Below are 57671 nucleotides of genomic sequence, written 5' to 3' on the forward strand. Positions count from 1 at the left end.
AATGACGCGACAGCGGTGGGGCGGACTCCTTGGGAGAGTCCGCCCCACCGCTGTCGCGTCATTCGGTCGGCTAGTGTTTGCCGACATCCTTGATCTTCTCCTTGGCCTCCCGGGCGTCGCCCTTCTTGCGCTCTGCGCGGCCTTCGACGGTCAGACGTTCGTTGCCGACAGCACGTCCCGCGGTCTCCTTGGCGGCGCCCGTGACCTGCTCGGTCTTGGCCTTGGCCTTCTCGTTGGCAGTCAAGTCCGCTCACACTCCCTTGGCTTGGACATCATGTGCTGTCAGCTCGTGTGGCCACGGATCAACAGCGTAAACATGAGTGGCAGCGAATTTCCCGGATGGATGACCACGGCATCCGATGCACGACCAGTGCGAGCAAGGGTATTCAGCGAGTGGCCACGGCGCGATCAAATACCCTCGACACTGAAAACCAAACGCATATTTCGCGTGTTTGTGAGAGTGAGACGAGGACACATGGCGGTCAGGAGGTTGATAACAATGGTTCCCTTGATTCTTGTTCTTCTTTTGGCTCTGATTCTCTTCGGCGCGGGCTTCGCCTTGAAGGCCCTGTGGTGGATCGCGGTCATCGTCTTGGTGCTGTGGCTGCTCGGCTTCGTGATCCGCCCGGCGGCGAGCGGCGGCCGCAAGGGCCGCTGGTACCGATGGTGATCACCGCCGGCTGAAGACGGCCCGCGGCGGATGCACTGCCGCCAGGGCGATGGACTGAGGGGTGGAACCCGACCTGGGACGGTCGGGTTCCACCCCTCTTCTGCCTCCCGTAACTGACGAGTCAGGGGACAGCCCTCAGGTCGGCTCAAGCAGCAAATCGACGTTCCTCGGCGATGGCGTTGGATCGATCGCGTGCAGAAGTGCCGTGCACGGAAGGCAGAATGCAGCCCGCAGGGACCAGTATTGGCAGAGTGTCCGAGGCGCCGTCCTTGTGCTGGATAACGTTGACGCTCTGCCTTTGGGTGGGTAGGGGGAGTGCCATGCGACGGGTCGGGCAGGTGCGACAACGCGGCGGCACACCTTCCGATTGACGAGTTCGCAGAACGACACAGAGAGGGGCTGAGGTCTTCATGACCACTCACACAGCGCCCGAGCCCCAGGAGATGGGCTGTCACGACGCGCGCGCCGAGGTCAGGGCAGTTGTGGAAACCGCCTGCCCGCTGCGCTCAGACCAGGCCAGACGTTTTCGTGAGGATGCCCTGCTGGTGGCCGGCGAGCTGACGTCCAACGCGATCCGGCACGGCGGCGGGCTCACCCGGTTCAACGCCCGCATAGAAGACGGATCCCTGCTGGTGCAGGTGAGCGACCACAGCACGACGGCGCCTCACCTCGTACGCCACAACCCCGGACTGCCCGGCGGCTTCGGCTGGATGATCACCCAGCGTCTCGCCTCGCACGTCTTCGTCGACATCCAGCCCGACGGCAAGACCATCACAGCCGTACTCGCCCTGCCCTAGAGCACAGGTCGCTCATCATCGGACGCCCGGAAGGATCTTCCGACCTCCGCATGCATGTTCGCCTCCATGCCGGGTAATCGCGCCAGAACGGGGAGCGGCAGACAAGCTCGGAACAAGCAACAGAGGCGGGCGCATGATCACCGTAACGACGCAGGAAAAGATCCAGGCCGCTCAGGCTCAGGAGGACCTCGTCGAGCAGGCTTACGCCGACCCCTCTTCCGTCACGCCGAAGGATGCGCGAGAGATCGGCAAGCGGTTCTTCGGCCGGCTCGGGCAGTTGGAGGAAGGCACGCACGAGTATCAGTACGTGCGCAACTGCCTGATCGAGATGAACCTCTCCCTGGTGCGTTACGCGGCTTCCCGGTTCCGCCACCGTGGCCAGGAGGAGATGGAAGACATCGTTCAGGTCGGCACGATCGGCCTGATCAAGGCGATCGACCGGTTCGAACTGACCCGTGAGGTCGAGTTCGCGACGTTCGCCGTCCCCTACATCACCGGTGAGATCAAGCGGTTCTTCCGCGACACCAGCTGGGCCGTGCACGTGCCGCGCCGCCTCCAGGAAGCCCGCATCGAACTGGCCAAGGCCACCGAGGAACTGCGCACCCGTCTGGGCCGCAACCCCTCCACGGCCGAGCTGGCGGAGCTGATGCAGCTGGAACCGTCCGAGGTCGCCCAGGCGCAGATGGCCTCCAACGGCTACAACGCCTCCTCTCTGGACGCCTCGGTGATGAACGCGGGTGACGAGTCCGACGCCGCGCTGGCCGATTTCATCGGCTTCGAAGAGGACTCCTACGAGCTCATCGACAACTTCCACTCCCTGGCCCCGCTCATCGCCGGCCTCGACGAGCGTGAACGCACGCTGATCCATCTCCGCTTCGTCGAGGAGCAGACCCAGTCGCAGATCGGCGAAGCACTCGGTGTCTCGCAGATGCACGTCTCCCGCCTGATCGCCCGCGTGGTGGCGAAGCTCCGCACCGGCCTGATGACCACCAACTAGTCCCGCCCAGGGACACCCGGATCCTCGTGAACGCACCCCGCCCTCCGCCACCACAAGTGCCGGAGGGCGGGGTGCGTTCGGGGCACGCTGTGTGTCAGGGTGCTGCGCATGACATCAGGCAGCGGGAAAATACGTCTTGATCAGCAGGAACGTGTGGCGGTGATCACGCCGATCGGCGACGTGGACCTGCACGATCTCGCCGACGTCGAGGAAGTCTTCGCACAGGTGCTGTCCGACATGTCGACGGACGCAACGCTCCTCGATCTGTCGCAAGTGACCTTCGCCGACAGCACCTTCCTCAACCAGCTCATCCAGACGCACTCCGACCACACCTCGCGTGCCAGGCCGCTCGTCCTCACCGGGCCCCTGCAGTCGGCAGTGCGACGCCTGCTGGAAATCACCGGCACCGACACCGTCCTGCCCCTCGCCGACACCGCACACGAGGGACTGCAGCAACTCCGTACAGTCGATACGCCCGCAACGAGGGGGCACACACCCGCCGCCGGCATCTGACCCTCATCTGACCGACAGCACGTGACTGCTGCTCAGGGCAGGACCAGTGAATGACGGAACTGCTAGGCGGTGGCCGTCGCGGCGTCCGGGTGGATGGTGAAGACCTGATCCAGGCCGACGATGCCCAGGATGCGGGTGGTGTTGGCGGGTACCGCGGCGAGGGCTGTGCCGCCGCCTTGTTTCATGGCCAGGCTCCTGGCAGACAGCAGAGCGCTGATCCCGCTGGAGTCACAGAAGTCCAGACCGGCCAAATCCAGGACCAATAGCTGCCCCTGGGCAAGGGTGAGGGCCTCCACGGCCTTGCGTAGTTCGGGTGCCGTCTCATGGTCAAGGTCACCGGTGATCTCCAGTACGGGACCGGTGGCGGCGTCTCGGATGGTGATCGTCAGGGGGCTCATGTCAGGCTTTCACTCGCAGGGGTGGGAAGCAGAGCGGGCACGCCGAGGGCGAGTAGCGCGGTGTCGTCGTCGAGTCCTTCGCCGAACCCTGCGAGCAGGGCGGTCAGGGCGGTGATCAGGGCCTGCGGGCCTGCCGGCGGCTGGGCGGCGGTGAAGGTGCGCAGGGCGTCCTCGCCGTACAGCTCGCGGCCTGGCCCTATGCGGGCCTCGGTCAGGCCGTCGGTGTAGAGGAGCAGAGTGTCGCCGGGCAACAGCCGGGCGCGGGCGGCGGTGAACTGGGCCTGGGGCAGGACTCCGATGAGCATTCCGCCTGGAGTGGGGAGATAGTCGGCGGTGCCGTCCGCACGCTGGATCAGTGCGGAGGGGTGTCCACCCGAGGCCAGGTGCACGCCGACGTGGCCGTCGTCGGGTTCGAGTACGCCGAATATGGCGGTGCAAAAGCGGGTGTCGCCGCTGCTGTACCGCTCGTGCAGCACCGTGTTCAACGTGGTCAACACGGTGACGGGGTCGCCTTCATGCAGGGCGGCGGCGCGCAGGGTGTAGCGGGTCAGGGAGGTGACTGCGGCGGCCTGGGGGCCTTTGCCGCACACATCGCCGAGGAAGAATGCCCACCGGCCGGCGTCCAGGGGGAACAGGTCGTAGAAGTCGCCGCCCAGCAGGTCCGGGGAGGCCGTGTGGTAGTAGGAGCCGGCCTCCAGGCCCGGGACTGCGGGCAGTTGGGAGGGCAGCAGGCTCTGCTGGAGGACGGCGAGAGCCTCTTGGAGCCGCTCGCGGTCGGTCTCCGCGCGCCGGCGGGCCGCTTCGGCCTCCCGGCGGGCTTCTTCGGCAGCCTGGCGGCCGCGCAGCAGCTCGGCTTCGTAGGCGCGGCGATCTCGGGCGTCGAAGACGCTCGTCCGTATCAGCAGGGGCTCGCCGTCATTGCTGGTCTTCACCTTCGAGGTGACCAGCACGGGCATCCGCTGGCCGGCGGCGGCCTTGATGTCCATGGCGATGCCGCTGACCTCGCCCTGCATCTGCAGCAGCGGCGCGAAGTGCGTCTCGTGGTACAGCTTGCCGCCGACGGTCAGCAGGTCGGCGAACCGCATCCCTCCCACCACCCGGGACCGCTCCAGGCCCAGCCAGTCGAGCAGGGTGGTGTTGATCTTCGCGATGGTGCCGTCCATCAGCGTCGACAGGTATCCGCACGGGGCCTGCTCGTACAGCTCCTCGGCACTGTCCTCCAGCAGCGAGGTGAACACCGCGTTCGTGGCGTTCACCTCGTGTTCCTCATCCGGCTCGGGCGGCTGGTGCGTGCGGCACATCACCGGCTTGTTCCGATGAATTCGCTGATCGCGCTCGTGGTGGCCTGCGGGGCGCTCAGCTGCGGGCAGTGCCCCGTCGCCTCCAGCGTGACGAGCCGACTGCCGGGGATGACGTCGCGGACGTAGGCGCCGACCTCGCGGGGCGCGATCACATCCTCCTTGCACTCAAGGATCAGTGTCGGCACCGTGACCGTCTTGAGGTCATGGCGGCTGTCGGACAGGAACGTCGTACGGGCGAAGACCCGGGCCATGTCCGGGTCGGTCGCGCAGAACGAGGTGGTCAGCTCCTGACCGAGTTCCGGGCGGTCCGCGTTGCCCATGATGACCGGGGCCATCGCGGCCGACCAGCCCAGATAGTTCGACTCCAAAGACTCCAGCAGCTCGTCGATGTCCTCGGCGCTGAACCCGCCCCGGTAGCCGTCGTCGTCGATGTAGCGGGGCGAGGGCGCGACCATCACCAGACGGGAGATGCGTTGCGGCGCCTTCGCCGCCGCGAGCACCCCCACCATCGCGCTCACCGAGTGCCCCACGAACGTCACATCCCGCAGGTCCAGCTCATCGCAGACCTCCAGCACATCCAGGGCGTAGCCCTCCAGGGAGCTGTAACGCCGCTCGTCCCAGGCCGAAGGATCTGCTCGGCCCGAGCCGACGTAGTCGAAAAGCACCACTCGGTAGCTCTCGGCCAGTGTGGGAGCCACCAGGCGCCACATGTTCTGGTCGCAGCCGAACCCGTGGGCCAGCAGGAGCACTGGCCCGTCCGCACGGCCGGTGACGCTGACGTTGTTCCTGCGACGGATATCCATACCGGCCAGTTTCCCATCCCCCGCCCCACAGATTCGCCGCGTCATAGCCAAGATCACCGGCCGAGCGCCATCCCCTCACCGAACTCCCGGCCTTCTGGGTTACGGCCGAAGCCGGTGATGCCTGGGCGACTACAGCGAGCTGTTCGCCCCGCCGACAACTGCCGAACAGCAGGGGCCTCAGCGGGGGCGGACGGTGTAGAAGGCGGCGGTGGATCCGGTGGGGCCGGAGCCCGATCATGACGACATCGCATATGCCGGAGTCGGTCACGCCGCTCATGCCTCCGTCTTCGCGTCGATCTCGGCGAATGACCACGCCCAGGACGCCGAGACCCTCTCGTACAGGACTCGCGCTCACGGAGTGGCCGTCGTTGGGGCGGTAGGTCGGTAGCCCCGACCCGGACGACGCACGGGTCGGGGCGACAGATACACGCCAATCTCCCGGCTCCCTCACGCCACAGGTCGCATCGACCCCTAACTTCCGCTGCACAGAGGCAAGTTGCAGCTACATTGCCGTTGCTCCACATCGCTCCCATCCCCCACGCCTGCACCCCCGTCCTCTGGAAAGGGCCGCCAGCCGTGATCGATTACATTGTTCCTTCGCCCCGCCGAAGCCGTCCCAGACGCTTACGTATCGCCGCGGTGACCGCCGCCGTCGCAGCCGCCCTCACCCCGGGCCTCGGCCTGACGGGCGCGGCTGACGCCCACGCGGCCCCCGGCTCCGTTGCTGTTGCCGCCGGTCCTTCGGCCCCCACCAGCACGGATGTCACGTATGAACTGGACTCCTTCACTGCGACGATCACCTGGTCCGGCAATGCCCGGAAAAGCGTTGCCGGTTACCGCGTCTTCCGCCGGCCGGCAGGCGAAGGGGCGCCCCCTGCCGAAGTCATCAGCGGTGACGCACCACTGGCTGCGACCTCCTTCACGGATCACCCGCCCACCGACGGCGCCACCTACGCCTATTGGGTACGTGCCGTCGACCGGGCCGGCCGCGAGTCGTCCGACAGCGCAGCCGTGTACGTGAGCACGGCCGACACGACCGCGCCCGAAGCACCGACGAGTCTCACCGCGCAAGGCACGACCGCGGGGAACACCCTGCGGTGGACAGCTCCCCCGGGTGACTGGGACCACTTCGAGATCTCGTCGGATCCCGATACACGGCCGTATCCGGACGAGGGTGCCACCACCACGTCCTTTACGGCCCACACGGACCTCTCGGCCCCCACGGGCGTCTCCGTCTCGTACCGCGTCCGGGCCGTCGACGCCGCGGGGAACGCCTCCGCGTACAGCGAAACCGTGACCGTGACCCGGCCCGAGCCGGTCGGCCCCACGCCCTCCTTGGTCGAAAGCCAGGTCATCGACGGCTCCGCCCACCTCTGGTGGGACGTCAGCTCGGAAATGACGAACTACTACCACGTCTACCGCCGCAGCCCCGGCGAGCAGGCCTGGACCCTCGTCGGCACCCCCTACGCCTCCTCCGGCACCTGGGTCGACCCCCAGCCCCTCTTCGGATACACGAACTACTACATCGTCAACGTCGACGACGCGGGCAGAGAGTCGGCACCCGCCAGAACCAGCGTTCAACCGTAGACATGGCCGAGGCGGGGCTGACATAACGTCAGCCCCACACCTCGTGTGAGCGGACCACTGGTCGAACGGAACAGCCTTTGTCAGCTCCCGCGACAGAGGCCGAGTGACGCCAGCCCGTTACATTGAGCGGGCGGAGGGCGCCCTGGCCGACCACACACATTTTGTGCGGCCTCATCCTTATCAGGTGGATCAGAGTGGGCTACTCACACTGCAATTCGGCAAGCTCGTGATGCTGGAGCGGTCGCCGGCGGCTGGCGCGATCACTCCGACGGCCGCTGGTAAGCAGTCGCCCATGTCTACATCAGCGGCTGATTCCAACAGCAGCGGACAGCCACGGGGAACGCGTTGATGGCCCTGTTCATCCAACTGGTTTCACCACCCGGTCGGAGCTTTATGCCGAGCAGAAGAACTTCCGTGCAAGGATGGCATGCCTACAGGTCGCGAAGGCGGAGCTGTCCGTTACAGCATCAAGGGTGGCCGGATGCGGGTGATGCCACTTCCGCCCAAATTGTTTTTCCTTGAGCGTTGTATCGGGCCCCCCAGCGTTGGGTGGATTGCGCGATGAGGAACAGGCCGCGGCCGCCCTCTTCTGTTGTGGTGGCTCGTCTCATACGCGGAGAGGTGCTGCTCCCGTCGGATACCTCACATATCAGTACGCGGTCGTGGATAAGTCTCAGGCTGATCGGTCCGGTGGCATGTCGGATCGCGTTGGTGACGAGTTCACTGACGATGAGTTCGGCGACAAAGACGATTTCGTCCAGATGCCAGATGGCGAGTTGGTGAGCGGTTCTCTCTCTCGCAGTGTGGACCGCTGACGGATCACTGGGCACGTCCCATGAGGCGACGCAATCGGAGCTGAGCGCACGAGTCCGGGCAATAAGGAAGGCGACGTCGTCGAATGGACGGTCCGGCAGCAGGGCGCTGATCATGGTGTCGCAGATTTCTTCCAGCGGACGGTCGGGGTGAGCCAGGGCGAAGCAAAGGCGTTCGAAACCGATATCGATGTCACGGGCAGCGGCTTCGATGAGGCCGTCGGTGTACAGGGCGATTACGCTGCCTTCTGCCAGTGGGATCTCTACCGACTCGAATGGGAGACCCCCCAGGCCCAGGGGTGGTCCGGCGGGAATGTCGGGAAACTCAACCGGATCGTCGAGGTGTGCGATGGCCGGGCCCGGGTGACCGGCTCGTGCGACGACAATGGTCCGTTCGATGGGATCGTAGACGGCGTACAAGCAGGTTGCGCCGACAATCAATTCTCCATTGGTGGTGGCGTCTGCCTCTTCGGAGAGCCGCACCACGTAATCGTCGACTCTGGCCAGCAATTCGTCGGGCGGTAGCTCAAGGTCCGCGAGAGTCTGTATTGCGGCCCGCAGCCGCCCCATGCTGGCTGCTGCGTGAATACCATGGCCGACCACATCGCCGACTACCAGGGCAACTCGAGCACCTGACAGTGGTATGACGTCGAACCAGTCGCCGCCGACGCCCGCTTCCGCGTCGGCCGGGAGGTACCGGTGGGCGAATTCGGCGGCACTGAGATCGGGCAGGTCGTGGGGGAGCAGACTCGTCTGGAGAGCGAGTGCGGCCTGCTGTTGGCGGGCATAGCGCCGGGCGTTGTCGACACACACGGCTGCTCTGCTTACTAGTTCCTCGACAAGAAGGAGGTCGTCTTCGTCGAACGGATGGGGATTCTCCCATCGCATAAGGGTAACTACGCCCATACTGACGCCGCGGGCTCGAAGCGGCACCACGAGGTGTGTATGCACACCGAGTCGTATAATCCTGGACCAGCGCAAGGGGTCTTTTGCCAGCCAGGGCGTGAAGGGGCGAATGACTTCACGGACAGGTTTTCCGGTGGCGAGGGCGGACATTTGGGGGGACTTTTGCGGGTAGCGGGCCGGCGCACCGATACCGACGACAGCCTCGGGATGGTCTTCCTTGATCGACAAGTGTGTGGCCCGGCAGAGAATGTCCGAGTTCTGGACGGAGCCAGTGGGTGCGTCCACCGGCATCTGCACGCTGTCGAGCAGATCGACGGCCACGAAGTCGGCAACGCAGGGAACCAGCACTTCTGCCAGTTCGTGCACCGTTCGTTTCAGGTCGAGGGTGCTTCCTATGTGCTCACTTGCTGCATTGAGCAGCGAGAGCCGGTCGCGTGCCGCGTCCACATCTGGAATGTCGAGGGCAGCATGAATGACTCCGAGCAGGCCGCCGTCGCCGCGCAGAGGGAAGGACGAGCGAACTCTCATGTGCTCGCATGTTTCCGCGCCGGGCCGCTGACTGGAATTGTCTTTCTCCAGGCTTGTCACTGAGCGCCTGGTCTCCAAAACCTCTTTAGCCTGCTTTTCGATGATAGGCGAGGGTCTCGCGTCGCCAGCCGGCTTCTCCCCGCTCTTGCTTTCCATGTGATTCAGCACAGCATTCGCCCATTCGAGCCGGAGTTCGGAATCGAGTAGGGCGATCCCGAAGGGAGATTTTTCGAGCAGGCACCGTGCCGCCGTTTCCCTGTATTCGCTGGCACGCAGCGAGGCGGAATCTTGCATAGCGACGAGCCATGCGGAGGTCCCATCACACTCCAGCTCAAGCGTGCGCACCGCGAGCTGAAGAGAGCGTCCGCTGTTGTGGGCAGCGCTGAAGATCCCGTCCTGCCAGCTGTGCGCTGCCTGCCGCAGCCCTGACGGAAGGGCGAGCGGATCTGCTTCATGGACCAGCAGGAACGTCGCCGGACGTCCGAGTACCTCGCTCGACGCATAGCCGAGCAGCTCTTGCGCGGCGCAACTCCAGTAAGAGATTTTTCCCCGGGAGTCGACGATCATCAGGGCTGCGGGTGCGATGTCGAACCCTCGGTGATAACCCGTTTCGCCGCTACAGCGCATGTCTCATCCCATCGCGAGCTTGGCGCACACTTTCAGTGTGGCACCGAGCGTTGCGACGTGCTGCTTTTGAGCAGTGCCACGCACGCGGACGCGGCTGGGAGTGTCTTGCCTTGAAGGCGCGGATCGATCTGTGGCGGGCAGGCGCCGATGCTCTGTTCGCGCGATGGCGCCTACCTCGCCTCCGATTACAGTCTTCGCAGCCCCGCAACTCGATTACCGGCCTGCATGAACGGAATGTTCATATCGTGTCGCCGCCCGGGATCAGGTCAGGCGGGCGCGGAGCGAACTGGAGCAGGTCACAGTGGCCGACTTTACCCAAGCGGAATACTGCCAGGTCATGCAGGCATTGACTCGAATCGAAACGAACCTCACGACCCTGTAGCCCGCTGCTGACGCTGCCGACTTTTTTTGCGCGCTCAGATCGTGCGAATGCCTGATGTCCAGCGCTGGCGCGGGGCGATCTGCTGATCACAAGCGGCGCCTGGCAGGTTCCAGAACCCGGCCTGGCTCTATGACCAGTGGCGATGGGTGGAGCACTACCTCAGGGAATGATCTCGGGATGTCGCTACGTCTGCTCTATCTGACCTTCAGCCGGCTGCTCGGCTGGTTCGCATTTGCTCGCCCGTTCCTCCGCGTCCAGGGACGTCGAGCCGCTGGTCCTACGTCATGAGGTCGCCGTGCTGCGCCGCGCGAACCCCAAGCCGCGCTTCGACTCGGCCGACCGCGCGTACCGCGCAGCGCTGGTCCGACAGCTGCCCCGGCAACTGCGACGACACCGTCTGGTCACCCCCGACACGATGCTGCGTTGGCACCGCCGACTGGTGACGCATTCGAGGCTACTGACAGAATCCCGCTGCCGCTCCCGACCGTACGCACACGACGAGGACCTCAATTCCTGTTCCCCGCAACCCAGTTGCCAACACCACCCAGCTCCCCCGGCGCACGCTCACGACCACTGCGAGACCTCAGCCACCCTCGCCTGTCGCTCGTGGCAGTCACGCTCTCGTAGCGGGCGCTGGCCTTCTCTCGGCTGTCAGAACTCCGCCGCGGCGGGCCTGGCGCTCACCTCGGTGATCATGGACCTGAGCGGCCGGGTCAGGGGCTGGTGCGATGGATACTGACGGCGTAGCCACCGCCGTCATAGGCGTCGGCGTCCCAGGTGGCAAAGCGGTCGACGAGGGCGAGGCCCACCGCAGTGCAACTCGCGTCGTACTCCGGCAGCGTGATGCCGGGCGGCACGGGCAGGTGGGCGGCGTCCAGGCCGAAGCCCGCGACCAGCAGCCCGCCCGGACGCAAAGCCCCGGCCAGGCGCTTGACCACCGCGGCCTCGGTACTGGCGGCCAGCAGTGGGAAGACATTGCCTGCAGCGAGGACCAGGTCGAAGTCCGCCGCGATGCCGAACAGGGCCGGATCGAACTCGGCGAGATCGGCCCGGAACCACGGCAGCTCCGGCGCGTGAGTCCGCGCCACGTCCAGCATCGAGTCGTCGAGGTCAATCCCGACGCAGTCGTACCCCAGCTCCGCCAGCCGGATCGCGACCCGTCCAGTACCGCACCCGGCGTCGAGCACCCGCGCCCCGGCGGGCACCAGGGCCGCACAGAAGCGCGCCTCACCATGCACATCCTTGCCGTTGCGGGCCAGCGCGGCGAAGCGCGCGGCGTACTCGTGCCCGGATGTGCCACCGGTCAGTTCCTGCCAACGACTCATGAGATCGACTATAGGCCGCCCTCCAGCTCCCGGTGACCTCACTCTCCTCGCGCTGCCGCCAGGTCGGGCCGGAGCGTTGCGTGGCGGGGACTATGCCGGCTGCGTGGAGGATCTCCCAGACTGTGGACGGGGCGATCGGGTCGCCGAGGCGGGCGAGTTCGCCCTGTATCCGGCGGTGGCCCCCGCTGCTGTTCTCTCGGGTCAGGCGCAGGACGAGGGTGGATGAAGCGGTCGGTGCGGGGGCGCTCGGACTGCTTGTTGCGGAGAGTTGTGCCTGCGAAGTCTCGTGTTCGGTCGGCATGTTTCGCAATGTGCCGACAGCCGTCTGCACCTCGTCTCGTCTGGCGATTGCTGCGTGACCTGTGCGTGCCGGTCGCGTTCATCGACAGTGCGAAAGATCATCACGTGTGGCCGCTGGATCTGGTGTGCTCCCGGGACCGGCATTCTCGGTAGCGTGACCATCTGCTGCATGGAGTGTCCATGTGTCCGGCTGATCCACGCGACGGCTTCCGACGGAGAGTGATGGGGCTGCAATGAGTGAACTGACGAAGCCCGAGGTCGACGTTCCGGAGGGTGACGCTCCTACCGAGCTGACCATCCGGGACCTGGTCGTCGGGGACGGGGCTGAGGTGAAGCCGGGCATGGTGGTCAGGGTCCACTACGTCGGGGTGACCTTCGAGTCCGGGAAGGAGTTCGACGCCTCCTGGGACCGGGGCCAGCCGTTCAAGTTCGCCCTGGGCAGTGGCAAGGTCATCAAGGGCTGGGACCGGGGGGTGAGGGGGATGAAGGTCGGCGGTCGGCGCGAGATCATCGTTCCCCCGCGTCTCGGCTACGGCAAGCAGTCGCCCTCGCCCTTGATCCCGGCGGGCTCGACCCTGGTCTTCGTGGTGGACCTGCTGGACTCGTATTCCAGCACAACCGGGTGGAGCAGCGCCTGGTGACCGGCTGGGAGTGGGTCCGGTCCCGGCGGACGGGCGCTCGCTGTACTCCGCCATGACCAGCGGCTTCTCGACACGGCCAGCGGCAACGGTGTCTCCCCGGCCACGGTGCGCCGCTGGGTGCTGGAGGTGTGCACGCTGCTCGCCGCCCGGCCGAGCGCCCGGATCGGGCGCTGAAGGGAATCGTCCGAAAGGGTGGGGAGGTGGTGCTGCTGGACGGCACCCTTATCCGCACCCGTCGCCGCACCGGAGCGGCCAACCGGCGCAACTACTCTGGCAAACACAAGGCCCACGGCCTGCTGTTCCTGGCCCTCACCGATGAGAAGGGCCGCCGACTGGTGTGGATCTCCGCCGCACGGCCCGGCCGGTCCTCGGAGATCACCACCGCCCGCCACAACAAGCTCATCGAACACCTGCGGGTGGCGGGCCTGGGCGCGCTCGGCGACCTCGGCCGCATAGGCCTGGACGACGACCCGGACAACCCGGTGCTCATCACCGGCTACAAGGCCGCCCGCACCAAGCCGCTGACCAGCGCGAAGAACGAAGCCAACAAGCTGATCGCGCGGGAAAGGGTCGCCTGCGAGCACGCCTTCTCCCACCTGAAAAGCTGGCGAATCCTCACAAGCTCCCCTCGACACCCGCCACGCCACCACGCTGCTGCGGGCGCTGCTCGTACTCACGAACCACGAAGTCGCCCGCTGACAGACGATTCAGCATCGACACCCGCCCACGACCAGCGCGAGTACCCAATCACCCACCCATTCCAGCCCCCTGACCAGCAACTTCAAGATTGACGATCTTCAATGGCGAGATCCCCATGCCGGTGCAATGAGCGTGGAGTCGGGGTGGTCGCGCGCCGGGCGACTGCGGACCGGTGACGGACCGTCAACGCCCCAGCGCTGCTCCCCCGTTCACATGCACGATCTGCGCCGTCATGTACGCCGCTTCAGGTGACGCCACATAGTGCACCGCGGCGGCGATGTCCGAGGGCCGGCCCGCCTGGCCGGTCAGCGCCTGCTTGGTCCGGGCGGCGACGAACTCGGGCGTGGCCCGGTCGCCGAAGAACTCGGTGTCGGCGACGAAGCCTGGAGCGACCGCGTTCACGGTGATGCCCTGCGGGCCGAGCTTCTGCGCCAGGTCGACGGTGTAGGTGTTGACGGTGGCCTTGGAGCCGCCGTACGAACCGGGGCCGCGCAGCGCGGCGATGGACGACATCTGGATGATCCGGCCGCCGGGCCGGGTGAGGTGCGGCAGCAGCGCTTCGGTGAGCAGCACGGCGGTGAGCACGTTGGCCTCGAAGTTGCGGCGGAAGCTGTCCGCGATGCCTTCGAGGGTGCCGTCGTGGGCTGGTGCGACGTTGCCGCCGGCGTTGGCGACGACCACGTCGACCTGCGCGCCGCCCGCGGTGCAGAACTCCACGGCTCTGCGGGCCTGGCCGGGATCGCTCAGATCGGCGGCGACCCAGGAGGCCGTTCCCGCACCGTGCGCGGCGTCGAGCTCTCCGGCGGCCTTCTCCAGAGGCTCCTCGCGCCGCCCGATGAGGACGACGTGGTCGCCGTCCGCCGCAAAGACCTCGGCCACCGCCCGCCCGATCCCCGTACCGCCACCCGACACCACGACCCTGCGCTGTCCCACGACCCCACCCCATGTCCTCGTTTATGAACGACGGTCACATCTCTGCCCGCCGCACGGTACGACCGCGGGTCGTCGGCGTCAACGGGCAGGTGCCGCGGGCTCCTCACCCGAATGACGGAGCCGCGATCCGCTCCCACATGCCCACCATCCGCCCCTTCGCCCCTTCGCCCCAGGTCACCGATCCGGAACGGATCGTAAGAAGCGCCGCACGGCGCGCACAGCGAAATCCACAAACCGCCCGGCCCGAAGCGACAGACGATCTACAGCACAGACACCCGCCCGCGACCAGCGCGAGCACCCAGCAGAACAGTCACACCAGCCCCGTGACCAGCAACTTCAAGACGAACGACCTTCAATGCCTTCGTGATTGTGAAGCGAACTGACGACGAGTCCGGGAAGGACTGGCATGAGCATGTGTGGTTGAAGAATGACTACACCTACCAGTTGGAGTTCCGGGACGGGAGTGCCGCTGAGCGCTATCAGACTCGGACGATCTCCCAGGCGAGAGGGATCGACGCTCTGAGCGGGGTGGGCTGAGAGGCGCCAGGGCTGGAAGGACGCCTTCATGCGGAACAACATCGGTGACTGGTTCGAAAACGCCGGCTGACCCCGTCGCCTGGTGCAATAAGGTCAGCGGCGTGCTGAGCTCAGTCGCGGCGCATGGGGACGACGTCGGGGCTGGCCGCTGGGACGGTGGGTCGCGCGCCTTCGGGGGTCGCCAACAACGCGACGATGGTGATTCGTTTGTCGCATGGGGCAGTGGCGGATCGCGGTCGGTGCCAGGGGGCCCTGGTAAAAGTGGCTCGGCGGCACCCCCGCGCGCACGTGGGAACCGTCCACGCACGCACGGGTCCAGTCGAGTTCGCAGGCCGCCTTCAGCTCCGAGAGCAGGCTCCCGTGCAACCTCTCGAGGACTCCGGCCTTCTGTCGTAGAGATGCAGGTCAGCGCCACTGGCCGAGTTCTGGAACCCCACAGGGCGCGCGGGCCGGCAGAGGCGTCAGAGCCGAAGCGTCCCGATGCTCTGCAACTCCTCGGCGCGAGCACTGATCAGTCGCCGCACGATCGTGGCGGGCCGTGACGGTTGACTGTCCGTGCGCTGGACCTGGCTGATCTCGATCGGCTCGGCGTCCACCAGGGGGAGCCACACCAAGTCCGCGATGGGTTCTCGGGTGTTGAAGTGCGCGAGGAGCCCGACCCCGGCCCCCTGGGCGACCATCGTCTGGACCGAACGGGCCGACATCGCCTCGACCCTCGCCTCGGCGTCGGGGAGGTGTTCGCGCAGCCGCTGGTGCAGAACGGTTCCGGGTCTCATGGTGACGACCGGCCACTTGCCGAGCTCGCCCCACGTGACTGCGCGGTGTTGGGCGAGCGGGTGGTCGAGGCGGGTCTGGACGCTGAGGGGTGCCGTCATGAGTCGGCGCCGGGAGAGACCGCTCGGCGGGGGCCCGGCCGGGGTGGTGACCACTCCGAGATCCAAGTCACCGCTGAGCACCGCGCGTTCGACGTCGCCGGACGGCCCTTCGTGCACGGAGAACCGCAGGCCCGGATGGTCCGCGACGAGCCGTCCCACGACCGGAGCGACGATCGTCTCGACGGTCACCGATCCGCCACCGATGGACACCCGACCCTGATAGGTCCCGTTGGAAGCCAGGGCCGCCTCGCGCACTGCGTCCTCGGCCGCAACGAGCCGCGTGAACGGGCCGATCAGCGCCTCCCCGGCCGAAGTGGCACGCACACCTCCCCGACTTCGGGTCAGCAGGACCGCATCGAGCTCCTCTTCCAGCATGGTGAGTTGCTGTCCGATGGTGGGCTGGCTGACGCCGCAGGCCGCCGCCGCCGAGCGAAGAGATCCGGTGCGGACCGCGGCGAGATAGTACCGGGCGCGTTCGACTCGCATGGACAGATGTTATAGCCGTTGCCTTTCACCGGGTCCAGTGATCGGCGTCTTCCCACGGCGATCACGGCGCGACATCGTGGCGCGGGTCACGAACGGATGTGACATGCCGGTTTCCTGTGAAAGGAATTTTCGTGCCTGGGCCCCTCAACGGTGTACGCGTTCTGGACATCTCGACCGTCCTTGCCGGTCCCCTCGCCTCCTCCCTGCTCGCCGAGTTCGGCGCCGAGGTCATCAAGGTCGAGCAACCCGGAACCGGCGACCCCGCGCGCAGCTACCCGCCGCTCGAGGACGGGGTGTCCGCCGGCTGGGCGGTCATCGGCCGCAACAAGTCGAGCGTGACCGTCGACCTGCACCACCCGGACGCCGCGGGCCTCGTCGGGCGGCTTGTCGAGACGGCCGATGTCGTGGTGACCAACTTCCGGCCGGCGACCCTGCGCCGGTTCGCCATCGACTTCGACGACCTCGTAGTGCATCGGCCCGATCTCGTGATGGTGCACGTGAGCGCCTTCGGTCGCACCGGCCCCTACGCGGACCGCCCCGGATTCGCCCGTGTCGCCGAGGCCTTCGCCGGACTGACCCACCGCACCGGGTTCCCCGACGGCCCCCCGGTGTTCGCAGGCTATCCGGTCGCCGACGGGGTCACCGGAATCTACGCCGCCTTCGGCGCGATGCTCGCCCTGCGCCAGCGCGACCTGACCGGCGAGCCCCAACTCGCCGACATCGGTCTGTACGAGCCGCTGCTGCGGATGATGGAGGACTTCATCGTCGACTACGGCGCGACCGGCACGGCCCGTGAACGCCAGGGCAACGAGAACCCCCACATCAGCCCCAACAACCTCTACCGCACGCGCGACGGCCGGTGGCTGGCGCTGCCCGCATCGACCGAGCAGATGTGGCGCAGACTCGTCGCCGTGATGGACGCGCCGGACCTGGCGGCCTACGACTCGATGACTGCCCGGATCGAACACCGCGCGGAGATCGAGGGCCGGGTGGCCGACTTCGTCGCCTCCCACGATCTCCGGCCCCTGGCCGAGCTGTTGGACGCGGCGGGGGTGGCCTGCGGGCCGGTCAACACGGCCGCCGACATCTGTGCCGACCCTCATGTGCGGGCCCGCGGCTCGGTGGTCGAGGTGACCGATGCGCACGACGGACGTACCCGCCTGGTGCAGGGGTCCGCCGGACGCTTCTCCGGGTTCGAGCAGACGATCGACCGCAGCGCACCGCGTCTGGGCGAGCACACGCGTGCCGTCCTCAAGGACCTCGGCCTGACCGAGGACACCGTCGACGCCCTCGCCGACCGCGGCGTCATCTGAACCAGGAAGGCATCCGCACATGTCCATGGCCGACGTCTCCATCGTCGTTCTCGTCGCCCTCTTCGTCGCGACACTGGTTCCGCGGTTCAACATCGGACTCGCGGCTCTCCCGGCCGCCTTCCTGGTCGGCCTCGCCGCGGACCGCAGCGCCGACGAGGTGACCTCCTTCTTCCCCGGCGACTTCTTCGTACTGCTCGTCGGAATCACCGCGTTGTTCGCCGTCGCACAGATCAACGGCACGCTCGACTGGCTCCTCGACGGCATCCTCCGTCTCGTGGGCGGACGAGCGCTGTTGGTGGCTCTTGTCCCGTTCCTGATCGGTGCCGTGCTGACGGCGGTCGGCACCCTCCCGGCTGCGGCCACCGCGATCGTCGCGCCGATCGCGCTCGGCATCGCCGCGCGCTACGGAATACCTCCGTTCATCGCGGCCATCCTCGGTGTCACCGGCATCATCAGCGGCCTCCTGTCACCGCTCGCCGTCTACGGCACCAGCGCGAGCCGGCTCGGCGCCAAGCTGGGTCTCGAACTTCCGGGCTCCGCCCCGGTCGGCTTCTTCCTCGGCGGACTCTTGGCCGGCCTCGTGGTCTCGACGGTGTGCCTCGTCGTCGCATTCCGCATCGGGGCCATGCCCCGTGGTCACCTCACGCCGGTCGGGCCCCCGGCGGCGCCCGCGTCCGCGGGCCTCGACGCGGGCCCAGCCGCCGAGTCGACGCGCGAGGAGCCCATCGGACGAATGGCCTCGCCGACTGCGGCCCGTGTCCTGACCCTCGTATGCCTGCTGGCCGTGGTGGTGCTGTCGGTCGGCTTCGACATCAACATCGGCTACCTCGGGCTCACCGCCGCGGTGGTCCAGCAACTCGCACTGCGGATCGAGCCGACCGAGATCATCTCGCGTGTCCCCTGGAACATCGTGTTGCTCATCGGGGGCCTGCTCACCTACGTCGGCCTGATGCAGGAACTGGGCGCCTTCACTCGGATCAGCGAGCTGCTGCGGGTAGAGGGATCGCCGATGCTGAGCCTGCTCGTCCTGTGCTACATCGCGGGAGTCACGTCCTTCGCCGCGAGTTCCATCGCCGTCTTCGCCACCACGATGCCACTGGTCCCCGCGGTGGTCGCCGAAGGCGCTTCCCCAGTCGGCGCCGTCCTCGCGGTCGCGTTGGCGTCGATTCTGGTCGACATCAACCCGCTGGGCATCACCGGCGGCCTGATCCTCGGCGCCGCTCGCGCCGAAGACCGCCCTCGCCTCTTCCGACACCTGCTGACCTGCGGCCTCGTCTCGGTGGTCGTAGGCCCTGCGCTGGCCTGTTTCGCCTTTGGGTGGTGGTGACGGGGCACCGCACAGTGGCATCAGCTGCCCCCCTCCCCACTTCGGGGTGCATATCTTGCAGGGTGACTCGTTGGGGTGGTCAGAAGGGATTTGTTACGCCTGCGATCAACGTGCCCTCTCATCGTCGGCGGTGAGCCGGCCGTGGTCGGAGCGGGCGGGTGCGGCACGCCTGCTGCACGATCGGGTGAAATCTGACCTCGCTTGCCCTGTGGGGGCGGGTTTCGGCCGGGCCGGGTCACGATCACGATTTCGGTGCGCGAAATCACCAGCACGTGCAAGTCGTTCAAGGGCTGGGGGTCGACCCGGCGTTGCCGCGCGCGGACTGCGTCGGAACCCTTCTTAACACGCCTTGAATTAAGTACTGTTGAGGCCCCCGGGAGGCCCACCGGGAGCTTTGCCGTGTTCAAGTCCTTGTGGGCGCAGATTTGTTGACGGCCATCTTGGTTTCATCTCTTGACGGCTTTGGTGCAGACCTTTAGGTTCCCGTTCGCCACAGCTTCATGAATGCACCCGATGTTCATTCCCGTGAACATCCCTACCCCCCTCGACGGTCTCCCATGAAGGGCTGTGAACCCCTGTGTCCCCCCTGCCCAGACCCGCCCTCGCCCGCACGACCGCTCTGCGGGCCGTGCTCGCCACCGCGCTGCTCGCGGGATCGGCGAGCGCACTCGCCGCGACCCCCGCCGCCGCGGCCACCGGCACCATCACCGGACTCGGCGGCAAGTGCCTCGACGTGGCGGGAGCCAACTCCGCCAACGGCACGGCTGTCCAGCTCTACGACTGCAACGGCACGGCCGCCCAACAGTGGACCGTCGGCGCCGACGGCACGATCCGCGCACTCGGCAAGTGCCTTGATGTCACCGGCAATTCGACCGCCAACGGAGCCAGACTCCAGCTGTGGGACTGCGCCGGCAGCGCCAACCAGAAGTGGACCGTCACCGCCGCCCGAGACCTCGTCGGCCAGCAGTCCGGTAAGTGCGCCGACGTCACCGGCAACACCTCGGCGAACGGGACCCCGATCCAGATCTGGAGCTGCACCGGCGCCGCCAACCAGAAGTGGACCGCGCCCGGCGGCGGCACGCCCCCCGCGGCGGCGCCGATGGCCGTCGCCCCGTACCTCTACAACGGCTGGGGCAGCCCACCCAACCCCGCCACCATCATGAACGCCACCGGCGTCAAGTGGTTCACCCTCGCCTTCGTCCTCAGCAACGGCACCTGCAACCCGCAGTGGGACGGCAGCCGCGCGCTCACCGGCGGCGTCGACCAGCAGACGGTCAACACCGTGCGGGCGAACGGCGGCGACGTCATCCCCTCGTTCGGCGGCTACAGCGGCAACAAGCTGGAGAGCTCCTGCACCAGCGCCTCCGCGCTCGCCGGCGCGTATCAGAAGGTCATCGACGCCTACGGGCTCAAGGCCATCGACATCGACCTGGAGGCCGACGCCTACAGCAACGGCACCGTGCAGCAGCGCACGGTCGACGCGCTCAAGACGGTCAAGGCCAACAATCCGGGCCTCAAGGTGTACGTCACCATCGGCACCGGCCAGTCCGGACCGGACACCAGCCTCATCAACCGGGCCGCCAGCTCTGGCTTGAGCGTGGACAGCTGGACCATCATGCCGTTCGACTTCGGCGGCGCGGGCCAGAACATGGGGACGCTGACCACCAAGGCGGCCGAGGGCCTCAAGAACGCCCTCAAGAACGCGTACGGCTACAGCGACGACCAGGCGTACCGGGGCATGGGCATCTCGTCCATGAACGGGATCACCGACGACAACGAGACCGTCACCCCTGCCGACTTCCAGACCATCCTCGGCTACGCGCAGCAGCACCACCTCGCGCGCCTGACGTTCTGGTCGGCGAACCGCGACCGGCCCTGCCCGGGCGCCTACCCGAACGACGACACCTGCTCGGGTGTGTCCCAGAGCGCCTGGCAGTTCACCGGCATCTTCGCCAAGTACACCGGCTGACGGCCCTGACAGGCCCGACTGCTCTGACGCCCCACCCCCCACAGGAGACCTCCGTGTTCAGATCCGTACCCGGATCCGCGCTCAGACACCGGATACCGAGAGCCCTCACCGCGGTCGCGCTCATGGCGACGACCGCGACAGGCATCGAGTTCGCCGTGCAGACGCCGGCGAGCGCGCAGCCCACCGCGGCCGCCGCGATCCCGACCGGCTACACGACCGTGATCAACAAGGGCAGCGGCAAGTGCGTCGACACCCGCGCGGCCGCGAGCACCAACGGCACCGCCGTCCAGCAGTACAGCTGCAACGGCAGCACCGCCCAGAACTGGCAGTTGGCGGCCACCAGCGGCGGCTACTACCGCATCAACAGCAACCTCGACCCCACAAAAGCGTGGGACGTCACCGACGTCTCCACCGCCGACTCCGCGCCGATCCAGCTGTGGTCGTACTCCAGCGGCGCCAACCAGCAGTGGCTGCCCGTCGCCGAGACCGACGGCTCGTACCACTTCGTGAGCCGCAACAGCGGCAAGTGCCTGGACGTTCCCGCCGCTTCCACCGCCGACAGCGTGCAACTCGCGCAGTACACCTGCAACGGCACCGCCGCACAGTCCTTCACCTTCGGCGGCGGCACGACGAACCCGCCCGGCACCCCGGACTTCGGCCCCAACGTCACGGTGTTCGACCCGTCGATGTCCGCCTCCAGCATCCAGTCCAAGCTGGACATGGTCTTCGCCCAACAACAGACCAACCAGTTCGGCGCGGCCCGCCAGGCCCTGCTGTTCAAGCCCGGCACCTACAGCGCCAACGCCAACGTCGGCTTCTACACCCAGGTCGCCGGCCTCGGCCTCTCCCCGGACGACGTCACCATCAACGGCGCCGTGCACGCCGAGGCCGACTGGTTCCAGGGCAACGCCACACAGAACTTCTGGCGCGCCGCCGAGAACCTGTCGGTCAACCCGACCGGCGGCACCGACCGCTGGGCCGTCTCGCAGGCCGCCCCCTACCGGCGCATGCACGTGCGCGGCAACCTCGCGCTCGACGACGGCGGCTGGTCCAGCGGCGGCTTCATCTCCGACACCAAGGTCGACGGACAGATCCGCTCCGGCTCCCAGCAGCAGTTCCTCACCCGCAACTCCCAGATGGGCAGCTGGTCGGGCTCCAACTGGAACATGGTCTTCGTCGGCGACCAAGGCGCACCCGCCCAGTCCTTCCCGACGTACACCAACGTCGCGAGCAGCCCGACGATCCGCGAGAAGCCGTTCCTCTACGTGGACGGGGCGGGCGCCTACAAGGTGTTCGTGCCCGCGCTGCGGGCCAACGCCGTCGGCACCACGTGGAGCGGAAAGACCCCGGCGGGCACGTCACTCCCGCTCGACGAGTTCTTCATCGTCAAGCCGGGCGCCACCGCCGCCGACATGAACGCGGCCCTCGCGTCCGGCAAGAACCTGCTGGTCACCCCAGGCGTCCACCACCTCGACCAGACGCTGAACATCACGCGCCCCGACACGGTCGTCCTCGGCATGGGCCTCGCCACCCTCGTGCCGGACGGTGGGATCACCGCGATCAGCACCGCAGACGTCGACGGCATCCAGCTGGCCGGCCTGCTCATCGACGCGGGCACCACCAACTCCCAGACTCTCGTGCGGATCGGCCCGAACGGCGCGTCCGCGAACCACGCGGCCGACCCGATCCAGCTGTCCGACTTCTTCGTCCGGATCGGCGGGGCCACCGTCGGCAAGGCGACCAACTCCCTGGTCGTCAACAGCGCGAACACCATCATCGACCACACCTGGATCTGGCGGGCCGACCACGGCAACGGCGGCACGGTCGGCTGGACGACCAACACCGCCGACACCGGGCTCATCGTCAACGGCGCGAACGTGACGGCGTACGGCCTGTTCGTCGAGCACTTCCAGAAGACCCAGGTCCTCTGGAACGGCAACGGCGGCAGAACGTACTTCTTCCAGAACGAGATGCCCTACGACCCGCCTAACCAGGCCGCCTGGATGAACGGCAGTGGCAAGGGCTACCCCGCCTACAAGGTCGCCGACTCCGTCACCAGCCACGAAGCGTGGGGACTCGGCAGCTACTGCTACTTCAGCACCAACCCCGGAGTCGTTGCCGACCGCGCCTTCGAGGTGCCGAACACCTCCGGAGTCAGATTCCACGACATGGTGACCGTCTCACTGGGCGGCACCGGCACCATCAGTCACGTCATCAACAACACCGGAGGACCGTCCAACTCCAGCAGCAACGTCGCCTACCTCACCAACTATCCGTAGACCGCAGCGAAGGGACCGATCAGCGGATGCACCCCACGCACACCATCAGATCCGGATCCGCCCGCACGGCCCTGCGGATCCTCGTCCTGCTCGCGGCCCTGCTCGGGCTCGCGGCACCGCCCGCCGCACACGCCGGCACCGCGGCGGCCCCCTTCAAGGTGCTCGGTCTCTACAGCGGCACATGGGACGCGGCACACATCGACTTCGAGAAGGAGGCCAACGACTGGCTGCCCCAGCAGGCGGCCGCGAACGGCTTCACCTACACCGCCAGCAACGACTGGAACCTGCTCGCCAACGGCGACGTCAACGCCTACCAGGTCGTCCTGTTCCTCGACGACCTGCCACAGACCGCCGCCCAGCGCACCGGATTCGAGCAGTACATGCGCGGCGGCGGCGCCTGGATGGGCTTCCACGTCTCCGCCTTCACCACGGACGCGGCAAGCTGGTCCTGGTACCACAACCAATTCCTGGGCAGCGGCAACTTCAAGTCCAACACATGGGGCCCAACCGCCGCGACCCTCAAGGTCGAGGACCGCACGCATCCCTCCACCGTGAACCTGCCCGCCGCGTTCACGTCGTCGGTCAGCGAGTGGTACAGCTGGTCCAACGACCTGCGGCAGAACTCGGACATCAAGATCCTCGCCTCGGTCGACCCCAGCAGCTTCCCGCTGGGCACCGACCCCAACCAGTCCTGGTACAGCGGCTACTACCCGATTCTGTGGACCAACACGAAGTACAAGATGCTGTACGCGAACTTCGGCCACAACGCGATGAACTACGACACGAACACCCGCACGTCGTCGACGTTCGCCAGCGCCACACAGAACCGCTTCCTGCTGGACGGGCTGAAGTGGCTCGGCGGCGCAGGCGGCACCACCCCACCCGACGACTCGATCTCCGAGACGGCCTGGTACTCCCTGAAGAACCTCGGCAACGGCACCTGCGTCGACGCCCGCGCCGCGGCCACCGCCAACGGCACCGCGATCCAGCAGTACACCTGCAACGCCACCCAGGCCCAGCAGTTCCGGTTCGCCGCGACCGACAGCGGATACCGACGCATAGGCGTACGCCCGAATCCGCAACAGGTCATCGACGTGACCGGCGTATCGACCGCCGACAGCGCGCCGCTCCAGCTGTGGGCGTACGGAGGCGGACAGAACCAGCAATGGCTCCCCGTGAAGGAAGCCGCCGGACGCTACCACTTCACCGCCCGGCACAGCGGCAAGTGCCTGACTGCGGCCACCACTGCCACGGACAGCGCGCAACTCACCCAGCGAACCTGCGACGGCTCACCCGCGCAGGCCTTCACGGTGACCGCCGGTTGACCTGCGACCGAGGAACGACCGGGCAGCAAGCAGACACTGTTCCGCTCCTCCCTGCCCGCTGGACAGGCCAGCCGAGGAGATTGGCGGGGCCACTGCGTTGCGAGTGGCCCTGTACCGGACCCTCACGCGCCAGCTGGGATCGACGCCGAATCCGCTGACACCGATACGAAAGGCTCTCGATGGCCATGTCGCGAACCCGTTAGAACATGTCTCCTTCGGTGGGATCTCCCTCCTCCGACAGGGTCGGACGATCCCGTCGGAGGAGGGGGAGGGATGGCGGAGGGTCAGGGACGTTGTGGGGCGGGGTCGGCCGCCGGTTCGTTCTTGTTCTGTTGGTTTCGGCTGCCCTCCTCGAGGGCCTGGGCGGCGCGGAGTGCGTCCTGCGGCTTCTTCACGAACAGGTAGACCAGGCCGACGGTGATCACCACGCCGATTCCCAGCAGGCCCGCCCAGATCTGGTAGCGAGGGGCGCCGGGCGGGGCGAGGATGGCCCGCGGCCAGCACACGTTGGCGACCTCGAAAGCGGTCCACAGGACGGCCAGCACGTTCAGGAAGGTGCCCTTGCGTCCAAGCCGGATGTGACCGGAGGGGACCCAGGTGCCGCGCAGTCGGGCGATCAGTGCGGCAAGGCTGACCAGGAAGAACGGCAGGAAGGTGGCCGCGGTGCCGAAGGCGATCAGGCTGCCGATCGCGGTCGCGTTCAGGCCGAGCAGCAGTCCCGTACAGCTGACGAGGGTCGATGCGACGAGTCCGCCGATGGGGGCCTGGCGGCTGTTGACCTTTCGCACCTGGCGGGAGAAGGGGAAGACGCCGTCGCGGGCCAGGGAGTACACCCCGCGGGCGGCGCCACCCTGGGAGGCCATGGCGCAGGCGAGGAATCCGACGAGAACCACGGCCACGAAGGGCTTGTCGGACCAGGATCCGAAGGCCGTGGTGACGGCGGTGGTCACCGGGTCGAGGTCTTCTCCCGCCACGACGGTCTGCGGCGCGGGGTGGGCGAGGGCGACCGCGATCGCGTTGAGGATGACTACGACGCCGACGCTGAGCAGCGCCCACCACATGGCGCGGGGCACCTGCCGGGCGGCGTCCTTGGTCTCCTCGGCGGTCGAGACGCAGGCATCGAATCCGATGAACCCCCAGCCGGCGACGGCCAGGACGGCCAGGAAGGCAGCGATGGTCGAGCCGCCGGACAGTTCCTCGGCCCCGAGGGTTTCGGTGAACAGCGAGAACTCGTGCTCGCGGAAGAAGAGCAGGAGCGCGGAGCCGACCAGAACGGAGGCGATGGCCTCGGCGGCGATGCCCAGGGAGACGAACCAGCTCAGGATCCTGATGCCGTAGGCGTTGACGAGCATGCAGGCGAGGAGGATCCCGGCGGCCACGGCAACTAGGGATCCCGGCGTGGGCGTGGCGCCGACGAGGGCGAAGATCCAGGGGGCTGCCAGGTAGGCGACGGTGGTGTTGCCGAGCATGACGGCGAACTGCCACACCCATCCGCTCAGCCAGCCGAAGGACGGGCCGAGGAGCCGCCGGCCCCACTGGTAGGGGCCGCCCGTGAGCGGCCACTGGGAGGCCAGTTCGGAGTAGACGTTCACCACCAGGCACTGGCCCAGAAGCACGATCGGCAGTGCCCAGACCCACGCGGGCCCGGCGATCATCGTGCCGACCATCGAGACGGCGTAGAGGGCGACGACGGGCGAGACCACGGCGAAGCCCATGGCGATGTTGCCGAGGATGCCGAGGCTGCGGCTGAGCTCCTGGGTGTAGCCGAGGTCCGCCAGGCGGGCCGCGTCGCTGTCGGCACCGGCGGCTGGGCCACCCGGTTCAGGGCGTGCGGGGGCAGTGTCAGTCATGGCGCACCTCTCGCAATGCGGGACGCACAGCTCGGCCGATGCGTCCCAGAAGCTAAAACTAACGTGGTTAGATTTGTGAATGCGGGGACCTTAACCCGGCCTGCACTCCTTGGGAACCCCCTCCGTGCAGGTACCCTGACCGCTGATGACGAGGGGGATCGCACCGTGGGCCGACCGAAACAGCCGTTGCTCAGCCGCGACGGCATCGCGCGCGCGGCCCTCGAACTCCTCGACGAGCAGGGCCCCCAGGCGCTGAAAATGCGCACGCTCGCCGAACGGCTCGGGGTCAGGGGCGCGTCGCTGTACCACCACGTCACGTCAAAGGACGACGTCCTCGACGCGGTCTCGGAACTGATCAACGACGAGATCGATCTGAGTCCGCTCGCCGAGCCCGACTGGCGGCAGGGGATCGCCGCCTACGCGCGCGGCTACCGCCAGGTGTACCTGCGCCACCCGAACGCGATCGCGCCGGCGGCACGGCGCGCGGTCGAGGCGGCCCCGGCCCTGCGCGGCTACGACGCGCTGCTCGCGGCCCTGATCCGGGCGGGCTGCGCACCCGCGCACGCCGCCGAGGCCGCCGCCGCCATCGACTACCTCGTCCTCGGCTCGGCGCTGGAGACCTTCACCGCGGGATTCACCCGCCCGGCCGGGGAATACCGGCCCGACTACCCCGCCTTGGCCGACTCGCTGACCGGCGCCGCGGCCACTGGCGCCGGGCTGGCCGAGCTCGACGACCGCGGCTTCGAACTTGGTCTGGGGCTCGTCCTGGACGGCCTCGCGGCGCGCCTGTAGGCCTGGCCCGTGCCAGCGGTTCCGGCGTAAGGGTGCGTGACCGCTACGTGCGCGAAGAGGCGGTCGACCGCACGCGCGAACTCCTGAATGGTCAGGACCATGCCCCGTCCAGGTCGGCCTGGCTGAAAACGGCCGAGGACGCGCCCGCGTCACTCACGCCCAAGGGAGGGAAGGTCGCCGACCGACGGCGAGCGTGGGGCCCCTTCTCCCGTAGAGCTGTGATCACCTCTGTGGTGCCGGGATGCCGTCGTTGTTCAGGTCGAACGCTTCGAAGAACTTGCGGGCGTTGGCGTGTACTTATGGATCCGTGCGCCCCGGTGTGCGGTCAGAGCCGGCGGGAGCGTCAGCCTACGACCCTCCCGCGGGACGAGGAAGGCACATGGTCGCCGGCCTCCAGTGGCTGTTGAACGGCGTCGTGCCTCCGCCCCGACTACCGCCCGGGGATGCTTGGCGCGAAGACTGGCCACGTGGGAGCTGCACATGACCGTGTTCGCGCTCGCGACCTCGCCTTCATCAGGGTTCTCCCTGGCCTGATCCGGGCCGGGTCGGATGCGGGCCTGCGCTTCTTAACCCCCTAGGCAGCGGGGGAACTTCGGCCGAAGTTGCAACAGCAATGGCTTTGTCATCGCCAGGGAGATCACGTCTTTGTCGGAGGCAGGTCAGGGGTGTGCGCTTGGTCAAGACCCAGGACGCGCCCGGGCGCACCCTCTACCTGCACGGTCGCCGCGACTCGACTTCCGAGAGGTCAGCGAGATCCATACCCCTTGGGCGACCGAGGAGGATACCGTCCTCGGCCTGAGCCGGCACTGGAACAATGAGCGAGCCTGCGGAGACCTGCGCATCGCGCTGGACAATTGGATCGCCCACCGCCGTCCTGCAGCACGCGATGTCGCCGACCTCAACCATCTGGCGCATGGACTGGTCAACGCCGGCATGACGGAATGGGCGGGTAACATCTTCCGGCTGCTGGACAACCAGGCAACAGAGGTGCCCTGGTCCTACACAGGGAATCCAGAACAGCTCTTCATTCGCTGGCGGGACCAGACCACTGCCCGCTGAACCGCACAGGCGGGAAGAGACCGAGCCTCATGAGGACGAGGCCGGCCTCTCGTCGTCCGCCTGATCTCCGGCGAGGGCACCGACACCAACCACGACTTCCCCGCCGTCCTCGCCGAGCCAGCCGTGGTCAGCGACGGCGCGTGCGTCAGCTACTGGGCCAGCACCGAGGGCCTGGACCTGCGCCCGATGACGGACTGACGAAGTCATCGGGCGCCCGCGCCGATGACCTCGTCGACCAAGGCCACCTCGCTGGCCTCGTCGTCGGCGTCGGGAGTGAATCCCATGCGTACGACGACGAGGTCCTGCGACGGGACGACGATGACCTTCTGGCCGTCGTGTCCCGAGGCGTAGTAGGTGTCTTTGGGCAGCTCGGGCCAGCGCATGCTGCCGTCGGGCAGTACGTTGACGCGCCACGTCATGCCGTAACCGGGGTCGTCCGTCTTGTCGACGGGCTCGACCTCGAGCGAGCGCTTCATCCAGTCCTCGGGCAACAGCTGCTTGCCGTGCCACTTGCCGTTCTGCAAAGCGAACTGGCCGATCGTGGCCCAGTCACGGGGTGTGGCCCACAAGTACGAGGAGCACACCGGCGTGCCCGCGGCGTCCGGTTCGAGCACGGCCGAGGAGAGACCGAGGGCGCGGAACAGCGTCTGCCGCGGGAGGTCGGCACCGAGCCCGGTGCGTTGCGCGAGGACCGAGCAGAGCAGAGTCGTCGAGCCGCTCGAATACTCCTGCACGGTGCCTGGCTTGTGCTCGGCCGGACGGCCAGCCACGTAGGCGCCCATGTCGGACTCGCCGTAGAGCATCTGCGTGATGGGCGTGCCGAGGTCATAGGTCTCGTCCCATTCCAGACCGCTCGTCATCCGCAGTAGCTGCTCGACGGTGATGTCCGCACGGCCGTCCTTCTTCCACTCGGGACGCAGCCCGTGGTCGTCGAGCGTGACCTTGCCCTGCTGCACGAGCATGCCGGTGATCAAGGCTGTAGCACTCTTCGACATCGACCAGCCGAGCTGCGGGGTCGTGGCGTCGAACCCCTTGGCGTAGCGCTCGGCGACGAGCTTGCCGTCCTTCACCACGACGACCGCCCGGGTGCCGAGCGCGGCGGCGTCCGAGGCCGACAGCCCCTTGCCGAAGGCGCGCCCGAGCGCGGCGTCCAGCTTCGCCGACGACTTGGGCGCCGGGGCGTGCGTGAAGGGATTGCCGTCGGCCGAGACAGTCGAGGCCGGGCCGAGCCGGGGGCGCGCGTCAGCAAGCGTGCAGCCGAACCCCTTGGCGTACCAGGCCTTCTGCTTTGCGAGCACGCCCAGCAGCGAGCCGGTGGTCTCGGCGGACCCGTCGGAGCCGTACCGCAGATAGGACTTGATCGGGTTCGCGGGCAGGTCGCTCGCTGCGTCGAGGCGGCCACCGATCTCGGTGACCGCGCAATCGTTGTGCGCCGCGTAACCGGTGCCGGTGAGGATCATGGGCCGCTGCCACCGGTAGACACCGGTACCGACGGCGGTCGCCACGACCACAAAGACGGCGGCGACGACAAGTATTCGACGGAGTATGCGCACAGCCGGAAGCTAACAGCCCCGGCTACCAAGCGGTAGCCTCCGGAGCCCCACAAAACACGAGGTCAGCCCCTCTCTGTCCATCCCCCGAGAGCGTAGAGACTTCGTTACGCACATTGCCTCGTGATGCTCGTCGTTGAGCGGGCCTCCCGCATGTCCTGTCCGAAGGGGACGGGCGGGTGCCCGTCGGCAGCGCCGTGACGGCGCCTCGTGTGGTAGAAGTCCGCGATCCAGGTGCCGATCTTGCGCTCCTCCCACCCACGTCGCCGCCGCGGGCGCGGACGTAGGCCAGCAGTACCTCTCGGGTGTGCAGCCGCTGCCCCGCGGCGGTCGAGGAAAGGGTGCTGCTCGCGAAATGGGCTCCGTGCGCCAGCTCAACGTAGCTGAGCCCGGCTCTTTCCCGCAGTTCACGCAGCTCCAGCGCAAAGCGTTCCAGCAGGCCCGCCTGCGGATCGAGCGGCCGTTCCCGACGCCCAGGCCTGCGTGCCAACTCGCTCTACCTCCACGGCTGTTCCACGCAATTGATCGGTTGATCATGGCTGCCCGTACGACGTGGTGAACATCCACGCCGTCCCCGATGCCGTACCGGGTCATTCTCTTCGCCGATCTGTCCGGGTCGACGGAGATGAAGACTAAGACAGGAGAGGTGAACTGGCTTTCCACCATCGGCAAGTTCCTCGACATCACGACGGAGGCCATCACCTCCCACGGTGGCACCGTGGTCAAGTACCTGGGCGACGGCACGCTCGCAGCCTTTGACAGCGAGCACGCGGCCGAGGCCATCGATGCGGCGATCCGCATCCAGGAGATGCTGTTCACCGAGAACAGGAACAACTCGGTCAAGGAGTGCCTGGCCACGGTCGGCATCGCCACCGGCCACGTCGTCGAGTACGAGGCACCTGGCGGGGGCCTGGACTATGTCGGCTCTGTCGTCGACCGCGCTTCGCGACTGTGCGATGCAGGAGCACCGCAGGCCATCTGGATCGAATGCCTGGTCAGCACCTGACCCGCAGCCCGAGAAGCCTGTCAGCGCCGAGTGCGCCGAGTACATCGCGGACATCGAGATGCAGCCGGCCAGGGCCAAGCAGAAAGGCATGTAGTTCCGCGAACCTCGGTGCGGTCGCCGCGAGCAAGAAGCTCCCCCAGCGCTCCTTGGGCAGCAGCCACGACAACGCCGCCCCTACGGCTCCAGGGGCGACAACTCGTCGCCCTCGCATGCCAATTGCTCTACCTCGTGTCTGTTGTGGCGCACATCACCACGCACCAAACTGACGCATCCGAAAGCGAATCTCCTGTTGATCTACGAATTCCGCAGAGAAAGCCCCTAGAGAGGGTCGGAAATGCCAGAGACAACAGCTCAGGGCAACCGCGAGGTCAACCGGCTGAAGGCGAATTCCGTCGGCCTGACGGGCGTCGTCTTCATGGCGGTCGCCACGGCCGCGCCCATCACCGCGATGACCGGGAACCTCCCCATCGCCGTCGGCTTCGGCAACGGCACGGGCGCGCCGGCGGGCTATCTCTTCGCGACCCTCGTCTTGACGGTGTTCTCCGTCGGATACGTCGCCATGGCCAAGCGGATCACCGCGGCGGGCGCCTTCTACGGCTACATCTCGCACGGTCTCGGCCGCATCGCCGGCATGGCGTCCGGGATGCTCGCCGTCCTCGCGTACGTCGTCTTCGAGGCGTCGATCGTCGGCGTGTTCTCGTACTTCGCGAAGACCACGGTCCACGATCAACTCGGCGTCGATCTGCCCTGGGTGGCGTACGCGGCCGTGATGCTCGCCGTCACGGCCGTGCTCTCCTACTTCGACATCAACCTCACCGCGAAGGCGCTCGGCGTGATGCTGGTCGCCGAAATCGCCGTCCTGTTCGCGGTGGCCACCGCCGTACTGATCCACGGCGGCGGCCCCGACGGCATCCCCGTAGAGCCGATCAACCCCAAGAACGCATTCACCGGAGCGTCCGCCGGGCTCGGCCTGTTCTTCGCCTTCTGGTCCTGGGTCGGCTTCGAGTCGACCGCGATGTACGGCGAGGAGTCCCGCGACCCCAAACGCGTCATCCCGCGCGCGACCCTCATCTCGGTCGTCGGCGTCGGCCTCTTCTACATCTATGTCTCCTGGATGACGATCGCGGGCAACGGCCTCAAGGGCTCGGTCAAGGTCTCCGCCTCCACCAGCCCGCTCGACCTGTTCTTCGACCCCGCCCACACCTTCATCGGCGCGTGGGCGGTCAATGCGTTCCAATGGCTCCTGATCACCGGCTCGTTCGCCTGTGGCATGGCCTTCCACCAGTGCGCCTCGCGCTACCTGTACGCCATCGGCCGTGAGGGCTTCCTGCACCCTGCGCTCGGCCGCACGCACAGGAGTCACGGCTCCCCGTACATCGCCTCGTTCGTGCAGTCGATCACCGCCGTCATCCTCGTCGGCGCGTTCTGGGCGACCGGCCAGGACCCGTACATCCACCTCTACACCCTCCTCGCGATCCTCGGCACGATGGCGATCCTCATCGTGCAGACCCTGTGCTCCTTCGCCGTCATCGGCTACTTCCGCAAGAACCACCCCGAGGATCGGCACTGGTTCAAGACCTTCCTCGCGCCGCTCCTCGGCGGCATCGGCATGATCGCCGTCGTGGTCCTGCTCGTGATCAACATGGACACGGCGGCGGGCACAGCCGCCGACTCGCTGTTCTTCAAGGCGATCCCCTGGACGGTCGGCCTCGTCTTCTTCGGAGGACTCGGACTCGGCCTGTACCTGAAGACCCGTCACCCGCACCGCTACGAGATCATCGGCCGCATCGTCCTCGAGGACGCGGCCGAGCGCACGGACGACCAGCCACAACCCTCCGCCATCGTCTGAGGAGTTACGTCATGGCTCGTACGAACCCGATGCACGCGTTGAGACACCTGGCCGCCGAACACCGGGCGGCCGACCACCTCGGCGTCCCCGTCGCCGAGGTCCGCGGCCGCACACCGGACCGCCGCACCGTCCTCAAGGGCGCCGCGGCGACCAGCCTCGCCGTCACAGCCGGACTGCACGCGGCCCCCTCCGCGGGAGCGGCAACGGCACCGGCGGCCACGTCCCGAATCGCCGTCGTCGGAGCGGGCATCGCCGGCCTCACCGCCGCCCTCACGCTCCACGACGCGGGTCTCGGCTGCACCCTCTACGAGGCGAATCCGGATCGGGTCGGCGGCCGTATGTACAGCCAACGCGACCACTGGGCATACGGCCAGACGTCCGAGATCGGCGGCGAACTGATCGACACCGGCCACAAGAAGATCCTCGAACTGTGCCGCCGCTTCAGCCTGCCCGTCGAGGACTTCCTCGGCGGCGGCCCGAACGGCGCCGAGGAGATCCTCTGGTTCAACGGCGCCTACTATCCACGCGCGCAGGCCGACGAGGACTTCAAGGCGGTCTACCAGTCGCTGCGCCGCGACCTGTCGGACGCGGGCGAGGTCTTCTGGAACCAGACCACACCCACGGGTACCGCACTCGACAACATGTCGCTCTACGAATGGATCGACTCACGCGTGCCGGGCGGTCACACCTCCCCGCTCGGCCGCTGGTTCGACGTCGCGTACAACGTCGAGTACGGCGCCGACACCCAGGACCAGTCGTCCCTCGCCCTAGTCGAGCTGATGGGCTATCAGACCAACCCGGGCAACTTCAACATCTGGGGCCTGTCCAACGAGCGGTACCACATCGTCGGCGGCAACGACCAGCTCCCACAGGCCATCGCCGACTTCCTGCCCAACGGCTCCGTCCGCCACGGCTGGTCACTCAACGCCGTGAAGGCCAACACAGACGGCACACAGACCCTCACGTTCACCGAGTCGGGAGCCGTCCGCACCGTCACCGCCGACCACACGATCCTGTGCGTGCCCCTGCCCGTACTCCAGCAACTCGACCTGTCCAAAGCCGGCTTCGACACCCGCATGAACAACCTCCTGCGCGATGCCCGCATGGGCCACTGCTCCAAGCTCAACATGCAGTTCGGCAGCCGTCCCTGGCGCGGCACGGGAGCATGGCCCGGCGTCTCCGCGGGCGACTGCTTCACCGACATGGACGTCCAGCAGACCTGGGACACCACCAAGGTCCAGCCGGGCGCCGGCGGCATCCTCATCCAATATGGTGGCGGCACCCTCGCCGGATCGCTGACCCCCTCCGGCCCCTTCGGCTTCGAGACCGACCCCTACGTCCGCGACCTCGCCGCCCGCTACCTCGGCCAGATCGATCGCATCTACCCCGGCACAAGGGCCGCCTGGACCGGCCGCGCCCAGCTCTCCGCCTGGCACAAGAACCCGTACTCCCTGGGCGCCTACTCATACTGGCCGGTGGGCTACCTCCACCGGTACGCGGGCTACGAAGGCACCCCGCAGGGCAACATCCACATCGGCGGAGAACACTGCAGCTACGACTTCCAGGGCTATATGAACGGCGGCGCGACCGAAGGGGAACGCGCCGCCCGTGAAGTCATCGCAAAGCTGCTCTAGCGGTGATTTGTTGACGGCGGGTCAGGGTCGTAGTGGGCCGGTAGCTGAGGAACATCGCCTCGCCGCCCAGGAGCGTGTGATGACCCGTCGTCTGCCGTGTCCGCCGTGTCCCGCTCGGAAATACGATTCGATGCTGTGAGCTGTGGTGCCATTCGGTCAGGCGGCGCGCTGGTACTCCTTGATCAAGCCTCCGAGGGTGGATCGTCGTCGGATCCAGTGGGCCTGGAGGTCGGCGACGGCGGTCGGGGCGGGCGATTGGGCGCTGTCCGGAGGCAGTTGCTGCCGGGATTGGTGAGGCCGATGCCCGTTGTAGTGCTGAAGGTACTCGGTCGGTACCTTCACAGCATGGGCCCCGTCGTAGATCAGGATCCGATCGAGGAGCTCCCGGCGGAGGGCGCCCACCGCTCCTTTCACAGATCGCGTTCGCCTTGGGCGCCCGAGGTGGGCTGAGCAGGATCTCCATGTCGTCGGCCTCGAAAACGGCGTCAAAGGCATCGGTGTACTTGCTGTCCCGGTCCCGTAGGAGGAAGCGCAGGGACTCCATGCGGTGGTCCAGTCCTCTCCCGAGGTTCCTCGCCCGTTGGACGGTCCACCCGGCGGTGGGGTGAGCTGTGATGCCAGCGAGGTGGACTCGGCGAGTGCCTTGTTCGATGAAGATCAGGGCGTACAGGCGCTTGAGGGTGACAGCGCCGTCCAGGTATAGGAAGTCGGCAGCGATGATGCCGTGGGCCTGGGGCGGTCAGGAACTGGCGCCAGGTCGGGCCGGAACGTTGCGGGGCGGGGTCGATGCCGGCGGCGTGCAGGATCTCCCAGACCGTGGATAGGGCGACCGGGTAGCCGAGACGGGCGAGTTCACCCTGGATCCGGCGGTGGCCCCAGGTGCTGTTCTCCCGGGCCAGGCGCAGGATGAGCTGCTTGACGATGGGTGCGGGGCCGCTCTTGTCCTTCCCGGTTCACCGCTGTTGGTGACAGCTGCTGGTGTCATCCACTACATGCGGCCTTGACAGATGCACCCCTCCGGTCACGGCCGGTCACGCCTCAGGTGCTTCCCACCAGTTCAGCGGCTCTCCGTCCGGTCCGAACACATTACTGAAGCCCCACTCCACCAGCTCGCTCACGCCTGCTGCCCACGTTTCCATCACGGCCTCGACCGCAGGGAATCCGGTAGCTGCCGGCACCGTCACCACGATGAACCGCCGGTCGGCAGGCGCCTCCACCAGGCCACCCAGGGGAACGAAGGCACTGGTCAGGGATTCCAGCGACTCAGCATCGAAGGGCAGCTCGCCGAATGCTTGGATGCAAAGGTTCGGGCCTCGTCGCTCAATCTGGAACAGACCATCGGCGTCGATCTTCAGCAAGTCCCCGGCCGCGCAGCCCTCGACCATGCCGGGGCTACCCGTCAGTTCATAGCTGCCGGGACCGACAACCCTGGCAGGGAGTGTCTCGAACACTGGCTTCCCGGAACCGGCGAAGCCAGCGCGGAGTGCCACGTGGCAGTGGTTGGAGGGCGCGGGGCTCTCGATGTTCATTTCAGCATCCTCGTGCAGGCAGTCCGAGGTGGGAAACTCCACGTCCTTCGTGGTCCGTCTGACTACCTGCCACTACCCGACCACGTCCGCCACCCTCCTCCCCCAGATCCCATCCACGCTCATTCCCCTCGCCCGCGGCCTCACCGGTGCCGCACCTCAACCTCCGCCGGCGCGGCGGTCGCCTTGGTGGCCGACACGGTCTTCCTCGGCCTGGCTGCCACCGGTCTGCCCACGCGTGCGCTGCTCCGCGGCCACCCCACGGAAGCGGCGGCCGGACGGCAGTGGCCGTTCACGTGCGACCCGGGGCATTCGCGGTGCTCCGGGCCGGGTTCGTCCGCGCGTATGAACGGGTGGCCACGGATTCGTCGGCATGGACCAACAGCGGTGCCTGATCCCCCTCCTAGGGTCGCACTGGAGACCAGCAGGTGCTCCAGTGCGTCCTCGACGAGGAGACGAAAGCGTGCAGACACTTTTGCGTGGCGGCCGTGTCATTGATCCGGGAACAGGGTTCGACGGCATCGCCGACGTCCTCGTGTCCGACGGCGTGGTCAGAGCTGTGGCCGCGGGGCTCGACGCGCCACCGGGATGCGAGGTCGTCGACGTCACGGGGTTGGTCGTCGGTCCGGGGTTCGTCGACCTGCACAGCCACGTGCACTCCGTCGCGGGGCAGCGGCTGCAGGCCATGGACGGTGTGACGACGGCCCTCGACCTGGAGTCGGGCCTCATGCCCATCGGGCGTGCGTACGCCGAGGCCGCCGCGGACGGACGCCCGCTGCACTACGGCTTTTCCGCCTCGTGGGGCGGCGCCCGGGCCCAGGTGCTCGCCGGTATCCAGCCCGACGCACAGATCGGGAGCGGCCTCGCGGTGCTGGGAAACCCCGCATGGCAGCGCTCCTCCACCGATCGTGAACTCGCCGAATGGCTGGCCCTGATCGAGGGTGAACTGGCCGCAGGAGCGCTCGGTATCGGAGTCCTCCTCGGGTACGCGCCGCACAGTGATCCGGCCGAGTTCCTCGCCGTCGCCCGGCTCGCCGCGAAGGCCGGTGTGCCGACGTACACCCACGTCCGTGAGCTGGTCGAGGTGGATCCCGGCACTCCGGCGGACGGCTCCGAGGAGATCGTCATCGCCGCGGCCGAGACCGGCGCCGCGATGCATCACTGCCACGTCAACAGCACGTCGGGCCACCACATCGACCGGGTGCTCGGCGCGTTGGACGGCTCACGGCGGTCGGGATCCCGGGTGACGGTCGAGGCCTACCCCTACGGGGCGGGCAGCACCGCGATCGGCGCGGCCTTCCTCGACGCCGAACGCCTGCGGATGAAGGGCCTGTCCCCGTCGAGCGTCGTGATGCTCGAATCGGGCGAACGCATCGCCGACGAGGGGCGCCTGCGGCAGTTGCGCAACACTGACCCCGGGGCGCCCTGCATTCTGGAGTTCCTCGACGAGGGCAACCCGCGCGATCTCACCATGCTGCAACAGTCGTTGGCCTTCCCGGACGCGATCGTCGCCAGTGACGCGATGCCGGTCTACTGGCCCGACGGCAGCAACGACAGCACCGAGTGGCCGCTGCCGCCCGGGGGAACGACGCACCCACGCACCGCGGGAACGTTCACCAAGACGCTGCGCGTGATGGTGCGGGAGAGCGGCGCCTGGGACTGGCCGGAGGCGTTCCGGCGCTGTGCCCACCTGCCGGCGCGCGTCCTCGACGACGTGGCGCCGGGCGCGCGGGGGAAGGGACACCTCGGCGTCGGCGCGGACGCCGACATCGTCGTCCTCGACCCGGCGACGATCACCGATTGCGCGACCTACTTCGACTCCACGCGGCCGTCCGTGGGCGTGCGGCATCTGTTCGTCGGTGGTGTTCCGGTGGTCAGTGCGGGGGAGCTTCAAGTCGACGCGCTCGCCGGACAGCCGCTGCGAGGTGAGCCGCGATGACGGCGACGCGTTCCGAAGTGACGGTGGAGGCGCTGCTCGCCGACATCGAGACCCTGGTGCGGTGCGAGTCGCCGTCCTCCGATCACGAAGCCGTCGCCCGCAGCGCAGACGTCGTGGCGGCGTTGGGGCGCAGGCTGCTGGACGCGGAACCGGACCGCGTGGTGATCGACGGGTGTACGCATCTGAGGTGGCGCTTCGGCGAGGCGCCGCGTGTGCTGCTGCTCGGGCACCACGACACCGTGTGGCCCGCCGGATCGCTGGAGACGCACCCGTACTCCGTCCTGGACGGAGTGCTGCGCGGGCCGGGCTGCTTCGACATGAAGGCGGGCGTCGTGATGGCGCTGCACGCCGCCGCGGCCGCCGGGAACCGCTCGGGTCTTTCGGTCCTCGTCACCGGCGACGAGGAGATCGGCTCCCCGTCGTCGCGGCGCCTGATCGAGGACGAGGCTCGCGGCTGCGAAGCGGTCTTCGTGCTGGAGGCGTCGGCCGACGGCGGAGCGCTGAAGTGCCGCCGCAAGGGCGTCTCCCTGTACCGGATCGACGTGGACGGCCGGGCCGCGCACGCCGGGCTCGAACCGGAGAAGGGTGTGAACGCCGGAGTGGAGGTGGCGCACCAGATCCTCGCCGTCGCCGCACTCGCCGACGCCGAACGGGGTACGACCGTCGTGCCGACGGCCCTGTCCGCCGGTACCACGACCAACACCGTTCCTGCGCGTGCCGGCGTGGCGGTCGACGTACGTGTGTGGGACGAGGCGGAACAGCGGCGGGTCGATGAGGCCGTGCGGGACCTGAGGCCCGTACTCGACGGTTCGCGGATCCGGATCTCGGGTGGCATCAACCGCCCGCCGCTGCAGGCGGAGGCGTCCTCGGGGCTGTTCGACCTCGCCGCTACGCTCGCCGGCGAACTCGGCCTCGGAAATCTCACCGCCGCCGCTGTCGGCGGTGCCTCGGACGGGAACTTCACCGCCGGACTCGGGGTCCCCACCCTCGACGGCCTCGGTGCCGTGGGCGGCGGCGCGCACGCCGACGACGAACATGTCGTCGTCGCCGAACTGCCGCGGCGCACCGCCCTGCTGACGGCCCTGATCGACGCCGTGTTGGCGAAATGAGCTCCGTGCGCCACGACGAACGCGGCGGACCACCCTGGTGCGGCACCACAGTGGCCCGCCCGGTAAGCCCGGAAAGGACAGTCCCGTGACCGATCTTGCGACACATGAGTCAGCTCTGGTCTCCCCGGCTGTGAGTGCAGCCGCGCTGGCCGCCGCGACCGCTGCGGCCGCCGCCTCACGTGTGGAAATCCGGGACCTGACCGAGGTGTCCGACCTGACCGAGGTCTGCCGGCTCTTCGCCTCGATCTGGCAGCCGGGCGCCGGTGCCCAACCGGTGACGACCGAGCTGCTGCGGGCGATGGCCGCGGCGGGGAACTATGTCGCGGGGGCGTATGAAGGGGGCGAGCTCCTGGGAGCCTGCCTCGGCTTCTTCGGTAGCCCGGCCAAGGCGAGCCTGCACAGTCACATCGCCGGGGTCGCGCCGCGAGGCCTCGGCCGGGGGATCGGGTTCGCCCTCAAACTGCACCAGCGCGCCTGGGCGTTGCGCCAGCACGTCTCGCTGATCACCTGGACGTTCGATCCCCTGGTCCGGCGGAACGCGCATTTCAACCTGGCCAAGCTCGGCGCCGGTCCGGCGCGCTACCTGCCCGACTTCTACGGGCCGATGCGCGACGGCATCAACGGCGCCGGTGACACCGACCGGCTGATGGTCCGTTGGGACCTGTCCGGCCCGGTGGCCTCCGCCGCCTCGCTCGGTGAGCCCGCCCGGGTCGATGCCGCCGCGCTGCGGGAGCACGGTGCGGCAGCCGCCCTGTCCGTCGCACCTGACGGGGGCCCGCTGACCGCAGTGGCCGACGGGCCGGTCGTCCTGGTCGGTGTGCCGCCGGACATCGAGACACTCCGGCGCACGGACCCGGGCCGGGGCCAGGCGTGGCGCGTCGCGCTGCGGGAGGTGTTGGGAGGCCTGATGGCGGAGGAAGCCAGGGTCGTCGGATTCGATCGTGCCGGCTGGTACGTGGTCTCAAGGGAGAAGTCGTCATGAAGCCCAGTGGTGTGGAACTTCTGCGTGTGCAGATGCCGTTGGTGGCACCGTTCCGGACGTCATTCGGTACGCAGGACGTACGGGAACTGCTGCTCGTACGCGTGGTGACGCCGAACGGCGAGGGCTGGGGCGAGTGCGTCACCATGGGAGGGCCGCTCTACTCCTCGGAATACGTCGACGGTGCCGAACACGTGCTGCGGAATTTCCTGGTCCCGGCCCTGATGGATGCGGGTGAGGTCACCGCGAGCCGGGTCGCGCCCCTTCTGGCCAGGTTCAAGGGTCACCGGATGGCTAAGGCGGCGCTCGAAATGGCCGTGCTCGACGCCGAACTGCGTGCACACGACCAGTCCTTCGCCGCCGCGCTCGGGTCCGCACGGGACTCCGTTCCGTGCGGGGTCTCGGTCGGCATCATGGACTCCGTCCCCCAACTCCTTGATGTGGTGGGCGGCTATCTCGACGCCGGCTATGTGCGGATCAAGCTGAAGATCGAACCCGGTTGGGACGTCGAGCCGGTGCGAGCGGTGAGGGAGCGTTTCGGCGACGACGTGCTGCTGCAGGTCGACGCCAACACGGCGTACACCCTGTCCGACGTGTCCCAGCTCGCCCGTCTGGATCCCTTCGAGCTCCTCCTCATCGAGCAGCCCCTGGACGAGGAGGACCTCCTGGGCCACGCCGAGCTGTCCCGTCGCATCCGCACGCCGGTCTGCCTCGACGAGTCGATCGTGTCCGCCCGCTCCGCTGCCGACGCGATCACGCTCGGCGCCTGCCGCATCGTGAACATCAAGCCCGGCCGGGTCGGCGGGTACCTCGAGGCGCGGCGGGTGCACGATGTCTGCGCCGCCCATGGGATCCCCGTGTGGTGCGGTGGCATGATCGAGACCGGGCTCGGCCGGGCGGCCAACGTCGCGCTCGCCTCGCTGCCCGGGTTCACCCTGCCCGGAGACACCTCGGCGTCGGACCGGTTCTACCGGACCGACATCACCGAACCGTTCGTCCTGAAGGACGGACACCTGCCGGTGCCCCAGGGGCCGGGCCTCGGTGTCACGCCGATTCCCGACCTGCTGGCGGAGGTCACGACCTCGAAGGTGTGGCTCGGTTCGTAGCACGCGACGAATTCGCCGTGAAATCCGGTCGGATCGGACCAACAGGTTCCGGTGCGCCCGGAGTTACCTTTGGGCGGTGCTGACACCGACGTCTGGCAAGCCACACACAAGCCTGGCGCGCGTCCTCGACGACCTCGGGGACGTGCTGCTGGAGTCGATCGCCGGCGGCGGGAGCACGCGCCGGGAACTGAGCGGCGTGGTCATCCACGATCCGCTCGACGAGGCGCAGTTCCCGGCGCGGGCAGTCGTCCTGGGTGTGGGCGTCCACGAACCGGACGACGTGGTCCGCCTCCTGTACGACCTCGGCAGCAAGGGCGCGGCAGCGTTCGTCGTCCGGTCACCGTTCACGGCGACCGTGGAGATCCGGCGGGCCGCCGACGAGTCCGGCGTCGCCCTGCTCGGACTCACCCGCGGAGCCTCCTGGGCGCAGGTCGCCGCCATGCTCCGCACCCTGCTCGTCGAGGGAGACATCGGCGACATCTCACCGCAGACGCTGGGCGGCATGCCGTCGGGCGACCTGTTCGCGCTGGCCAACGCCGTGGCCGCGCTCCTGGACGCGCCGGTCACCATCGAGGACCGCGGCTCACGCGTGCTCGCCTTCTCCGGCCGCCAGGACGAGGCGGACCAGTCCCGCGTGGAGACGATCCTGGGGCGCCAGGTACCGGAACGGTTCACCCTGGGCCTGGCGCGCAACGGCGTCTTCGAGCGACTTCATCGCGGCCATGCGCCCGTGTACGTCGATCCGCTCCACGACGAGTCGATGACCGTTCCCCGGGTGGCGCTCGCTGTGCGGGCCGGCGACGAGATCCTCGGCTCGATCTGGGCCGCGGTGCCCGGGCCCCTGTCCGAGGAGCGGACGCAGGCGCTGATCGACGCCGGAAAGCTGGTCGCGCTCCACATGTTGCGCCTGCGCGCGGGCGCCGATGTCGAACGCAGGCTGCGCGCCGATCTGGTGAGCACCGCGCTGGAAGGCGGCACCGGGGCACCGGAGGCGATTGCGCGGCTCGGGCTCGTTGGACAGCCCGCGATCGTGCTCGCCCTGGGGCTGTTCGGCGGATCGGAAGCCGATCCGTCGACGGAGGACGGTCTGCGCCGGGTCGCGGACCGCCAGCGCGTCGCCGACGCGCTGGCCATGCATCTGAGCGCGGTCCAGGCGCGCTCGGCCGTGGCGCTGGTGGGCGACGTGGCCTACGGCATCGTGCCGATGCCGGGGAGCCAGACGGACTGCCGGGAGCGGTCGGTCCGCGTCGCGTCGACCTTCCTCGAGCGCACCGGGCAGCGCGTGGACGCGGCGATCGGCATCGGCCCGCCCGCTCCCGACGGCTCCGTGCTCAGCCGCTCGCGTGACGGCGCGGACCGCGCGCTGCGGGTGCTGCTCGCCAACGGGGGCGCCCGCCGCGTGGCCACGGCGGAGGAGGTCCACGTCGACGCACTCATGCTCGACCTCGCCGACCTGGCCGCCGCGCGCGGGGACGTGGCGACCGGGCCCGTCGCCCGCCTGCTCGACTACGACGCCCGCCACCAGTCGCAGCTCGTCCACACACTCTCGTGCTGGCTGGACGCCTTCGGTGACGTGGCCGCCGCGTCCGCCGCGGCCTACGTGCACCCCAACACTTTCCGCTACCGGCTGCGACGGGTCGCGGAGGTCGGTGAGATCAATCTGGACGACCCCGGCGAGCGGTTCGCGGCGATGCTGCAACTCCGGCTCCACCCTGCTCGCCACCACGAGTAGAAGCCGGAGGCCGCACCAGGACAACGTTCGTCCGCACCGCCCGAACACCACCTGAAGGTTTGTGGAACTCCACGAACCCGCTGCGTCACCTGATGTCCAGGATGGGCCATCAACCCCGACGCAACGGTACGGAGGTAGCCATGACGGCGGTGATCACCGAGGACACCTGGACACCGAAGCGGGTCAACCGGACGGCAACGATCACGATGGTGGTCATGCTGTGCGCCTGGTCGATCGACTACATCGACCGTTTCTCGATCAGCATGGCTCTGCCGTCGATCGGAGAGGAGTTCCAACTCGGCAAGACGGCACAGGGCTCGCTCGTCACCGTCTTCGCGCTGGTCTACATGATCTGCCAGATACCCGCTGGTTTCCTGGCCGATCGGTACGGCTCCCGCGGACCCATGCTGATCACGCTCGTGCTGTGGTCGCTGTTCACCGCGCTGACCGGGATGGCCGGCACATTCGGTCTGCTCCTGCTGTTCCGCGGTCTGTTCGGTGCCTGTCAGGGCGCTTTCCCGGCGGCGTCGTTCAAAGCCATAGCGGAACGGACGACACCGGCGAGACGGGGGACCGCCACGAGCGTGATGCTGTCCGCCAGCGGGATCGCCGGCCTCGCGCCCCTGCTCGTCGCCCCGCTGCTGACGGGCATCGGCTGGCGGCACACCTTCCTCTGGATGGCGGGTTGCGGCGCGGCCATCGGCATCGGGTTGTGGGCGCTTCTGCCCAAGGCACTGCCGGACCGGCTGAGCCGGCTTCCGCAGACGACGGCGACGACGCCCGCAGTTTCGCGCGTACAAGTACTCAGGTCCCCGGCGGTGTGGAAGTTCGCGGTGCTGTTCTGCGCGATGAACATGCTCAGCTACGGCCTGGTCACCTGGGTGCCCAGCTATCTGCTCGAGGCCAGACACCTGTCGCTGAACGAGACCGGGGTGCTGTCGGCGATCCCGAGTCTGGTGGGCTTCGCGACGACCATCTTCGGCGGCTGGCTGTTCGACCGGTACTTCCATGACAAGGCCAGGTGGTACCTGGTGTCCATCGCGACGGTGACCGCGGTCCTGCTCGTTCTGATGGTGTCGGCGGGCAGCGCGGCGACGTTCACTCTCTACGAGACCTTGGCCGTCGGAGTGTTCGGGATGGCGACGATGTGCGTCTTCGGCCTTCCGCTGCGGGTGCTTCCCACGGCGGTGGCCGGCCTCGGCTCCGGAATGACGAACTTCGGCGGCCAGGTCGCCGGCGTGATCGCGCCGCTGGCGATGGGCTGGCTGGCGGACGCGTTCTCCTACACCGCCGCGTTCGGCTTCCTGATCTGCACCACGCTGCTCACCGCGGTGATCGCGTTCTGGGTCCCGCAGCGAGCCGAACAGTTCAACTTCCCGCCGGCCGCCACGAAGTAGCCGGCCGGCTCCCCCAACGGACAGATCCAGTCCGGACAGAAACTCCACCCCCGACAGACAGAAGGTATCGCCCCATGGTCACCGAATCGGAACTGGTCGAGACAATCACCGGCAGGGCGGCGGAAGCCGGCGTCCAGGTACGGCTGCACGCGGCCGATCTGGACAGCCCACGACAGGTGGGCATCGACGCCGACGAGCCGGTGGTCACCGCGTCCGTGTTCAAGGTTCCCGTAGCGGTGGAACTTGCCCGGCAGGCGGCCGACGGTGAACTCGACCTCGCCGAGCGGATCACGGTGCCGCCGGGACATCCGACCGCCAGTCCGTACGGCCTCGCGACGTTCCGCCACGACGTCACGATGTCCTGGTACGACCTCGCCGTCCTGATGATCGGCATCAGCGACAACGTCGCCACGGACCTGATCCTCGAGAAGGTGGGAAAGGCCGCGGTGGCCGACACGCTGCGTCGACTCGACCTCCCGCAGACGGCCGTCCCCCATGACTGCGGGGACCTGTTGCGCACGATCGGGGAAGACCTCGGGATCGACTACCAGGACGACGAACGGATCCTGGCCGCGATGCCGGCCGAACAACTGGCCAAACTGCGCGCGTTGACACCCGAAGAGACCTGCCGGACCACCGCCGCGGAGAGCACTCGCCTGCTGGGCCTGATCTGGCGTGACGAAGCGGCACCCGCGACGGCGTGCGCCGACGTCCGGCGCTGGCTGGAACTGCAGGTGTGGCCGCACCGGCTGCGCTCCGGCTTCGCGGACGACGACGTCAGGATCAGCGGCAAGACCGGCACGCTGCCCTCGCTGCGCAACGAGATCGGCGTGGTGGAGTACCCGGACGGTGGCCGGTACGCGGTCGGCGTCTTCACCAGGGCCGTCGACGCCCGTTCGAGAGTTCCCGAGCGTGACGCCTTCATCGGTTTCGCCGCCGCCCGGGCGGTGGACTGGCTCAGGCGGTAACCCATAGCGGCGGCCGGGCGTTTCGTCGGTCGCGATGAAGGTTTCGGCAATTCTCGTCGTTTCTCACGAATCGGCCATGAGCGCACAGGTCATACCCTCCCGGAATCACCCGTTCTCCCTCGCCGAGACAAGAGGTGCACATGTCCGAACTCAATGAACTCCGTGGCTGGTTGGAAAGTCGTCTTCCCGAGTTGCTGGCCGAACACAAGGTGCCGGCCGCGTCGATCGCCGTATACGCGCACGGAGAGATGATCGACCGTGCGGCCGGGGTGCTGAACAAGCACACCGGCGTCGAGGCCACCGCGGACTCCGTCTTCCAGATCGGGTCGATCACCAAGGTCTGGACGACCACGCTGGCGATGCAGCTCGTCGACGAGGGCGCGCTCGACATCGACGCCCCGGTCCGGGCGTACCTGCCCGCATTCGCCGTCGGTGACGAGACGGCCTCCGCGAAGATCACCGTACGCCAACTGATGTGCCACACCTCGGGGTTCGAGGGCGACATCTTCCTCGACACCGGTCGCGGGGACGACGCGGTGCACAGGCTCGTCACCCTCCTCGCCGACGTGCCCCAGCTGTTCGCACCGGGCGAGATGTTCTCGTACAACAACGCCGCCTTCTGCGTACTCGGTCGCATCGTCGAGGTGCTGCGCGACAAGTCGTACGACGACTGCCTGCGTGACCACCTGTGCACGCCGCTGGGGCTGACCCACGTCGCCCCCAGCCCGTACGAGGCCGTCAGGTTCCGCGCCGCGTCAGGGCACCTCACGCCCGCCCCCGACGCCGAGCCGCAGCCCGCGCAGGTCTGGGCGCTGCCCCGGTCGAACGCGCCCGCCGGATCGATGCTGGCGATGCGGCCGCGGGACCTTCTGACGTTCGCCCGGATGCATCTCGACGGGGGCAGGGGGCCCGACGGGACGGCGGTGCTCACTCCGGAGAGCGCGCTCGCCATGCGGCGCCGCGAGGTGGAACTGCCGGATCTCGGTCTGATGGGCGACGCCTGGGGACTGGGCTGGTCGCTCTTCGACTGGCCCGGCGGCACGGTGGTCGGCCACGACGGAGGCACGCTCGGCCAGTCGGCCTTCCTGCGGGTGGCTCCCGAACACGACATCGCGGTGGCGTTGCTGACCAACGGCGGCAACCCGCTCCCGCTGTACGTCGAACTCGTCGGACGCGTGTTGCGCGAGCTGGCCGGAACAGAGATGCCGGCGCTCCCGGTGCCGGACGCCGACGCCCCCCGTGTCGAGACAGGGAGGTTCGTGGGCACGTACGCGTCGTCCGTCGGCGACACCGTCGTCAGCGAGGACGCCGACGGCAGGCTGTGGGCCGAGCGGACCCCGAAGGGAGTGTTCGCCGAACTCGACGGCGGTCCGCCGGAAAGGATCGAACTGGTCGCGTACGACGGCGACAGGCTGATCCCCGTGAAGCCGCAGCGCGGTATGCACATGGTGCACGCGTTCGTCGGGGACGACGGGACCGGGCGGGCGCGGTTCCTGCACACCGGCCGGGCCGATCGGCGGGTGAGCCGGTGAACGCCGTCGCCGACGAGATCGCCGCGGTCTTCGCCGAGGCGGGAGCGCAAGGATTCCTGCACGCCCGTGAGATCGGGGTGACCGACGGCCCCGAGGTCGCCGTCGGCGCGGACGCCCCGGTGGTCCTGGCGTCGGTCTTCAAGATCCCGGTCGCGGTCGCCTACGTCCGCGAGGTGGCCGCCGGACGGCTGGACGAGACCGAACGGACCCGGGTCACCGCGCGCTACCGCGTCGGCGGGATCGGCACGGCCGGGTGCGTCGACGACGTGGAGATGAGCTGGCGCGACCTGGCGCTGTTCATGCTGACCATGAGCGACAACGCGGCCACCGACGTCGTGTTCCACCGGGTCGGACAGGACGCCGTGGACCGCGTGCTCACCGACCTCGGGCTGTCCCGAACGCGCATCCGCGGCTGCTGCGAGGACCTCTTCGCGTCGTTGCTGTCCGACCTCGGTGCCGGCGAAGGCGACGACGCGGAGGACGTGCTCGCCGCGGCCACCCCGGAACAGGTGTGGAAGCTGGCGGTGCTGGACCCGGCCAGGACGACGTCGTCCACCCCGCGGGAGATCACCCGGCTGCTCGACGCGATCTGGACCGACCGCGCGGCCGATCCCGGGGCCTGCGAGAAGGTCCGCGCGATCATGGGACGGCAGATCTGGCCACACAGGATCTCGTCCGGCCTCGACACCGGGGTCCAGGTGGCGGCCAAGACGGGCACGCTTCCCGCGATCCGCAACGAAGCAGGTGTGCTGACCTACCCGGACGGCAGGCAGTACGCCGTCGCGGTGTTCACCCGCGCGGACTCCCTGGAGGACCGCCGGCCCGCTGTCGACACCTCGATCGGCAGGGCCGCCCGGCTCGCCGTGGACCGTCTCCGCCACGGAGTGACGTCGTGAGGCGCCGGGTCGTGCTGCTCGGCACGCTGGCGCTGACGGTCAGCGCGTGCGGAGGAGTCTCGCAGTCCACACAGGGGCGGACCGCACACCACAAGCTGGCGGAAGGCAGGACCTTCACGCAGGCGATCGCGTCCGACCCCGGAAGCCTCGACCCGCAGATGACGGTCCTCTCGGTCGCCATCCAGACCGATCGCTACCTCTACGACTCGCTGCTCAACGTCGACGCCGCCGGAAAGCCCGTGACGGGACTGGCGGACAAGTGGCGCGCCACGACGACGAAAGCCACCTTCGGCCTGCGGCGCGGCATCACCTGCGCCGACGGCTCGCCGCTGACCGCCGCGGACGTCGCGGCGAACATCAACTTCGTGGGCGACCCGGCGAACAAGTCGCCGTTCGCGGGGGTGACCATCGCGCCTGGAACGAAGGCGACCGCCGACAACGCGAACCGCACCGTGACGCTCACCAGCGGAGCGCCGGACGCGTTCCTGCTGCGCAACGCGGGCCGGCTGCCGATGGTGTGCGCCGCGGGCCTGCGGGACCGTTCGCTGCTGGCCAAGGGCGGCGCGGGCACCGGCATGTTCACCGTCACCGAGGCCGTACCCAACGACCACTACACGCTCACCCGGCGCAAGGACTACACGTGGGGGCCGGGCGCGTGGAAGACCAACCAGCCGGGGCTGCCCGACAAGGTGGTCGTGCGGGTGGTCCCGAACGCCACCACCTCGGCGAACCTGCTGCTCTCCGGCGGCCTCAACGCCGCGGCCACGGTCGGGCCGGACAAGAAGCGGCTCTCCGCGCAGAAGCTGTTCCACGCCGACTACCTCGCTCCGATGGGAGAGTTGTTCTTCAACGAGGCTCCCGGCCGCGCCGGCCGGGACGAACGCGTCCGCCGCGCCCTGGTCCAGGCACTCGACCTGACGCAGCTCGGCAAGGTGCTCACCAGCGGCACCGGCACACCGGCCACGGGGATGGTCACGACCGAACCCAGGGCCTGTACGGGCGACACCGTGAAAGGCAACCTGCCCGCGCACGACCTCGCCGCGGCCAGAACTGCGCTCGACGCGGCGGGCTGGCGCACGGGCCCGGGTGGCGTGCGCGTCAAGGACGGCGAGCGGCTCGCCCTCACCATGACCTACGCGACGCAACTCGGACCGACCATGGCGCCGACCGCGGAGCTGGCGCAGCAGACCTGGAAGAGCATCGGAGTCGACGTCAAGCTGAAGGGCGTCGACAGCTCCGGGCTCAACCAGGCGCTGTTCACCACCGGAGCGTGGGATGTCTCGATGGCGCCGTTCGGCTTCGAACTGCCGAGCCAGGCAGTGCGGTTCGTGTCGGGCAAGGCGCCGCCGCAGGGCACCAACTTCGCGCACATCCGGAACGCCGGGTACGACGCTCAGGTGCGCCGGGCGGCGGGGCTGGTCGGCGACGACAGCTGCCGCGCGTGGTTCGCGGCCGAGACGTCGCTGATCAAGCACGTCGACGTCGTCCCCTACGTCCACTCGGTCGTCCCGTTCTTCGGCACCGGAGCGCGGTTCGAGGTCAGCGCTGGTTCCATCACGCCGTCTTCGATACGGATGTACGGCTGATGGCCACCGCTGCGGTGCCGGCCGCCTCGCGTTCCGGAATCCGGGGCGGCCCATGGCTGCAGTTCGCCCGGCGCAGACTACGGCGGTTCCTCGTCGCGCTGTGGGTGCTGCTGACCACGGCATTCCTGATGATCCACCTCGTCCCGGGTGACCCGGTCCGGGCGGCGCTGGGAATGACCGCACCCACCGAGCTGGTCGAGGCCCGGCGCCAGGCACTCGGCCTGAACGACCCGTTGTGGGTGCAGTACGGCCACTACCTCGGCAACCTGTTCACCGGCGACTTCGGTACGTCGATGACGAGCAACCTGCCGGTGGCGCAGGTGATCGGCGACCGTCTGCCCGCGACGCTCGCGCTGGCCGTGCCCGCGTTCGTGGTGGTGGTCGCCCTGGCGATTCCGCTCGGCGTGCTGTTCGCGGTACTGACCAGAGGCGGCAGACGGCGGGGCGTCGAGCTGGGATTCACCTCGGTGAGCGTGTTCCTGGCCGCCGTCCCGGAGTTCCTGGTCGCGGTGGGCCTCGTCGCCTTCTTCGCCGTGCGCCTTGGCTGGTTCCCGGTGGCCGGGAACGGCGGCGCGAGCGCGTTCGTGCTGCCGGTGACGGCACTGGCGACCGGTGCGACGGCGGTCCTGGCGCGGATCGTACGGGTGGAGATGCTGTCCGTGCTCGGCGACGACTTCGTCCGCACCGCCCGGGCGAAACGGCTGCCCGCCCGGCTCGTGTACGTCCGGCACGCGTTGCCGAGCGCGCTGACCGCCACGCTGACGCTGGGCGGGCTGATGCTCACCGCGATGGTCGCCGGGACGGTGCTGGTGGAGAACGTCTTCGCCTGGCCCGGGCTCGGTTCGACGATCGTGCAGTCGATTCTGGCGAAGGACTATCCGACGGTGCAGGGCATCGTGCTCGTCTACGGCATCGGGGTGCTGCTGGTGAACCTGGCGGTCGACGTGCTGCTGGCGCTGCTCGACCCGCGCTCGACCATCCGGGAGAGCTGATGACGTCGACATCGCAGTGGAGAAGGCGCGGCTCGGCCTGGTCGGCGGCCGCGCGCACCCCGATGGGGGCGTGCTCACTGGCGCTGTTGGTCGCGTTGGCCGCACTCGCCATCCTGGGACCGATGCTGTGGGGCGAGCAGGCGGCCGCGGTCGACACGAACGCGATCGGCCAAGGCCCCTCCGGGGCACACCTGTTGGGTACCGACTCGCTCGGCCGCGACATCTTCCACCGCACGCTCGTGGCCACCCGGTTCTCGGTCGAACTCGCGGTGATCGCCACGGCGGTCGGCGTCACGGTCGGTCTCCTGCTGGGTACCTTGCCGTCGGTGCTGCCGCGCCGGGCCGGCAGGCTGATCACCTCCGCCGTGGACATCGCGGTGGCGTTCCCGGGACTGCTTCTTGCGTTGTTCTTCGCGGTCGTCTTCGGCGTGGGCACCCGAGGCGCGGTCCTTGCGATCGCGTTCGCGACGGCGCCGGGCTTCGCCAGGCTGGCGCAGACCCTCGCCGCGTCGGTGGCAGGGCGGGACTACGTATCGGCGGCGCGCATCGCGGGCGTCGGCCGGCTCCGGTTGCTCATCCGGCACGTCCTGCCCAACATCGGCGAACCGCTGATGGTGAACGCCACCATCAGCGCGGGCGGCGCACTGCTCGCGTTCGCCTCGCTCTCCTTCCTCGGCATCGGCGTCCAGGCACCCCGCTACGACTGGGGGCGGCTCCTGGGCGAGGGACTGGACGGGATCTACGTGAACCCGGCGGCCGCGCTCGCTCCCGGCGCGGCGGTGGTGCTCGCCGGTCTCGCGTTCAACCTGGTGGGCGAGACCGTCGCCGCGGTGGTCGGCGTACGCACCCCGACCGTGCGGATCCCCGCCCGGCCGGTGCCGCCCGCCCGTCCCGCTGCGGCCGAGGAACCCATGGCGAAGCCGTTGCTGTCGGTGGAGAACCTGCACGTGGCGTTCCCGCGTGCGGACGGGTGGACGGTCCCGGTGCGCGGCGTGAGTTTCACCGTGCGCGACGGTGAGGCGATCGGTGTGGTCGGGGAATCCGGATCGGGCAAGAGCCTGACCGGACTGGCGGTTTCGCGGCTGATCGAGACGCCGGGTGTCGTGACCGCGGACCGGCTTGAGTTCGCGGGGACTCCGCTCCTGACGACCCCGGAGCGGGAGTTGCGCGAGTTGCTCGGCACGTCGCTGGCGATGGTCTTCCAGGATCCGACGAGCTCGTTCAACCCGGCCCGGCGGATCGGCCGCCAACTGGCGGAGGCGTCGGAGCAGCACCACGGCCTCAACCGGCGCGAAGCCTTCGCCAGAGCCGTGGACCGGTTGCGCGCGGTGCGCATTCCCGCCGCGGAACGACGTGCCCGACAGTACCCGCACGAGTTCTCCGGCGGGATGCGGCAGCGCGCGATGATCGGCATGGGCCTGATGGGCGAGCCGAAGCTGATCATCGCCGACGAACCGACGACGGCGCTGGATGTCACCGTGCAACGCCAGGTACTGCGCCTTCTCTCGCGGACCAGAGAGCGCGAGAACGCCGCGATCCTCCTGATCAGCCACGACATCGCGGTCGTCGCACAGACCTGCGACCGGATGCTCGTCATGTACGCGGGGCGCGTCGTCGAGGACCTCCCCACCGCCGACCTCATGTCTGTACCGAGACATCCCTACACCCGGGCGTTGCTGGCCGCGACGCTGGAACTGGACACCGACCGCGACGAGCCGCTGGCCGTGATCCCCGGCCGGCCGCCCGAGCCGGACCACATGCCCGAGGGGTGCGCGTTCGCCGCCCGCTGCCCGGCGGCGACGGACCGGTGCCGGAGCCAGGACCCGGTACTGGAGCGGGTCGACCAGGCACACCGGGTCGCCTGCTGGCATCCGAACGGCGCCGTCGCGCCGGAGTCCGGCCGGGAAGCCGCCTACGGAGGTGCCGAATGAGCGCGCTGGTGTTCGACGACGTGAGCGTGCGGTACGGCGCCCGGCGCAGCGGCCTGACCGCCGTGGACCAGGTCAGCCTGACCGTGCCCAAGGGACAGGTGGTCGGGCTGGTCGGGGAGTCGGGATCGGGCAAGTCGACCCTGGCACGGGCCGCGGTGGGCCTTGCACCGGTGAGCGCGGGCCGCGTCCTGCTCGACGGCATGGACGTGAAGAGCCTGCCGCGAAGACGGCCGCTGCAGATGGTGTTCCAGGACCCGTACTCCTCGCTGGATCCGCGGATGAGCATCGGTGAGTCGATCACCGAGGCCCTGCCGCGCGGCGCCCGCGCCGGGGCCGCGGGCCGGCGGGCCGAGGTGGCGAGACTGCTCGAACTGGTCAACCTCGACCCGGACCGGGCGGGGATGCTGCCCAAGCACCTGTCAGGCGGGCAGCGGCAACGTGTCGCGCTCGCCCGCGCGTTGGCCGGGCGGCCGCAGGTACTGATCGCCGACGAGATCACGTCCGCGCTCGACGTGTCGGTGCAGGGCGCCGTGCTCAACCTGGTCCGCACACTGCAGCGACGACTGGACCTGTCGATGCTGTTCATCTCGCACAACCTGGCCGTGGTGCGCTACCTCAGCGACGTGATCGCCGTCATGTACCTCGGCCGCATCGTGGAGATGGGCCCCGCCCAGCAAGTCCTCGACGACCCGCAACACCCCTACACGCGCGACCTGCTCGCCGCGGCCCCGTCCGCCCGCACCGGTCTGTTCGACGACCCCGGTGACGGCGACGGCATCGGAGACACGGACCCGCCGGACCCGCACCACCCGCCCACCGGTTGCCGCTACCACCCCCGCTGCCCGATCGGCCCGCTCACGCACACCGAGCGCACCGTCTGCCTCAGCTCCGACCCGGCCGACGCCGCGGCGACCCGCCGGCACCGAGCGGCCTGCCACTTCTCCCCGAGCGTCAGCGAACAGCCCGCAATCCCACGAGGAGGCCTCCTGCGATGACCCGACGCCTTGGCATTGAAGACCTGTACGAGTTGACAGTCCCCGAGCAGCCGAGTGTTTCGCCGGACGGAAGCCGCATCGTGTACGTGCTGCGCGCCGCCGACCGCGACGGCGACCGGGACGTGCGAGCACTCTGGCAGGTCGCCGCCGCGGGCGGCGAGGCGCGGCAGCTCACCCGGGGCACGACCGACGCAGCACCGACATGGTCGCCCGACGGCACGCGTATCGCGTTCCTGCGTGCCCGGGACTCGGCCCCGCAACTGTGGTTCCTGCCCACCGCCGGGGGCGAGGCCGAGCAGGTGACAGAACTCCCGCTGGGCGCCGGCGCACCGGTCTGGAGCCCGGACGGCAGCAAGATCGCCTTCGCGGCGCCGGTCGACCTCGCCGCGGCGGACGGCGAGGACGCAACCGCACGCGCACGCCGGGCGCATGCCCCGGTCGTGGCGGACCGGCTGGACTTCAAGGCCGACGGCACAGGTCTGGTACGGACCCTGCGCAGGCACGTGCACGTCCTCGACGTAGGCACACGGGAGATCCGGCAGGTCACATCGGGGGACTGGAACGCGGGCGATCCCGCCTGGTCCCCCGAGGGCACCCGGCTGGCGTTCCCCGGCGCCCGCGAGCCCGACGCCGACCTCACGCTGCGGTCCGCCGCCTACGTCCTCGACCTGAGCGAGCGTGCCGCCGAACCGCAGGCGACGGGCTCCGGCGACGGCACGGCAGCCACGGTCACCTGGACCCCTGACGGTCGGTCGCTGCTGGTCGTCGGACGAGGGGACACCGAGATCGGGAACACCGAACTACTGCTGGTGCCGCTGGACGGCGGCGACACCATCGACCTGACGGCTGCCCTCGACCGGAACGTGATGCCGGGCGGCCCCGGCTATCCCGGCGCGGCGCCACGCCCGACAGCGGACGGCCGCGTGCTGTTCTGCGTGCGGGAGCGCGGCTGCACCCACCTCTACTCGGTCGACCTCGACGGCGGCGCGCCGCGACCGGTCGTCGGGGGCGCGGGGAACACCGTCGGCGACCTGGCCGTCGCGGGCGACACCGTGGCGATCCTCCTCGCCACGCCGTCCTCGTTCGGCGAGATCGCGACGGTCGGCCTCGCCGACGGGACGGTCGAGGCGCGCACCCACCACGGCGAGAGCGTCGCCGACGTCGAGCTGTTCGCCCGTGAGGAGCGGGAGTTCACGATATCCGACGGCACCGTGGTCCATGGCTGGCTGATGCGCAACCCGGCCCGCACCGGCCCCTCCCCTCTGCTGCTGGACATCCACGGCGGCCCGCACAACGCCTGGAACGGCACGGCCGACGCCACCCACCTCTACCACCAGGTGCTGGTCGCGCGCGGCTGGGCGGTGCTGCTGCTCAACCCACGCGGCAGCGACGGCTACGGCGAGAAGTTCCTCACCGCGGCGCTCGGCGCATGGGGGCAGGCGGACGCGCCGGACTTCCTCGAACCACTGGACCACCTCGTCGCCGAGGGCGTCGCCGACGCCGACCGCCTTGCCGTGTCCGGTTACAGCTACGGCGGCTTCATGACCTGCTACCTGACGAGCCGCGACAACCGGTTCGCGGCTGCGGTCGCGGGCGGGGTGGTCAGCGATCTGACCAGCATGGCCGGCACCTCGGACGCAGGCCACCACATGAGCGTGCGCGAACTGGGCGGCACTCCGTGGGCGGAGAAACAGGCGTGCACGAAGCAGTCGCCGCTCACCCACGTCGACCAGGTCCAGGTACCGACGCTCATCGTGCAAGGTGCCGACGACGTGCGCTGTCCGGTGGGGCAGGCGGAACAGTGGTTCACCGCGCTGCGCGAGCGGGGCGTTCCGGCCCGGCTGGTGCTGTACCCCGGCAGCTCGCACCTGTTCATCCTCGACGGCAGGCCGTCGCACCGGGCCGACTTCAACCGACGCGTCGTCGACTGGGTGGAGCGGCACGCAAGGCCCAAGGGGAGCGCGGCGCGGGTGCCGATCGACGCCGCGCACTGGCAGCGGCGGCTGAGCGAACTGGCGCGCGCACATCGCGTACCCGGAGCAGCGCTCGGCATCCTGCGTGTCGGACCCGACGGCGCCGACGATCTGGTGCAGGCGAGCCACGGCGTCCTGAGCAAGAACACCGGCGTCGACGTCACCGACGACTCGCTGTTCCAGATCGGCTCGATCACCAAGGTGTGGACGACGACCGTCGTGATGCAACTGGTCGACGAGGGGCTGCTCGACCTCGACGCGCCGATAGCGGACGTCCTGCCCGAGCTGCGACTGGCCGATCCGGGGGTGGCGAGGCAGGTGACCATGCGCCATCTGCTGACCCACACCAGCGGCATCGACGGCGACGTGTTCACCGACACCGGCCGTGGCGACGACTGCCTGGAGCGCTACGTCGACCAGCTCGCGGGCGTCGGTCAGAACCACCCGCTCGCGGCGACCTTCTCCTACTGCAACTCGGGATTCGTCCTGGCCGGCCGGGTCATCGAGAAGCTGACCGGCAAGACCTGGGACCTCGCGATGCGCGAGCGTCTGTTCACCCCGCTCGGCCTGAGCCACACGATCACGCTGCCGGAGGAAGCGCTGCTGTTCCGCGCGGCGGTCGGCCATGTCTCGCCCGGCGGCGGCGAGCCGACGTCCGCGCCGGTCTGGGGGCTGCCGCGCTCGGTCGGTCCCGCCGGTCTGGTCGGCGCGGCGACCGCGGACGTCCTGGCGTTCGCCCGGCTGCACCTGACCGGCGGGCTGGCACCCAACGGCGAGCGCCTGCTCGCGCGGGCGTCGGTGGACGCGATGGCCGACAGGCAGACGAACCTGCCCGATCCGCACAGCATCGGCGACTCCTGGGGCCTGGGCTGGATACGTTTCGACTGGGACGGGCACCAGGTCATCGGCCACGACGGCGGCACGATCGGCCAGGCGGCGTTCCTGAGGCTGCTCCCCGAGCAAGGACTCGCGGTGGTGCTGCTCACCAACGGCGGCAGTCCACGCGACCTGTACGAGGAGCTGTACCGGGAGATCTTCTCGGAGCTGGCCGGGGTGGCCATGTCGCGTCCACTCGAGCCGGCCGCCGAACCTCCCGCCGTGGACGCGCGGCGGCACGCCGGTGTGTACGAGCGGGCCGGGCTGCGCGCCGAGGTTCTGCTGACCGGGGAAGGGCTGCGCCTGCGCCAGACCCTCACCGGTCCCCTGGCCGAACTCGCGCCGGATCCGACGCAAGAGTACGACTTGGTACCGGTCTCCGACAGCCTGTTCGTCTTCCTCGCGCCGGAATCACGGACCTGGACTCCGGTCACGTTCTACACGCTGCCCACCGGCGAGCCGTACGTGCACTACGGGGTGCGGGCGGCCCCGAAGGTGGCCTGACCGTTCACGGCCGGCGTCTGCGGCTGCGATGGGGAAGGGCCCGCTCGACCAGCCGTCCTGTCGACTGGTCGGGCGGGCCCGCGCGGACGCCCTGGGAGGAACTTCATCACCACCTGCTCCCCGAACCGGCTCCGGGCGCCCGCGATGTGTGGGTGCCCGTCGCCTACGTGCAGACGCCGGTGACTGCGAAACTGAAGCGCACCTGCAAGGCTGTCCTCGACTTCTACGGTGCCCCCACCTGGCGCATGGACGTGCCCGACCTGATGCGCCAGACCGCGGCCTCGCTCGCCGAGCACGGCCGGACAGTCAGCGTTTCCGCCCGGGGCACAAGGGCTCGTAGCACGTATCTGTCAGGCCCAGAACATGAGCAACGCGGCTCCGTTGCGACAGGTAGTCGACCAAAACGTCCCTGCCGATGGAGCCGCGTTGTCCACTTGAGTGGGGTCGTGCTTCTCAGGGATTGGGGTTCCGGTAGATGCTTGCGGCCATGGCGCCCAACTGCTTGTTGGCTTTGAGTGCCAGGTCGATGGCACCGTTCACGGTGTTACCCGGTGCGAGGATGTCATTGACGTAGATGGCGAAGGCGTAGCGGCGGCCGTTCTCCGCATCGACATATCCGGCGAGTGCCTTGGTGGTCAGGGCCAACTTCCCGTTGACGGCACCGATCAGGGTGCCGGTCTTGGCTCGGATGTGGCCTGCGGCCGGGTCGGTGGGCTTGATGACGCCGGCCAGCGAGCCGTCTACGCCCATGGTCGGCATGGAGTCGTGCAAGACGCCGAAGTAGTTCTTCCCGGAGAGATTCCGCAGTAGTTGTGTCTGGGCGGCCGGTGTGGCCCTGTCACGGGTGAGGCCCTGGGCGTCCACGAGATCGAAGGAATCACGGTCGATGCCGGCACGCGTAAGAAATTCTCGTTCGGTCTTCATGCCGTCGGCGTAGGTGTGCTTGCCGTTGTGGACGGCCATCAGGGGCGGCAGAAGGTTGGCGCCGAGGTTGTGACTGACCTTGTTGATCAGTTTTGCGTATTCCTTGAAGGGGGGTGACGTGTAGCTTGCGGAGACGGGCAGCCTTTTGACCTTCTGCACCGGCGGGAGTTTGCTGCTGGGATTGTCCCCCAGGGTTGGAGAGGCGACGGAGACGCCATGCTTGGCGAGTGCTTCGATGAGTACCGTGCGGGCGAACGCGGCCGGGTCGGGCACTTGGTACGTCGCGATGAAGGGCGCGGTGGCGTCCGCCGGCACGGAACCCCTTATCCGGATGCGTCCGGCAGCGGGAGAGTCGGTCTTCACGGCCGGCTTCGTCCCGGCGGGAGTCGTGGTGACGCGCGAGTCGACGGTGAACGCGGCGGTCTTGGGGCGCCAGTCGACGGTTGCCTGCCGGCCGGGTGCCGCAGGGGTGATCAGCAGGTCAATGAGGTTGTCGTTGACGACTGTTGGCGTGACGGGTGTGCCTCCGATCGTCACAGGGGCCCAGAGGCGGTCGTCGATGACCACGTCTCCGTCGATGTGCCGGATGCCGCTCGCCGCGACCTGTCGGGCGAGGTCGTTGATGCCGGCGAGGGG

The 57671-nt window shown here is 68.6% G+C and carries 44 protein-coding genes and 1 pseudogene (1 of these 45 running past the window's edge); 31 read left to right on the forward strand and 14 right to left on the reverse strand.

Translation table 11 applies throughout. The annotated features are described in order from the left end of the window. Positions 1-70: 70 nt before the first annotated feature. The gene (locus ACFC96_RS00005; protein ID WP_340457781.1) at positions 71-244 is read right to left on the reverse strand and encodes a CsbD family protein; all 174 of its coding nucleotides are present in this window, start codon (positions 242-244) and stop codon (positions 71-73) included. A 255-nt stretch (positions 245-499) separates the two neighbouring features. Here ACFC96_RS00005 and ACFC96_RS00010 point away from each other — a divergent pair, with 255 nt between their 5' ends. The 4 genes from ACFC96_RS00010 (at position 500) to ACFC96_RS00025 (ending at position 2977) form a co-directional block, all read left to right on the forward strand. Next, entirely contained in the window at positions 500-670 is a 171-nt protein-coding gene (locus ACFC96_RS00010) for a hydrophobic protein (RefSeq protein WP_266567468.1), read from the forward strand. A gap of 410 nt (positions 671-1080) precedes the next feature. Next, on the forward strand, positions 1081-1467 hold the full coding sequence (locus ACFC96_RS00015) for an ATP-binding protein (protein ID WP_376251897.1): 387 nt from the start codon (positions 1081-1083) through the stop codon (positions 1465-1467). 133 nt (positions 1468-1600) lie between these two features. Further along, a complete protein-coding gene (locus ACFC96_RS00020; RefSeq protein WP_376251895.1) occupies positions 1601-2464 on the forward strand; it encodes an RNA polymerase sigma factor SigF in 864 nt (287 codons plus the stop codon). Between the two features lie 108 nt (positions 2465-2572). Beyond that, complete coding sequence (locus tag ACFC96_RS00025; protein WP_376609879.1) at positions 2573-2977, forward strand: STAS domain-containing protein; 405 nt, start codon at positions 2573-2575, stop codon at positions 2975-2977. Positions 2978-3039: 62 nt separating this feature from the next. Here ACFC96_RS00025 and ACFC96_RS00030 read toward each other — a convergent pair whose 3' ends face one another. Genes ACFC96_RS00030 through ACFC96_RS00040 form a run of 3 tightly spaced genes read right to left on the reverse strand, consistent with a single transcriptional unit; the run spans position 3040 to position 5479 of the window. After that, a complete protein-coding gene (locus ACFC96_RS00030) occupies positions 3040-3375 on the reverse strand; it encodes an STAS domain-containing protein (protein WP_340457785.1) in 336 nt (111 codons plus the stop codon). Beyond that, positions 3372-4676 (reverse strand): PP2C family protein-serine/threonine phosphatase, encoded by a 1305-nt coding sequence (locus ACFC96_RS00035; RefSeq protein ID WP_376609236.1) that lies wholly within the window; start codon positions 4674-4676, stop codon positions 3372-3374. The genes ACFC96_RS00030 and ACFC96_RS00035 overlap by 4 nt, the downstream gene beginning before the upstream one ends. Next, positions 4676-5479: an alpha/beta fold hydrolase gene (locus ACFC96_RS00040; RefSeq protein WP_376226676.1), complete on the reverse strand. Its 804-nt coding sequence runs from the start codon at positions 5477-5479 to the stop codon at positions 4676-4678. Before ACFC96_RS00040 ends, ACFC96_RS00035 begins: the two co-directional genes overlap by 1 nt. 639 nt (positions 5480-6118) lie before the next feature. Here ACFC96_RS00040 and ACFC96_RS00045 point away from each other — a divergent pair. Next, positions 6119-7066 (forward strand): hypothetical protein, encoded by a 948-nt coding sequence (locus ACFC96_RS00045; RefSeq protein WP_376609238.1) that lies wholly within the window; start codon positions 6119-6121, stop codon positions 7064-7066. Between the two features lie 467 nt (positions 7067-7533). Here the strand turns inward: ACFC96_RS00045 and ACFC96_RS00050 are convergent, their stop codons facing one another. Both ACFC96_RS00050 and ACFC96_RS00055 read right to left on the reverse strand, forming a co-directional pair. Continuing rightward, complete coding sequence (locus ACFC96_RS00050) at positions 7534-9939, reverse strand: SpoIIE family protein phosphatase (RefSeq protein WP_376609240.1); 2406 nt, start codon at positions 9937-9939, stop codon at positions 7534-7536. Positions 9940-11034: 1095 nt separating this feature from the next. Next, positions 11035-11646 carry a class I SAM-dependent methyltransferase gene (locus ACFC96_RS00055; RefSeq protein WP_376609242.1) on the reverse strand — a complete coding sequence of 204 codons (612 nt, stop codon included), beginning with the start codon at positions 11644-11646 and terminating at the stop codon, positions 11035-11037. Positions 11647-12179: 533 nt separating this feature from the next. Between ACFC96_RS00055 and ACFC96_RS00060 the strand changes: the two genes are divergently transcribed. After that, positions 12180-12587, forward strand: a complete 408-nt coding sequence (locus tag ACFC96_RS00060) for an FKBP-type peptidyl-prolyl cis-trans isomerase (RefSeq protein WP_376609244.1) — start codon at positions 12180-12182, stop codon at positions 12585-12587. A 200-nt stretch (positions 12588-12787) separates the two neighbouring features. After that, positions 12788-13378 carry a transposase family protein gene (locus tag ACFC96_RS00065; protein ID WP_376609246.1) on the forward strand — a complete coding sequence of 197 codons (591 nt, stop codon included), beginning with the start codon at positions 12788-12790 and terminating at the stop codon, positions 13376-13378. A gap of 91 nt (positions 13379-13469) precedes the next feature. Here ACFC96_RS00065 and ACFC96_RS00070 read toward each other — a convergent pair whose 3' ends face one another. Both ACFC96_RS00070 and ACFC96_RS00075 read right to left on the reverse strand, forming a co-directional pair. Further along, complete coding sequence (locus ACFC96_RS00070) at positions 13470-14219, reverse strand: SDR family NAD(P)-dependent oxidoreductase (protein ID WP_376609248.1); 750 nt, start codon at positions 14217-14219, stop codon at positions 13470-13472. A 998-nt stretch (positions 14220-15217) separates the two neighbouring features. Continuing rightward, the gene (locus ACFC96_RS00075; protein ID WP_376251881.1) at positions 15218-16117 is read right to left on the reverse strand and encodes a LysR family transcriptional regulator; all 900 of its coding nucleotides are present in this window, start codon (positions 16115-16117) and stop codon (positions 15218-15220) included. A gap of 131 nt (positions 16118-16248) precedes the next feature. Here ACFC96_RS00075 and ACFC96_RS00080 point away from each other — a divergent pair, with 131 nt between their 5' ends. The 5 genes from ACFC96_RS00080 to ACFC96_RS00100 all read left to right on the forward strand — a co-directional run bounded on the left by ACFC96_RS00080 (position 16249) and on the right by ACFC96_RS00100 (position 24330). Further along, positions 16249-17430, forward strand: a complete 1182-nt coding sequence (locus ACFC96_RS00080; protein WP_376609250.1) for a CaiB/BaiF CoA transferase family protein — start codon at positions 16249-16251, stop codon at positions 17428-17430. 19 nt (positions 17431-17449) lie between these two features. Continuing rightward, entirely contained in the window at positions 17450-18757 is a 1308-nt protein-coding gene (locus ACFC96_RS00085) for an SLC13 family permease (RefSeq protein WP_376609252.1), read from the forward strand. Positions 18758-19376: 619 nt separating this feature from the next. Continuing rightward, positions 19377-20726, forward strand: a complete 1350-nt coding sequence (locus ACFC96_RS00090; protein ID WP_376252168.1) for a lectin — start codon at positions 19377-19379, stop codon at positions 20724-20726. Between the two features lie 122 nt (positions 20727-20848). Beyond that, positions 20849-23005, forward strand: coding sequence for an RICIN domain-containing protein (locus ACFC96_RS00095; RefSeq protein WP_376252165.1), 2157 nt, complete (start codon positions 20849-20851; stop codon positions 23003-23005). A 26-nt stretch (positions 23006-23031) separates the two neighbouring features. Continuing rightward, positions 23032-24330 carry a ThuA domain-containing protein gene (locus ACFC96_RS00100; RefSeq protein ID WP_376251878.1) on the forward strand — a complete coding sequence of 433 codons (1299 nt, stop codon included), beginning with the start codon at positions 23032-23034 and terminating at the stop codon, positions 24328-24330. Positions 24331-24614: 284 nt separating this feature from the next. Here ACFC96_RS00100 and ACFC96_RS00105 read toward each other — a convergent pair whose 3' ends face one another. Further along, positions 24615-26180, reverse strand: coding sequence for an APC family permease (locus tag ACFC96_RS00105; RefSeq protein WP_376224594.1), 1566 nt, complete (start codon positions 26178-26180; stop codon positions 24615-24617). A 165-nt stretch (positions 26181-26345) separates the two neighbouring features. Here ACFC96_RS00105 and ACFC96_RS00110 point away from each other — a divergent pair, with 165 nt between their 5' ends. After that, positions 26346-26972 carry a TetR/AcrR family transcriptional regulator C-terminal domain-containing protein gene (locus ACFC96_RS00110; protein ID WP_340460518.1) on the forward strand — a complete coding sequence of 209 codons (627 nt, stop codon included), beginning with the start codon at positions 26346-26348 and terminating at the stop codon, positions 26970-26972. A 645-nt stretch (positions 26973-27617) separates the two neighbouring features. Beyond that, the gene (locus ACFC96_RS00115) at positions 27618-28031 is read left to right on the forward strand and encodes a hypothetical protein (protein ID WP_376609254.1); all 414 of its coding nucleotides are present in this window, start codon (positions 27618-27620) and stop codon (positions 28029-28031) included. A gap of 203 nt (positions 28032-28234) precedes the next feature. On the opposite strand, the gene ACFC96_RS00120 is transcribed toward ACFC96_RS00115, so the two are convergent. After that, positions 28235-29584, reverse strand: a complete 1350-nt coding sequence (locus tag ACFC96_RS00120; RefSeq protein ID WP_376609256.1) for a serine hydrolase domain-containing protein — start codon at positions 29582-29584, stop codon at positions 28235-28237. 22 nt (positions 29585-29606) lie between these two features. Continuing rightward, positions 29607-30071, reverse strand: coding sequence for a helix-turn-helix domain-containing protein (locus ACFC96_RS00125; RefSeq protein ID WP_376609258.1), 465 nt, complete (start codon positions 30069-30071; stop codon positions 29607-29609). Positions 30072-30158: 87 nt separating this feature from the next. Between ACFC96_RS00125 and ACFC96_RS00130 the strand changes: the two genes are divergently transcribed. The 3 genes from ACFC96_RS00130 (at position 30159) to ACFC96_RS00140 (ending at position 34070) form a co-directional block, all read left to right on the forward strand. After that, entirely contained in the window at positions 30159-30587 is a 429-nt protein-coding gene (locus tag ACFC96_RS00130; RefSeq protein WP_376609260.1) for an adenylate/guanylate cyclase domain-containing protein, read from the forward strand. Between the two features lie 334 nt (positions 30588-30921). Further along, a complete protein-coding gene (locus ACFC96_RS00135) occupies positions 30922-32436 on the forward strand; it encodes an APC family permease (RefSeq protein WP_376609262.1) in 1515 nt (504 codons plus the stop codon). Positions 32437-32447: 11 nt separating this feature from the next. Further along, on the forward strand, positions 32448-34070 hold the full coding sequence (locus ACFC96_RS00140; RefSeq protein ID WP_376609264.1) for a flavin monoamine oxidase family protein: 1623 nt from the start codon (positions 32448-32450) through the stop codon (positions 34068-34070). A gap of 156 nt (positions 34071-34226) precedes the next feature. On the opposite strand, the pseudogene ACFC96_RS00145 reads toward ACFC96_RS00140, so the two are convergent. Continuing rightward, a pseudogene (locus ACFC96_RS00145) lies at positions 34227-34999 on the reverse strand (integrase core domain-containing protein); the annotation flags it as partial. A gap of 102 nt (positions 35000-35101) precedes the next feature. Continuing rightward, a complete protein-coding gene (locus ACFC96_RS00150; RefSeq protein ID WP_376224585.1) occupies positions 35102-35599 on the reverse strand; it encodes a DUF4265 domain-containing protein in 498 nt (165 codons plus the stop codon). 460 nt (positions 35600-36059) lie between these two features. Between ACFC96_RS00150 and ACFC96_RS00155 the strand changes: the two genes are divergently transcribed. From ACFC96_RS00155 to ACFC96_RS00220, 14 genes are all read left to right on the forward strand, one after another. Continuing rightward, positions 36060-37535, forward strand: coding sequence for an amidohydrolase family protein (locus ACFC96_RS00155; RefSeq protein ID WP_376609265.1), 1476 nt, complete (start codon positions 36060-36062; stop codon positions 37533-37535). Further along, complete coding sequence (locus ACFC96_RS00160; protein ID WP_376609267.1) at positions 37532-38644, forward strand: M20 family metallopeptidase; 1113 nt, start codon at positions 37532-37534, stop codon at positions 38642-38644. The genes ACFC96_RS00155 and ACFC96_RS00160 overlap by 4 nt, the downstream gene beginning before the upstream one ends. A gap of 85 nt (positions 38645-38729) precedes the next feature. Beyond that, entirely contained in the window at positions 38730-39626 is an 897-nt protein-coding gene (locus tag ACFC96_RS00165; protein WP_376251862.1) for a GNAT family N-acetyltransferase, read from the forward strand. After that, entirely contained in the window at positions 39623-40729 is a 1107-nt protein-coding gene (menC, locus tag ACFC96_RS00170; protein WP_376609269.1) for an o-succinylbenzoate synthase, read from the forward strand. Before ACFC96_RS00165 ends, menC begins: the two co-directional genes overlap by 4 nt. 76 nt (positions 40730-40805) lie before the next feature. After that, positions 40806-42461, forward strand: a complete 1656-nt coding sequence (locus tag ACFC96_RS00175) for a PucR family transcriptional regulator (protein ID WP_376609271.1) — start codon at positions 40806-40808, stop codon at positions 42459-42461. Between the two features lie 140 nt (positions 42462-42601). After that, a complete protein-coding gene (locus ACFC96_RS00180) occupies positions 42602-43858 on the forward strand; it encodes an MFS transporter (RefSeq protein ID WP_340458930.1) in 1257 nt (418 codons plus the stop codon). Between the two features lie 74 nt (positions 43859-43932). After that, positions 43933-44826, forward strand: coding sequence for a serine hydrolase (locus tag ACFC96_RS00185; RefSeq protein WP_376609273.1), 894 nt, complete (start codon positions 43933-43935; stop codon positions 44824-44826). Between the two features lie 140 nt (positions 44827-44966). Then, positions 44967-46358 (forward strand): serine hydrolase domain-containing protein, encoded by a 1392-nt coding sequence (locus ACFC96_RS00190; protein ID WP_376609275.1) that lies wholly within the window; start codon positions 44967-44969, stop codon positions 46356-46358. Further along, complete coding sequence (locus tag ACFC96_RS00195; RefSeq protein ID WP_376609277.1) at positions 46355-47254, forward strand: serine hydrolase; 900 nt, start codon at positions 46355-46357, stop codon at positions 47252-47254. Before ACFC96_RS00190 ends, ACFC96_RS00195 begins: the two co-directional genes overlap by 4 nt. Further along, complete coding sequence (locus ACFC96_RS00200; protein ID WP_376609279.1) at positions 47251-48840, forward strand: ABC transporter substrate-binding protein; 1590 nt, start codon at positions 47251-47253, stop codon at positions 48838-48840. The genes ACFC96_RS00195 and ACFC96_RS00200 overlap by 4 nt, the downstream gene beginning before the upstream one ends. Then, entirely contained in the window at positions 48840-49832 is a 993-nt protein-coding gene (locus tag ACFC96_RS00205) for an ABC transporter permease (RefSeq protein WP_376609281.1), read from the forward strand. Before ACFC96_RS00200 ends, ACFC96_RS00205 begins: the two co-directional genes overlap by 1 nt. Next, a complete protein-coding gene (locus ACFC96_RS00210; protein WP_376609283.1) occupies positions 49832-51763 on the forward strand; it encodes a dipeptide/oligopeptide/nickel ABC transporter permease/ATP-binding protein in 1932 nt (643 codons plus the stop codon). The genes ACFC96_RS00205 and ACFC96_RS00210 overlap by 1 nt, the downstream gene beginning before the upstream one ends. After that, positions 51760-52758, forward strand: coding sequence for an ABC transporter ATP-binding protein (locus ACFC96_RS00215; protein WP_376609285.1), 999 nt, complete (start codon positions 51760-51762; stop codon positions 52756-52758). Before ACFC96_RS00210 ends, ACFC96_RS00215 begins: the two co-directional genes overlap by 4 nt. Next, positions 52755-56111 (forward strand): serine hydrolase, encoded by a 3357-nt coding sequence (locus ACFC96_RS00220; protein WP_376609287.1) that lies wholly within the window; start codon positions 52755-52757, stop codon positions 56109-56111. The genes ACFC96_RS00215 and ACFC96_RS00220 overlap by 4 nt, the downstream gene beginning before the upstream one ends. 453 nt (positions 56112-56564) lie before the next feature. Here ACFC96_RS00220 and dacB read toward each other — a convergent pair whose 3' ends face one another. After that, positions 56565-57671 carry the 3' portion of a D-alanyl-D-alanine carboxypeptidase/D-alanyl-D-alanine-endopeptidase gene (gene dacB, locus ACFC96_RS00225; RefSeq protein ID WP_376609289.1) on the reverse strand. 675 nt of this gene lie beyond the right edge of the window, so the window shows 1107 of its 1782 coding nt (coding positions 676-1782); its start codon lies beyond the right edge, outside the window; its stop codon occupies positions 56565-56567.

It is taken from the genome of Streptomyces sp. NPDC055955 (genome assembly GCF_042270245.1).
GTDB lineage: Bacteria > Actinomycetota > Actinomycetes > Streptomycetales > Streptomycetaceae > Streptomyces.

What these genes read in the sequence shown, in the direction of transcription:
- ACFC96_RS00010 (WP_266567468.1), top strand. Translation starts at nt 500, where the DNA reads ATGGTTCCCTTGATTCTTGTTCTTCTTTTGGCTCTGATTCTCTTCGGC.
- ACFC96_RS00015 (WP_376251897.1), top strand. Translation starts at nt 1,081, where the DNA reads ATGACCACTCACACAGCGCCCGAGCCCCAGGAGATGGGCTGTCACGAC.
- ACFC96_RS00020 (WP_376251895.1), top strand. Translation starts at nt 1,601, where the DNA reads ATGATCACCGTAACGACGCAGGAAAAGATCCAGGCCGCTCAGGCTCAG.
- ACFC96_RS00025 (WP_376609879.1), top strand. Translation starts at nt 2,573, where the DNA reads ATGACATCAGGCAGCGGGAAAATACGTCTTGATCAGCAGGAACGTGTG.
- ACFC96_RS00030 (WP_340457785.1), bottom strand. Translation starts at nt 3,375, where the DNA reads ATGAGCCCCCTGACGATCACCATCCGAGACGCCGCCACCGGTCCCGTA.
- ACFC96_RS00035 (WP_376609236.1), bottom strand. Translation starts at nt 4,676, where the DNA reads ATGTGCCGCACGCACCAGCCGCCCGAGCCGGATGAGGAACACGAGGTG.
- ACFC96_RS00040 (WP_376226676.1), bottom strand. Translation starts at nt 5,479, where the DNA reads ATGGATATCCGTCGCAGGAACAACGTCAGCGTCACCGGCCGTGCGGAC.
- ACFC96_RS00050 (WP_376609240.1), bottom strand. Translation starts at nt 9,939, where the DNA reads ATGCGCTGTAGCGGCGAAACGGGTTATCACCGAGGGTTCGACATCGCA.
- ACFC96_RS00055 (WP_376609242.1), bottom strand. Translation starts at nt 11,646, where the DNA reads ATGAGTCGTTGGCAGGAACTGACCGGTGGCACATCCGGGCACGAGTAC.
- ACFC96_RS00060 (WP_376609244.1), top strand. Translation starts at nt 12,180, where the DNA reads ATGAGTGAACTGACGAAGCCCGAGGTCGACGTTCCGGAGGGTGACGCT.
- ACFC96_RS00075 (WP_376251881.1), bottom strand. Translation starts at nt 16,117, where the DNA reads ATGCGAGTCGAACGCGCCCGGTACTATCTCGCCGCGGTCCGCACCGGA.
- ACFC96_RS00085 (WP_376609252.1), top strand. Translation starts at nt 17,450, where the DNA reads ATGTCCATGGCCGACGTCTCCATCGTCGTTCTCGTCGCCCTCTTCGTC.
- ACFC96_RS00095 (WP_376252165.1), top strand. Translation starts at nt 20,849, where the DNA reads ATGGCGACGACCGCGACAGGCATCGAGTTCGCCGTGCAGACGCCGGCG.
- ACFC96_RS00100 (WP_376251878.1), top strand. Translation starts at nt 23,032, where the DNA reads ATGCACCCCACGCACACCATCAGATCCGGATCCGCCCGCACGGCCCTG.
- ACFC96_RS00105 (WP_376224594.1), bottom strand. Translation starts at nt 26,180, where the DNA reads ATGACTGACACTGCCCCCGCACGCCCTGAACCGGGTGGCCCAGCCGCC.
- ACFC96_RS00130 (WP_376609260.1), top strand. Translation starts at nt 30,159, where the DNA reads ATGCCGTACCGGGTCATTCTCTTCGCCGATCTGTCCGGGTCGACGGAG.
- ACFC96_RS00135 (WP_376609262.1), top strand. Translation starts at nt 30,922, where the DNA reads ATGCCAGAGACAACAGCTCAGGGCAACCGCGAGGTCAACCGGCTGAAG.
- ACFC96_RS00140 (WP_376609264.1), top strand. Translation starts at nt 32,448, where the DNA reads ATGGCTCGTACGAACCCGATGCACGCGTTGAGACACCTGGCCGCCGAA.
- ACFC96_RS00150 (WP_376224585.1), bottom strand. Translation starts at nt 35,599, where the DNA reads ATGAACATCGAGAGCCCCGCGCCCTCCAACCACTGCCACGTGGCACTC.
- ACFC96_RS00160 (WP_376609267.1), top strand. Translation starts at nt 37,532, where the DNA reads ATGACGGCGACGCGTTCCGAAGTGACGGTGGAGGCGCTGCTCGCCGAC.
- menC (WP_376609269.1), top strand. Translation starts at nt 39,623, where the DNA reads ATGAAGCCCAGTGGTGTGGAACTTCTGCGTGTGCAGATGCCGTTGGTG.
- ACFC96_RS00180 (WP_340458930.1), top strand. Translation starts at nt 42,602, where the DNA reads ATGACGGCGGTGATCACCGAGGACACCTGGACACCGAAGCGGGTCAAC.
- ACFC96_RS00185 (WP_376609273.1), top strand. Translation starts at nt 43,933, where the DNA reads ATGGTCACCGAATCGGAACTGGTCGAGACAATCACCGGCAGGGCGGCG.
- ACFC96_RS00190 (WP_376609275.1), top strand. Translation starts at nt 44,967, where the DNA reads ATGTCCGAACTCAATGAACTCCGTGGCTGGTTGGAAAGTCGTCTTCCC.
- ACFC96_RS00205 (WP_376609281.1), top strand. Translation starts at nt 48,840, where the DNA reads ATGGCCACCGCTGCGGTGCCGGCCGCCTCGCGTTCCGGAATCCGGGGC.
- ACFC96_RS00210 (WP_376609283.1), top strand. Translation starts at nt 49,832, where the DNA reads ATGACGTCGACATCGCAGTGGAGAAGGCGCGGCTCGGCCTGGTCGGCG.
- ACFC96_RS00215 (WP_376609285.1), top strand. Translation starts at nt 51,760, where the DNA reads ATGAGCGCGCTGGTGTTCGACGACGTGAGCGTGCGGTACGGCGCCCGG.
- ACFC96_RS00220 (WP_376609287.1), top strand. Translation starts at nt 52,755, where the DNA reads ATGACCCGACGCCTTGGCATTGAAGACCTGTACGAGTTGACAGTCCCC.